Origin of the sequence: Micromonospora sp. L31 (assembly GCF_052068075.1) — a bacterium.
In the GTDB taxonomy this organism is placed as follows: Bacteria; Actinomycetota; Actinomycetes; order Mycobacteriales; family Micromonosporaceae; genus Micromonospora; species Micromonospora purpureochromogenes.
Genome location: NZ_JBQHDC010000001.1, coordinates 1,237,916 through 1,295,423, shown reverse-complemented (window position 1 = coordinate 1,295,423; position 57,508 = coordinate 1,237,916). Strand labels below are relative to the sequence as shown.

Here is a 57,508-nt window from a genome sequence, read left to right as displayed (position 1 = left end):
CGGTCTCGACACGACCACGGTGCTGCCGTACGCCAGCTCCCGGGCCTCGAAGCGCACGCGCTGGCTCCGCGCCTGGATGATGACGGCGCCCATCGACATCGTCGCGCTGCTCGCGCCGCTGCTGGTGACCCAGAACTACTGGCGCGGGACGCTGGTCAACGCCGGCCTCACGGTGGCCTTCTTCGCGGCCGGCGGGCTCTACCGGCCCCGCCGTCATGTCAGCATCCTGGACGAACTGCCCAGCCTCGGGGGCCGGCTGCTGGCATCCGGCGCCGTGGTGGCCATCATCGCGGCCGAGCGTCACGACTCGGTGCCGTACGTCAGCGGTTTCATGCAGGGCGTGGCGCTCTCCGCCGGTCTGGTGATCATCGGTCGTGCGTTCAGCCGGAGCTTCCTCATCCTCGCGCGTAAGCGTCGGTGGGTGGAGCACAACGCCATCGTCATCGGCAGCGGTCCGGTCGGCGCCGAGCTCGCCCGGCTGCTCCGACGCTACCCGCAGTACGGACTGCGGTTCGTCGGCTGTGTCGACGCCTCGTCGCGGCAGGGTGTCGGGTCGCTCCCACTGATCGGCACCCTCGACGAACTCGAACAACTCACCAGGCTGCTGAACTGCGAGGTCCTGGTCGTCGCGGACCCGGACTGCACGGAGACCACCCTGATGGACACCCTGCTCCGGCCGGTCAGCTCCCGCTGCGACCTCTGGGCGGTGCCTCGCCTCTGGGGCTCCCGGTCGCAGGGCGGCTATCCCGACCACATCGGGGCCATCCCGATCGTCAAGATCGGGGACACCACGCTCACCGGCCCGCGGTGGAAGATCAAGCGGGCCTCGGACGTGCTCTTCGCCGCGCTGGCGTTGATCGTGCTGAGCCCGGTGCTCCTGCTCTGCGCGATCGCGACGTTCCTCGACGGCGGCCGCGGCATCTTCTTCTACCAGGAGCGGATCGGTCGGTACGGCGAACCGTTCAAGGTCATCAAGTTCCGCTCGATGCGCCCGGTCGACGAGCACGAGTCGCAGACGAACTGGTCCATCGCGAACGACCGGCGGGTCGGGCCGATCGGGCGCTTCATGCGCCGGACGTCGCTGGACGAGCTGCCCCAGCTCTGGAACATCCTGCAGGGTGACATGAGCGTGGTGGGGCCGCGGCCGGAGCGGCCGTACTTCGTCGAGAAGTTCTCGGTCGAGTACCCCAACTACGCGATGCGCCATCGGGTCCCCGTCGGTCTCACCGGGCTCGCGCAGGTCAGTGGCCTGCGGGGCGACACGCCGATCTCCGACCGGGCACGGTTCGACAACTTCTACGTCGAGAACTGGTCGCTCTGGCTCGACATCAAGATCGTGCTCCGCACCGTCGCGGAGGTCTTCCGCGGCGGTGGTCGCTGACCCGGCCCCGCCGCGCGTAGTGGACGCGACACCCCCTGCCGCCCGTCCGTCGGGCCGCAGGGGGTTCGCCTGTCTCGTGAAGTGACGTGAGTCGGGGTTGCTGCCCGGACTATGAGAGCTGCCGGTCGTTCACGACCGCCAGCAGAACGAGGTCACCAGCGCCTCGCTCCCGGACGACACCCTTCCATCCGGTTCCCAGGTCGGTGCCGGAGGTCCGCAGCAGCTGCCGCTGCCACATCCGCACCAGGAACTCACAGTCGCGTTGCGGGCGATCGCTGAAGTGTTCCTGGGCGGAGGTTGCCAATCTCGTCGTCACTCGGCTCGTCGGTGGGTGGCTGCGCAGGCTCGGCCACGAGCGGCGCAGGCGCGCGGGGGGCGGGCACGACGGGCACGGTGTCGGCCGCGCGCATGCTGTCGAGCGACCGGAGCAGGGCCCGCCGGAGCAGCTGCGCGGCCGGGCGTTCGACCAGCCGGTGGACGAGGTACGCGAGCAGCAGCAGCCCGGCGATCGTCGCCCCCAGCAACACCCACGCGGGAAGGTACGGCCGGGCCGCGGCGATGACGGTCAGGCCGATCTGCGCATGCAGCAGGTACAGCGGGTAGGTGAGGGCGCCGGCGGTGGTGAGCCATCGCCACCGGATGCGGTCGGACTTACCATTCGCGATGAGCGCCATGACGACGAAGAAGGCCGTGACGCAGGCGGCCGCGGGCGGGAACGCGCTCCCGTCGTAGGTCTCGATCTCGGACCACATGCGGGAGATGGCGATGACCCACGAGCACCCGACGATGGCCCAGAGCAATGCGTTCGCCCCGAACCGGTACATCAGGTAGAAGGCGATCCCGGCGATGAAGTACTGCGCGTATCCGCGCCCGAGGAACATGTAGACCCCGGCGTTGTTCGCCCACGGGGCGGCCAGCGACGCCAGCGTCCACAGCGCACAGAACGCCACCACGCGTCGGACGGTCATCCCGCGCGCCACCACCACGAGGGCGAACAGCACGTAGAACAGCAGCTCCACGGAGAGCGTCCAGTAGGCCTGCTCGACGTCGGGGACACCCATGAGCGACTGCAGCATGGTCATGTTGACCAGGACGTGGGTCCAGTCCCGGTGCGTGGCGAAGACCGGGAACAGGACGAGGACCGTGGTGGTCGCCACGACAGCGAACCAGTACGCGGGGTAGAGCCGCACCACGCGCGCGACCGCGAACTCCCCCACGGTGCGGCCCCAACTGCTCATGCAGATGACGAAGCCGCTGATGAGAAAGAACAACTCCACCCCGAGCCAGCCGTACGCCGCCGCGCCGGCCAGCCCGGGGAAGAGCTGATCGGTCGGAGTCCCCCAGGCGTCGTCGCGCACGCCCTCCCCGTGCAGGAGGTGGTACACGACAACCATCAGCGCAGCGAGCAGGCGCAGACCGTCGAGCACGACGAGGCGGTTGTGCCCGCCGCGCCGGACGGCACCGTGAGACTCCATGGTCTTCCTCACTAGGTCGAGCGGCCCGCCGGTCGGCGACGAGCGTTGAAGATGCGGCGCGGCAGGCTACCGACGAAACTGCTCAGAACCCGGCCACACGGCCGCGTACGCCGCGGCGAGCTGCTCACGTACCGCGTTCGAGCTGTGGAAGTCCAGCGCCCACCGCTTGCCGGCGGCAGCGAGCCGCTGGCCTCTGGCCGGATCGGTGAGCACACTGCTCAACTCGTTCGCCCAGGCCTGCGCGTCCGCTCCCACCGCGACCTCATGATCGTGCCCTACCCCCGCTCGGCGGGCAACCTCGGGCGTGGTAACCGTGGGAACACCCGCCGCCAAGGCCTGGATCAGCTTCATCTGCACGCCCGTACCGCGCCAGACCGGGACGATGGCCGCCGAGGCCCGCGGGTAGTAGGGGGCGACGTCGGGAACGTTGGCGTGGATCTCGACACCGCTGCCACGGAAGGCTTGGACGGAGGCGGGCGGGTTGGTCCCGACGATGTCGAGTACGGCGTTCGGGACCCGCCTCTTCACCTCGGTCCAGCAGTTCTTGAGGAACCACAGCAACCCGTCGACGTTCGCCTCGTAGGTCAGCCTCCCGACGAAGAGCACCCGCGGCTCCGGCGCCCGCGGGGTCGTGTCCTCCGGGTGGTCGTACGGGCTCCGAACGACGTACGTGTTCGGCCGCTCCTCGCCCGGCTCGAAGGGCGCCGACACCATCAGCGGCACATTGTGCGCCACCAGGGCATCCTCCCGTGCCTGCATGCGGGGCGCCTCGATCTTGCCCACGAGCTTCCACTTCGGGCCGGCGGTCTGGGCGAGCTGGCTGTAGTACTCGCTGCGGAACTCGTCGAGGTCCACGATCACCGGCACCGGCGCGCACCGCTCCACGAGGTGCACCGTACGAAAGACGTTGAGGTGCACGACGTCCGGCCGCCACTGCCGGAGCTCGCTGGCGAGCGCGGTCGACAGCTGGGGCACGTCGGCGTAGGCCTGCTGAAGCGACGTGCCGGTCGGCAGGGCCGTGGCACAACGGAGCATCGACGTGATCCGGTTACGCGGCACCAGCACGGTGGACTCCACCGGCAGTTCCTGGGCCTCCTGCACCTCCTCGTCCGAACTGGTCAGGCCGAGGAAACGGATCTGGTGATCCTTGGCGAGAATCTCGAGCAGGGCCAGGCTCCGCGGGCGGATCTTCGAGGGGATCCAGGGAGCGACGAAAAGAATCTTCATAGCGGCAGTCTCCTGAGGGCGCGGGCCGAGAATCTGTCCATCGCGGTGCCGTACTTGTCGCAGTATGCGACCAGGCCCGAGCGGTACAGCCGGTTCTTGCCGACCGCACCGGTGCTCGTGCTCTCCCGATGCATGGCCCAGGCGGTCCCGACCGACACGACACGCCAGCCGGCACCGCGCAGGCGTCTGCAGAGGTCGACATCCTCGAAGTAGAGGAAGAAGGAGGGATCGAACCCATTGATGTCGCGGAACGCGGTGGCCCGAACCAGCATGCAGAATCCGGACACCCAGGCGACGTCCGCCGCCGCTGCCGGCCCACTCTTGTCGAGGTAGTCCAGCATGGGGAGCCGGCTGCGGAGCAGCTGCGACTTGGCGAGTTCCCGCTTCACGCGGCCGGGAACCATGTGGTCGACGCGCAACGCGGCGAGCCATTCCTTGGCCAGGCTCACGTCCGGACCCGCGGAGATGCCGGGCTCGCCGTCGGCGTACCGCATCTGAGGCGCGACGACTCCGATCCTCGCGTCGTCCTGGAGCGCCCGCGCGAGTTCCGCGTACGAGTCGGGCCTGAGCGCGGCGTCCGGGTTCAGCAGCAGGTAGGCCTCGGCGTCGGGAAACTGCTCCACCGCCGCGTTGATCGCCTTACCGAACCCCACATTGGACGAACGGATGACGTGCCGGGTGTACCGGGCCGCCACCTCGACACTGTCGTCGGACGACGCGTTGTCCACCACCACGACTTCGGCGATGGGCAGTTCACGCAGGCTGCCCAGGCTCATGGGCAGGTCTCGGGCAGAGTTGTGGGACACGACGATGGCTACTGTTTTCACATTTCGCTCACGATCCTGGGAGTTCATCGGTACGCCGCCGACGTCGAGTGCCCGGCCGTGTGCGGCACGACCGGCATCACCCGGTCGCTCCGCAGCACGGCATCACCCACGACGAGCAGTGAGGCGTGCTTGAAGAGATACGTCAGGGAGACCGCCGCGGCTGCGCCGACCGCACCGAACAGCGCCGCGCCGCCGGCCACCGTGACGAGCAGCGCGGCGGCGCTCACGACGCCGATCTTCGCCACCAGCGCCCCCCGGCCCACGCCTTGCAGCACGGCGCCGCAGGGCGAACTCGCGCAGAACGAGGGCACGCCGGCGAGCATGACGGCAATGACGACACCAGCCCCCGAATAGGTCTCGCCGAACAACAGCTCCGCCAACCACGGCGCGGCGGCCATCCCGGCGGCGCTGATCGCGCCGACCACGAGCACCACGGCGAGGTTCATGCGCCAGAAGAGCCGCCGTGCCTCGCCGGCCCGCGCGGTCGCCGAATGCGGCACCAGCACGGTGCTGAGTGCGGACGGGATCGACACGAACGGTGAGAAGATGCGAGACGCGGCGGCGTACAGTCCCGCGCCGGCACCCGGCGCGACGAGGGAGACGACCGTCGCGTCCAGGACCCGCGCCTGTGCGGAAACGTTGCTGACCAGGTACGCCCGCGAGTCCAGCGCCGCTCGCCACACGTCGGCGGCGGCGGCCGAGCCGGAGATCCGGACCACGAACCGCACGTGGACCTGCCCCAGCGCGGACGCGACCACCAGGCCGTACGCGAGCCAGGCGAAGGGCTCGCCGCCAAGGTTGACGGCGCTCACGAAGATCGCGACCTGCACGGCTTTCCGGCCCAGGATCGACACCACCGCGTGCCCCATCCGGCCGTCGGCGATCGCGAGCGACAACATCGTCTCGACGTTCTTGTCCAGCATCCAGCCGGCCGCGAGGAGCACCGCGATCCACGGCGCCATGGTGCCAGCGGTGAGGCCCAGGCCGATCGCCGCGGCGATGACCAGGCCGCCGATCGTGGTGAGGACGTTCAGGCGCAGGCCCGCGCTGACGGCGGTGTCGCGCCCGAGTGCCCGCCAACGCAGGAGGGCGGTCGAGACGCCCGCGTCCGCCACGACGGCCAGGAAGGCCACCGCGCCGAAGTACCCGCCGAAGGCACCGAAGCCTTGCGGGTCCACGTACCGTGCCAGCAGAACCATCGCGACGGCCTGCAGCCCGCTGCCGGCGATGCGGGAGGCGGCCAGAGCCGACGCTCCGCCCACCACCCCGCGCACGTTCGGCCGCCGGGACGAACCCGCCAGCACCGGATTGCCCGAGGCGGCCTGGCCGGGTCGCTTCTCCTCCCCCGCGGGGGCCCCGCCGCCCTGGTCCGCGCTCCGGTGGCCTTCGCGGGTCGCGGCATCGCCTCCCCGGTTCCCGCGCCGGTGGTCCTGGTGCTGGTGGTCCTCCACCAGCCACACGGTCGCTACTCCCAGGACGAGGAACCACAGCGGCAGCATGGACTCGGCCATGACGCCGTACGTGGTGGCCACGATCCCGAAGTAGGCCACCGTGAAGGTGAGGCAGAACGCCGGGACGAGGTTCGGCCGGAAGACACCCTTCCACACGCACAGCACGGCCAACGCCGAAGCCGGCGTGAGCAGGATGACCGCGCCCGGTATGCCCAGTTCGACGGCGGCGAGCAGAACGCCGTTGTGCACCGGCACCCCGCCCGCCACGACCGGGTCTATCCGGCCGACGACCTCCACGTAGTTGTTGGGGCCGATGCCCCACCACGGTTTGCTGGCCAGGAACTCCAGTGCGCTGGACATGATCTGCCCCCTGGCGCCGCCGGTCGGGTCGGCGATCATCCGGACGATGAACACGGGGGCCACCGCGAGCACGCCGATGCCGAGCAGGATGAACCCGATGACGGTCTGCCGGCTTCTGCGGCCGGTAGGGGCGCCTTCCGCGCCCAGCCTGCGCAGCATCAACTCGCCCATCACGATCAGCATCAGGACCGCCAGCAGCCCGGTCCGGCTGCCGGTCAGGGCGGTCGTCGCGAGCGCGGCGGCGGGAATCCCGTACCGCCCGACGATTGCGGGAAGCTGAAGCCGGCCGAGGCCGAGGCGGCTGTCCGGCCCGGTCGTGAGGTAGTAGAGGGCGAGAACCAGCACGACGGCCTTCGCGAGGTTGACCGGGTGGTTCAGCGTTCCGTTGGTCCGGTCGCCGAGGAAGCGGGCCGCTTCGACGGTCCCCATGGGATTGAGCGGTACGCCGAGCCATTGGAGAGCCGCGCAGCAGAACTGGGCGGCGATGACTCCGGCGGAGGTCAGTCTGAGCGCCAGGACGGCGGATCTGTGCTTGGCGAACAGACATCCCACCGCAAAGGCGACCGGTGCGGACAGATACTGCACCGCTCCGACCAGCTCCCGGGTGGAGGCACCGCCGCGGGTCACCATGCCGAGGCCGATGCACAGGGCCAGGGCAGCGATCCCCGACACCAGGACCGGCATCCAGCGCAGCCGCCGCCAGGTCGTCGCCAGCAGCACGACGAAGGCCACGACGAGTGCGATCACCCAGGTCGACGGCGCGAAGACCGGGATGGCGATGCCGACGTGCCACGGCGCGCCGCCCTGACCGAAGGTCTTGGGTAGCAGGGCGAGGCAGGTAACCGAGACGACCGCACTCAGGGCTACCGGCCATTCGGTACGAGCGATGGCTGCGGCCGACGAACCGGTCCCTACCGTTACCGTCGGATCCACTGGCGTACTTCCGCGCCCTCGTCGGCCTTCGTGCGGCGTCGCCGCGGCTGCCGCACGCCCGCCGCCACGGCCTTCACGAGTCCCGCAGCCATGGCCCCGCACGCGTAGCCCACGGCGGCTGCGCCCGGTCGCCCGACCCGCAGTCCTTCCGAGAAGACCCTGACCATCCCGCCCATCGTGCCCTGGCGGCGGGCATACGTCATGACCGATCCGAGGTAGTAGTCACCCCGGTCCCGAGGGGTTGCCGAGCTGAGGTACTCGCGCGCCCAGTCGAGCTCACGGGCCAGCGAGATCGAGCGCGAAATGCCGTCACCGGTCGCGTCGTACCTGGTCAGGGCGTCGTTCAGTTGCCGGACCACCAGCCCGGGCAGGCTTCGGGAGAGTTGCAGGAGCCAGGTCAGGTCCTGGTGCAGACTCAGCCCTTCGTCCAGGGGCACGGTCATCGGAAGCGACCGGGGGAAGAGGAGCGTCGAGGACGGGAGGAACGCCTGCCCGCGTTGGACCCGGTGGCGCCGCAACAGGTTGTTCTCCAGAGTGCGGCGAGGGTCGTAGGGCGCACGGGGCCAGGTCTCGGAGCCGTGTTCGAAGTCCACCATGACCTTGGTGGACGAGATCCATGTCGACGACCCGGCGAGGCCGGCCTCGGCGATGTCCCGCACCTGGCGCTCGATCTTCGTCGGATGCCAGACGTCGTCATCGTCCAGGAATGCGACCAGGTCTCCGGCGCACCTCCGGACACCGGCCATGCGGGCGGCGTTCCCGTTCCGGCGCTCGAGGTAGCGGAACAGCCGAACGCGTGGATCGCCCGGAACGTCCACCTCGGCCTCGGAGTTGAGCACCACGTGGACCTCGGTGACCGGATGCGTCTGCCCGAGCACGGATTCGACGGCTCGGCGAAGTCCCGGCTTGCCGATTGAGGGGATGACGACGCTGACTGTGGGACGCCACGTCGCGGATCGCGTCGGCACTGTGGGATCCATCCGACCCTTTCAAACCAGTTTCATTGGAACGGAACCGCAACGCGCCCAGCTCACTGCTGACCGTACGCGGGCACCACAGATTACAGAGCGCTGGCCTCGGGCGATGCCCCGTGGACGGCACCTCTTCCGCCGGCGGGATCACCGCCGGCGCGCATCACAAGGACAAGGTTGTCCGGATGCCGTTGGCCACCTTGCGCACCTCACCGACCTGCGCCCCCGTCGCGGTCATGCGGAGGACGATCTGGCGGTCGATCACGCCGTCGGGGCTGCTCCGCCACCAACCGATCACCACCAGTCCGTATCGATCCTTCCCGCCGACCTTTGGGGCCTCGGCGTAGGTCGCATTCCCGGCCTGGACCCATTGCAGGCCCCACGCCTCCTCGGCCCTCCGGTACGCGGCCTGCACCTCTTCGCCACAGGGCTTCGGGCAGTTCCGGACGATGATCTCCCCGCCGACCTCGGGGACCCCGGGACGCGAGATGCCGCAGAGATACCTGGCGAAGCCGGGGCCGCGCTGGCGCGCGTCGCAGGCCCAGGAATCGGGCATCTTGAAGGTGAAGCCGAGGCCGGCAGGGGTCTCCTCCCTGACCCGGTCGGCGTCGCCGAACTGCGGCTCGGCGGGCCAGGAACCGGGCCTGGGCGGTTCAGCACCCGGGCTGCGCGGTGCTCCCGTGGGGAAGGCGACCGGCTCGGGGCTGCTGGGCACGGCCGCGGACGGGGACGAGTCCGGTCCGGCCGTGCGCGTCGCGTCGCCGGCAGACCGCCACACGAAGAAGCCGACGCCCGCGCCGAGCGCCACGACGACCGCGATCGCGATGCCGACCCACAGGCCGGTGCGCCGGGGCCGCTCCCGCACGGCCGACCGCAGCGGTGGATAGCTGGTCGAGTACGGCTGGTCCCACGCCGACGGCGCATCCGGGGCGGATGGCGGAACTGACACGGGGGAGGCCGGAGGAACCGACACGGGAGAAGGCGGCGTCGACACCGGCACCCCGGCGCCAGAGGTGGGTCGGTGGTCCTGCGGAGGCCCCTCGGCGACGTCGGCCGGGTACTGCCCTTCGCTTGCGGACGTGGCACTGGTGGCAATCGGCATGGCCTGGGTGGGCTCGTTGATGGCCACCTTCGCCCAGGGCGGCTCGAGCGTGCTCGGATCGGCGGGCTGCGCCTGCGCCGGTGGCGAGGTCGGACGGTAGTCCAGGCCGAGGACGACGAAGACCTGTTCGGCCTCGTGACCGCTGCCGGCCGCGTAGGCGACCCATGGCGCCGGGGCCGAGAAGTCAGCGTGGAGGAAGCTCGGCGTGCCGTCCCGGTCCCGCAGGGCGTTCGCGATGGAGGCGAAGGACTTCCGCCACTGCTGGTCGGTGGCGACGGCGGCGTCGAGGATGGCAACCGTCAGCGCCCGGCCCTGGGCATCGACGGCTGACCACACCTTGCCCACCTGGCACGACCCCAGGGTCTCGAGCAACTGGAACGGACTGCCTGGTTGCATTCCACCCTCCCCGGAGCGACGGTGTGGATAGTAGCGAGCGGGCACCCGGTGACCGGAGGCGGACCGGGGGCTGCCCGCTCGGCCGACGCCGGAATGTCAAGATTGCTCCCCGTGAGGATGAGACGCTGGCTGGCTGCCGCATTCATGCTTCCGTTTCTGGCCGGCTGCGGGCCGTCCGGCGACGGCGGCTCAACGGGCCCGACAGCCGCGTGGCATCCCCCGGTGCCACCGGGCACCACCGGAGCCGTCGACCTGGACAGCCGACCCTTCCAGCTTCATGTGCCGGTCGGGTACGACCCCGCCAGGAAGGTCCCCCTCGTCGTGCTGCTGCACGGCTACGGGTCCAGCGGCGTCCAGCAGGAGCGGTACTTCAACCTCACCCCCGAGTCCGACCGCCGTGGTTTCCTCTACGCCATTCCGGACGGCACCACCGACCGGGACGGCATGAGGTTCTGGAACGCGACCGAAGCCTGCTGCGACGCCCACCGCAGCGGGGTGGACGACGTGGCGTACCTCGAACGGCTCCTTGACACCGTGGAGTCGGCGTACTCGGTCGACACCGCACGGGTCTATCTGGTCGGCCACTCCAACGGCGGCTTCATGGGCTACCGGATGGCCTGCGAACGATCGATGCGGGTCACCGCGATCGTCTCACTCGCCGGCGCCGCCGACGACGACACGTCACTGTGCACACCCCAGCGGCCGGTCAGCGTGCTGCAGATCCACGGCACCGCCGACGCGACCATCAAATTCGGCGGCGGCACGAGAGACGGCCACCGGTACCCGTCGGTCGACACCACGCTCGCCACCTGGCGGCGGATCAACAGCTGCTCGGCGGAGGCCGACACCTCGGCTCCGCGACTGGACCTCGAACCCCGGCTGCGCGGGGCGGAGACGGGAGTGACGACCTACTCCGTCGGCTGCCGCGAGGCCACCCGGGTCGAGCTGTGGGACATCAGAGGTGGTGGCCACCTGCCCACGCTCAACGCGATCTTCGCCCCGGCCGTCACTGACTTCCTCTACGCCAGTACGCCCCGATCCTGACCACGCCCTGTTACCACTCCGATCCACTGCTGTTCGTCCTGATGGACGGGTCCGATGTCGGTGACCTGCGTGAGGTTACGCCGGCACGCTCGGCCTGATCATGCGTTGTTGAACCGCGAGGGACCACGTACAGTACGGGCCCGCGCTCCCAGGCAGGCGCGACTGGCGACGCAGATCAAAGGACATCTATGGAAATGGAACGTCTTCGCGCGCGGATGCCGCTGGCCCGGTTCGGCCGGAGGCTGCCGACACTGGCCGACCGGTTCGACGGCCGGGCCAACAGTATCGGGGCGTTGCGGCTGGCGCTGGCGTTCGCGGTGCTCGTCGCGCACTGCTGGCCCCTCGCGCTGGACCGTCCGATGCTCGGCAGCACCGAGACCATGGAGCAGGCCGATGTCGGCAAACTCGCGGTGTACGGCTTCTTCGTCCTGTCCGGCTTCCTGATCACCGGTAGCGCGCTGCGGTTCAGCCTGCCGCGGTACCTCTGGCACCGAGCGTTGCGCATCCTGCCCGGGTTCTGGGTGTGCCTGTTGGTCACCGCGCTGGTGGTGGCGCCCGCGGTCGCATACTACGAGCGGGGCACCCTCGACGGATTCTGGGACCACCCGCAAGGCCCGTTGCAGTACCTGCAGGCGAACTGGCTGTTCGCCATGGACCAGTGGACGATCTCGGGCATCCTGAGCGACGTGCCGTACGGGCGCGGCATGGAGGGCGGCGGCCCGATCAACGGCTCGCTGTGGACCCTGCGGTACGAGCTGCTCTGCTACTTCATGCTGGCGGCGCTGATGGCGGCTGCGGTGCTGACCCGGGCGCGTAGGGCCGTGGTGTTGCTGCTGCTCGGCGTGTACCTGGTCGTCCTGGAGGACTTTGTTCGGGGTGACGGGTTGGTCGTCCTGCCGGCCAAGCACGGTGTGCTCGGCCCGTACCCGGTGGTCGGGCAGTTCGACATGCGGCACGTCATATACCTGACCCTGCCCTTCCTGCTCGGCGCGGTCGCCAAGCTGTTCGCGCACCGGGTGCCGATGACGGGCTGGCTGGCGGCCCTCGCCGCCGTCGGCGTTGCCGGGACGGCGCGGTTCGGTGCGTTCTACGTCGTCGGTGTGCCCCTGCTCGCGTACCTGCTGCTCTACCTGGCGGTCGGGCTGCCCCGATGGCTGCACCCCGCTGGTCGCAAGCGGGACTACTCGTACGGCATCTACATCTACGCGTTTCCGGTTCAGCAGGTGTTCGCCTTGCTCATCGGCGTGCGGTACGGCTTCGTCACGTACCTGGTCGCGTCGACCGCCGGCACGCTGCTCCTCGCCGCGCTCTCCTGGCACCTGGTGGAGCGGCCCGCCATGTTCCTGAAGGACGTGGTCGTGCCGCTGCCCGCCCGGTGGCGATCGCAGGGCGAACGCTCCGCCGCTGGCGCGGTCCACGGCCTCGACGATGCGACCGAGGCAGGCCTCGTCGCGGCCCGGCCGCCCGCTGAGGGGGCCGTCCCCGCGACGGCCCGTGCGTGAGGCCCATCTGACATAGCCACTTCGCGGTGCCGCGCACCCGCGCGGCGGTCCACCGGGTACGAGCGCCTTGCGCCCTGAATGGTTTCATGCATAGGCTCCCCTGGTGAATGATGCGGTGCTCAACCTGGTCCAGGGGGTCCGCCTCACCCCGACCCAGCGGCGCATCGCCCACTGCCTGGTGCAGCACGCCGCCGCCGTGGCGTACCTGTCGGCGGCCGAGGTGGCCGAGCTGGCCGGCGTCAGCCAGCCCTCGGTGACCCGGTTCGCGATGGCCCTCGGGCACGACGGCTACCCGGCGCTGCGCCGTCGGCTACGGGAGCTGACCGCGACCGCGGCGGCCGAACCGGACGACACCGGCAACGAACTCCAGCGGGCCGTCCGGGCCGAGATGGGCAACCTCGACCGGCTCGCCGGGCAGCTCGCCGACCGGGACCGGATCGCCGAGGTCGGAAAGCTGCTCGCCGCCAGCCGCCCGCTGCCGGTGCTCGGGCTGCGCGCCGCCGCGCCGCTGGCGGCCTACTTCGCCTACTTCGCCGCGAAGGTGCACCCGGACGTCCGGGTGCTCGACGACGGCGGCAGCCTGCTCACCGACCGCCTCGAACAGGCCGCGACGGCGGGCGCGGCCGCGCTGCTCGCCTTCGTGCTGCCCCGCTACCCCCGGGAGACCCTCGACGCCCTGCGGGAGGCCCGCGACGCCGGGCTGACCGTCGTCGCGATCACCGACTCGCCGGTCAGCCCGGCGACCGAGTACGCCGAACTGGTGCTGCCCGCCACGGTCGGCACCGACCTCGTCTTCGACCTGCACACCGCCCCGATGACCCTGGCCATGGTGGTCCTCCAGGCGATCTGCGACGCCTCCCCGGCGGACACGCAGGCCCGCCTGGAGGCGTTCGAGTCGTCCGCCGCCCGTCGCCAGTTGTTCCTCGGCTGAGAGGAGTTTCAAGATGCACCAGCCCGTCCGCGCCGCTCGCGGCACCGCACGCACCGCCCAGGGGTGGCCGCAGGAGGCCGCCCTGCGGATGCTGATGAACAACCTCGACCCGGAGGTGGCCGAGCGCCCGGACGACCTGGTCGTCTACGGCGGCACCGGGAAGGCCGCCCGGGACTGGCCGTCGTACCACGCGTTGGTGCGTACGCTCACCGAGCTGCGCGACGACGAGACGATGCTGGTGCAGTCCGGCCGCCCGGTCGGGGTCATGCGCACGCACGAGTGGGCGCCCCGGGTGCTGCTGGCCAACTCGAACCTGGTCGGCGACTGGGCCACCTGGCCGGAGTTCCGCCGCCTGGAGCAGCTCGGCCTGACCATGTACGGGCAGATGACCGCCGGCTCGTGGATCTACATCGGCACCCAGGGCATCCTCCAGGGCACCTACGAGACGTTCGCGGCGGTGGCGGCGAAGCGCTTCGGCGGCACGCTGGCCGGGACGCTGACGCTGACCGCCGGCTGCGGCGGGATGGGCGGGGCGCAGCCCCTCGCGGTGACCATGAACGGCGGCGCCTGCCTCATCGTGGACGTGGACCGCAGCCGGCTGGAGCGGCGGGTGCACGACCGCTACCTCGACGAGATCGCCGACTCCCTGGACGACGCGGTGCAGCGGGTGCTCGCCGCGAAGCGGGACCGCCGGGCGCTGAGCGTCGGCGTGGTCGGCAACGCCGCCACCGTCTTCCCCGAGCTGCTGGTGCGCGGCGTCGAGATCGACGTGGTGACCGACCAGACCAGCGCGCACGACCCGCTGTCGTACCTGCCGGTGGGGGTGGAGCTGGCCGACGCCCGGGACTACGCGGCGGCGAAGCCGGCCGAGTTCACCGACCGGGCCCGGGTCTCGATGGCGAAGCACGTCGAGGCGATGGTGGGCTTCCTCGACGCGGGCGCGGAGGTCTTCGACTACGGCAACTCGATCCGCGGTGAGGCCCAGCTCGCCGGTTACGAGCGGGCGTTCGACTTCCCCGGCTTCGTGCCGGCGTACATCCGGCCGCTGTTCTGCGAGGGCAAGGGCCCGTTCCGCTGGGCGGCGCTCTCCGGCGACCCGAAGGACATCGCGGCCACCGACCGGGCCATCCTGGAGCTGTTCCCGGAGAACGAGTCGCTGGCCCGGTGGATGCGGATGGCCGGCGAGCGGGTCGCCTTCCAGGGCCTGCCGGCGCGGATCTGCTGGCTCGGCTACGGCGAGCGGGACAAGGCCGGGGTGCGGTTCAACGAGATGGTCGCCTCCGGTGAGCTGTCCGCGCCGGTGGTGATCGGCCGGGACCACCTGGACTGCGGCAGCGTGGCCAGCCCCTACCGGGAGACTGAGGCGATGGCCGACGGCTCCGACGCGATCGCCGACTGGCCGCTGCTCAACGCACTGGTCAACACCGCCAGCGGGGCGTCCTGGGTGTCCATCCACCATGGCGGCGGGGTGGGCATCGGGCGGTCCATCCACGCCGGGCAGGTCTGCGTCGCCGACGGCACGGCGCTGGCCGGGCAGAAGATCGAGCGGGTGCTCACCAACGACCCGGCCATGGGCGTGATCCGGCACGTGGACGCCGGGTACGAGGCCGCCCGCGAGGTCGCTGGCCGTACCGGGGTCCGGGTGCCGATGGCCGAGGGACCGGCGTGACGGACCTCGCCGGCCGGTTCCGGGCGCTGTGGGACGAGATCGCGCCGGTCGGGCGGGACGCCGGCAGCGGCGGCTACCTGCGCTACGCGCTGACCGAGCCGGAGCTGCGGCTGCGGGAGTGGTTCCGCGAGCAGGCCGAGCACCGGGGCATGCCGGTCACCGCCGACGGCAACGGCAACCTCTTCGCCTGGTGGGGTGACCCGCAGGCCGGCGACGCGGTGCTCACCGGCAGCCACTTCGACTCGGTGCCGCACGGCGGGGCGTACGACGGGCCGCTCGGCATCGTCAGCGCGTTCCTCGCCGTCGACGAGTTGCGCGGCGCGGGCGTCACGCCCGACCGGCCGATCGCGGTGGCGGCGTTCGTGGAGGAGGAGGGGGCGCGGTTCGGCGTACCGTGCCTGGGGTCGCGGCTGCTCACCGGGGAGATCGCGGTGGAGCGCGCGGCCGGCCTGCGCGACGCGGCCGGGGTGAGCTTCGCCGAGGCGCTCGGTGACCGGCCCGCGGGCGCCGACCCGGCGCTGCTCGGCCGCTTCGCCGCCTTCGTGGAGCTGCACGTCGAGCAGGGCCGCGCGCTGGTCGAGGCCGACGCGCCGGTCGCGGTCGCCAGCGCGATCTGGCCGCACGGCCGCTGGCGCTTCGACTTCCACGGCGAGGGCAACCACGCGGGTACGACCCGGATGGCCGACCGCCGCGACCCGATGCTGACGTACGCGTTCACGGTGCTCGCGGCGAACAAGGAGGCCCGGCTGCGCGACGCGCACGCCACCGTGGGCCGGGTGTCGGTGGAGCCGAACGCCACCAACGCGATCCCGTCGCGGGTGACCGGCTGGCTGGACGCCCGGGCGGCCGAACCGGAGACGCTGCGCGGGCTGGTCGGGGCGGTGCACGCCAAGGCGGCCGAGCGGGCGAAGCGGGACGGCACGGAGCTGACCTGCACGGAGGAGTCGGCCACCCCGCTGGTCGCCTTCGACGGCGGGCTGGCCGACCGGCTGGCCAAGCTGCTCGACGCGCCGGTGCTGCCCACCGGGGCGGGGCACGACGCGGGGGTGCTGGCCGCGCACCTGCCCACCGCGATGCTCTTCGTGCGCAACCCGACCGGGGTGTCGCACTCCCCCGCCGAGTCCGCCGCCGACGCCGACTGCGCCGCCGGGGTCACCGCCCTGGCCCGGGTGCTCCAGGAGCTGGCATGCCGATGACCCGCTGGCTCGCCGAGTACGCCTGGCTGCCCGAGCACGCCGAGCCCACCCCGGACGTGCTGATCGAGGCGGTCGACGGGCGGATCACCACGGTCGCCCCGCTGACCGCCGGCCGGCCCACCGCCGGGGTGGAGGTGCTCGGTGACGCCGTCCGGCTGCCCGGGCTGACGCTGCCCGGCCTGGCCAACGCCCACTCGCACGCCTTCCACCGGGCGTTGCGCGGGCGTACCCACGCCGGGCGGGGCGACTTCTGGACCTGGCGGGACGGGATGTACGCGGTCGCGCAGCGGCTCGACCCGGACTCGTACCTGGCCCTGGCCCGGGCCGCGTACGCGGAGATGGCGCTGGCCGGGGTGACCTGCGTCGGCGAGTTCCACTACCTGCACCACGGCCCGAACGGCACCCCGTACGACGACCCGAACGCGATGTCGGCGGCGCTGGTCGAGGCGGCCGCGCAGGCCGGCATCCGGATCACCCTGCTGGACACCTGCTACCTGACCGCCACCGTGGACGGCGCCCCGCTGGCCGGGCCGCAGCGGCGCTTCGGCGACGGCGACGCGCTGCGCTGGGCGGACCGGGTCAGCGCGTTCACCCCTGAGGCCGGGCACGCCCGGGTCGGCGCGGCCATCCACTCGGTCCGCGCGGTGCCGGCGGAACAGCTCGCCACCGTCGCCGGCTGGGCGGACCGGCGCGGCGCGCCGCTGCACGTGCACCTGTCGGAGCAGCCCGCCGAGAACGACGCCTGCCGGGCCGCGCACGGCCGCACCCCCACCCGGCTGCTCGCCGACCACGGGGTGCTCGGGCCGGCCGTCACCGCCGTGCACGCCACCCACCCGACCGGCGCGGACGTGGGGCTGCTCGGGGAGAGTCGCACCGGGGTCTGCCTCTGCCCCACCACCGAGCGGGACCTGGCCGACGGGCTCGGGCCGGTCCGGCGGATGGTCGAAGCCGGCAGCCCGCTCAGCCTGGGCAGTGACAGCCACGCCGTGGTCGACCTGTTCGAGGAGGCCCGCGCGGTCGAGCTGGACGAGCGGCTGCGCACCCGCCGGCGGGGCCACTTCACCGCCGTCGACCTGCTGGCCGCCGCGACCACCGGCGGGCACGCCGCGCTGGGCTGGGCCGACGCCGGCCGGCTCGCCGTCGGTGACCGCGCCGACCTGGTCACGGTACGGCTCGACACCGCCCGCACGGCCGGGGTGCCGCCGGTCGGGGCGTTCTTCGCGGCGACCGCCGCCGACGTCAGCTCGGTGGTGGTCGACGGGCGGCAGGTGGTGCGCGACGGCGTGCACCTGACCGTGGACGTGCCGGCCGAGCTGCGCGACGCGATCGCGGCGGTGTCCGGTGCGTAGCCGCGCGGGCCGACCGGCGTGGACGGCCGGCGGGTTCCGGGGCACCGGACCGGAGCGCGGAGGGACGCCGTGAGCAGCCTGCTGGTCGACGACATCGGCGAACTGGTCACCAACGTCGCCGGCGCGGGCGAGGGCGGCCCGCTCGGCATCCGCCGCCGGGTGGCGCTGCTGGTCGAGGAGGGCCGGGTGGCCTGGATCGGCCCGTCCCGGGACGCCCCGGCCGCCGACCGGCGGATCGACGCCGGCGGCGCCGCGGTGCTGCCGGGGTTCGTGGACAGCCACGCCCACCTCGTCTTCGCCGGGGACCGGGCCGCCGAGTTCGCGGCCCGGATGGCCGGGGAGCCGTACACCGGCGGCGGCATCCGCACCACGGTCGGCGCGACCCGGGCCGCCTCCGACGAGGAGCTGCGGGCCACCGTGCGGCGGCTGCGCGCGGAAGCCATGCGGCAGGGCAGCACCACCATGGAGATCAAGAGCGGGTACGGCCTCACCGTCGCCGACGAGGCCCGCTCGCTGCGGATCGCCGCCGAGGTCAGCGCGGAGACCACCTTCCTCGGCGCGCACGTCGTCCCCGCCGAGTACGCCGACCGCCCCGACGACTACGTCGGGCTGGTCTGCGGGCCGATGCTCGCCGCCGCCGCCCCGTACGCGCGCTGGGTGGACGTCTTCTGCGAGCGGGGCGCCTTCGACGCCGACCACACCCGGGCGATCCTCACCTGCGGGCAGGCGGCCGGGTTGGGCGTACGGGTGCACGCCAACCAGCTCGGCCCCGGCCCGGGGGTACGGCTCGGGGTGGAGCTGGGCGCGGCCAGCGTCGACCACTGCACCCACCTGAGCGACGCCGACGTCGACGCGCTGGCCGGCTCGCCGACCGTCGCCACCCTGCTGCCCGGGGCGGAGTTCTCCACCCGCTCGCCGTACCCGGACGCCCGCCGGCTGCTCGACGCGGGCGTGACCGTGGCGCTCGCCACCGACTGCAACCCCGGCTCGTCGTACACCTCGTCGATGCCGTTCTGCGTCGCGCTCGCCGTACGCGAGATGCGGATGACCCCGGCGGAGGCCGTCTGGGCCGCGACCGCCGGGGGCGCGCTGGCGCTGCGCCGCGACGACGTCGGGGTGCTCACCCCGGGCGTCCGGGCCGACCTCGTGATCCTCGACGCCCCGTCCCACCTGCACCTGGCCTACCGGCCCGGTGTACCACTGATCCGCCAGGTTCTGCACAACGGAGTTCCGCAATGACCGTGACCATCCTGCCCACCGGGATCACCCCCGCCGACGTGCTCGCGGTGGCCCGCGGCACCGCCAAGGTCGTCCTCGACCCGGCCACCGTGGAGGCGATGAGCACCAGCCGGTCCATCGTGGACGGCATCGAGGCCGCCGGCCGACCCGTCTACGGCGTCTCCACCGGCTTCGGCGCGCTGGCGAACACCTTCGTCGCGCCCGAGCGGCGGGCCGAGCTCCAGCACGCGCTGATCCGCTCGCACGCCGCCGGGGTCGGCGCGCCCATGCCCCGCGAGGTGGTCCGGGCGATGATGCTGCTGCGGGTCCGCTCGCTGGCGCTGGGCCACTCCGGGGTCCGCCCGCTGGTCGCCGAGGCCCTGGTCGACCTGCTCAACCACGAGATCACCCCGTGGGTGCCGGAGCACGGCTCGCTCGGCGCCTCCGGCGACCTGGCGCCGCTGGCGCACTGCGCGCTGGTGCTGCTCGGTGAGGGCTGGGTGCTCGGCCCGGCCGGCGAGCGGATGGACGCCGCCGACGCGCTGAGCCGGGTCGGGCTGAAGCCGATCGCGCTGGCCGCCAAGGAGGGGCTGGCGCTGATCAACGGCACCGACGGCATGCTGGGCATGCTGCTGCTGGCGATCCACGACGCCCGGCACCTGTTCACCATGGCCGACGTGACCGCCGCCCTGGCCATCGAGGCGATGCTCGGCTCCGAGCGGCCGTTCCTGCCCGAGCTGCACTCCATCCGGCCGCACCCCGGCCAGGCGGCGTCGGCGGCGAACATCCACCGACTGCTCCAGGACTCGCGGGTGATGGATTCGCACCGCGACGACCTGGCGCACGCGGTACAGGACGCGTACTCGATGCGCTGCGCCCCGCAGGTGGCCGGCGCCGCGCGGGACACCCTGGACTTCGCCACGACGGTGGCCGCGCGGGAGCTGCTCTCGGTGGTGGACAACCCGGTGGTGCTGCCCGACGGCCGGGTGGAGTCCACCGGCAACTTCCACGGCGCGCCGCTCGGTTTCGCCGCCGACTACCTGGCCATCGCCGCCGCCGAGGTGGGCGCGATCGCCGAGCGCCGGGTCGACCGGCTGCTCGACGTGGCCCGCAACCGGGAGCTGCCGGCGTTCCTCTCCCCCGACGCCGGGGTCAACTCCGGCCTGATGATCGCCCAGTACACGGCCGCCGGGATCGTGGCGGAGAACCGCCGGCTCGCCGCCCCCGCCTCGGTGGACTCGCTGCCCACCAGCGGGATGCAGGAGGACCACGTCTCGATGGGCTGGGCGGCGGCCAAGAAGCTGCGCACGGTGCTGGACAACCTGACCAGCCTGCTCGCGGTGGAGCTGCTGGCCGCCGTACGCGGGCTCCAGCTGCGCGCGCCGCTCACCCCGTCGCCCGCCGGCCGGGCCGCCGTCGAGGCGCTGGCCCCGGTCGCCGGCGAGCCCGGCCCGGACGTCTTCCTCGCCCCGGTCATGGAGGCCGCCCGCGCCGTCCTGGCCGGCCCCGACCTCCGCGCCGCCATCGAACGCGAACTCGGCCCCCTCGCCTGACCACCGGACCCCGCCCTTCCGACCCGGGCCGACCGGACGGTTCGGCAGGGCGGGTCCGCTGTCGGCCGGTGCTGCTAGCGTTCGCCGCCGTGGAAACCGAGGAGCAGAAGCTCGACGAGCAGGTCCGGGACTTCGTCAGGCGGCAGGTGGCGCTGGCCGAGCTCCCGGCCGCCGCGATCGTCGCCGAGACGGTGGAATACCTGGACCGCACCGACGAGCCGGGCCGGGTCGCGGAGTTGGTGTGGCCCGTGGTGACCGAGGAGCTGACCCGGCACCTCACGGCGCAGGCGCACTGGCCGGAGGTGACCGACAGCGACCGGCTCACCGCGGCGTTCCGGGCGCTCACCGCCGCCGGCGTGGTCGCCCGGGAAAACTTCACCTGCTGCCAGAACTGCGGCGTGGACGAGATCGGCGCGGACGTGCCGCGCACGATCGAACCGCGCGGCTACGCCTTCTACCACCGGCAGGACGCCGAGCGCGCCGTGGCCGGGTCGCCCGTCTTCGTCGCCTACGGGCTGTTCGGGGGCCCGGCGTCGGCGGAGATCGGCGAGGAGGTGGCGGCGGCGCTGCGGGCCGAGGGGCTGACCGTCCACTGGAACGGCGACACCGGCAGCCGGATCCAGGTGCCGATGACGTGGCGCCGACGCCGGGTGGGCCGGCTCGCCGCCGTACCACCCGCGCCGCACGACGACGTCGAGGTCGACGTGGAGCTGCTCGGCGGCTGGACCGGGCCGCACGCCCCGGGGGACGGGCCGATGCCCGCCGGCCGGCTCACCGCGCTGCACCTGCCCTGGCTCCCGGCCGCCGTCCGGGTGCGGCTGAGCTGGGCGGGCCGGTCGGTGGAGGTCCGGCGCGAGGGCGACGCGCTGGTCGGCGCGTACGCCGACCCGGGCGGGCCCGAGCTGACCGTGGGCCGGTACGACGGCACAGAGCTGATCCGGCGGCTGCGCGGCCTGCCGCCGGGCACCGTGCCGGCCCCCGCGCCGGTGGGCTTCGTGGAGGTGACCGCCGACCACGTCGGCGGCGCCGACCGGGACGTGCCGATGGACCTGGCGGAGCTGCTGGTCCTGGTGCGCCGGATGCGCCCGCTGAGCTACGACTTCCTCATCTGCGTCGGCCGGTCGGGCGGGTGCGTGCAGGCCACCTGGGAGCCGAAGGGGCTGTGGGTGGAGGAGTTGGACACCGCGGCGGCCGTCTCGGTGGGTCGGTTCGCGACCCTGGCCGAGGTGGAACAGGTGCTCACCACGCTGGCCGTGGAGGACCGGGTGGCCGTCCGGGAACTGGGTGGTGACCTCACCACCCTGCACCACCGCTGACCGGCGGCCCCGGCCAGCGGTGACGGGGACGGTCAGGCCGGCGGCAGCACTTTGGCGACCAACTTCGCCAGTTCGCGCAGGGCCTTGCCGCGGTGGCTGATCGCGTCCTTCTCCTCCGGCGTCAGCTCGGCGTTGGTGCGGTCCTGACCGTCGCCGAGGAAGATCGGGTCGTACCCGAAACCGCCGTCGCCGCGCGGGGCGCGCAGCAGCCGGCCGGCCTGGCGGCCGTCGACCAGGTGCTCCTTGCCGCCGGGCAGCACCAGCGCGACGGTGCAGACGAACGAGGCGGCGCGGTGCTCGTCGGGCAGGTCGGCGATCTGGTCCAGCACCAGCTGGAGGTTGGCCCGGTCGTCGCCGTGCCGGCCGGCCCAGCGGGCGCTGAACACGCCCGGCATGCCGTTGAGGGCGTCGACCGCGATCCCCGAGTCGTCGGCGATGGTGGGCAGGCCGGTGCGGCGGCAGCCCTCCCGGGCCTTGATCAGCGCGTTCTCGCCGAAGGTCAGGCCGGTCTCCGGCAGCTCCGGGTACTCCTCGACGTCGTCCAGCCCGATCAGGGCGATCCGGTGCGCGCCGAGCGCGCCGTCGAGGATCCGCTGCAGTTCGATCAGCTTCTTGCGGTTGCGGGTGGCGAGCAGGACCTTGTTCATGATGCGAGTGCCTTCCGCTGTGCGTCGGCCAGTTCCACGCAGCCCAACAGCCCCAGGTCGAGCAGCGAGTCGAGCTGCGTACGGGAGAAGATGCCGGCCTCGCCGGTCCCCTGCACCTCGACGAAGTCGCCCTCGCCGGTGCAGACCACGTTCATGTCGACCTCGGCGGCGACGTCCTCGGCGTAGTCGAGGTCCAGCCGGGGCTCGCCGGCGATGATGCCGACGCTGACCGCCGCCACCGACCGGTGCATCACCTTCTCCGGCTTGCCGGCCAGCGCCTTGCGCCCGGCCAGCCAGGTCACCGCGTCGTGCAGCGCCACGTACGCACCGGTGATCGCCGCCGTCCGGGTACCGCCGTCGGCCTGGAGCACGTCGCAGTCGAGCACGATCGAGTTCTCGCCCAGCGCCTTGAGGTCGACGGCCGCCCGCAGGCTCCGGCCGATCAGCCGGGAGATCTCGTGGGTCCGGCCACCGACCCGGCCCTTGACGCTCTCCCGGTCCGAGCGGGTGTTGGTGGCCCGGGGCAGCATCGCGTACTCGGCGGTCACCCAGCCGAGCCCCGAGCCCTTGCGCCAGCGGGGCACCCCCTCAGTGACGCTGGCGGTGCAGAGCACCCGCGTGCCACCGAACTCGACGAGCACGGAGCCCTCCGGATGGGTGCTCCAGCCGCGGGTCAGGGTCACCGGTCGGAGTTGGTCGGGCAGCCGCCCGTCAGGTCGCGCCATGCCTGCACCTTATGCGGTCGAGTGATCGAACCGCCCCGGGGTGTCCTCAGCCCGGCAGCCGCGGCGGCGTGCCGTCCGGTTCCGCCCCGTGCACCCGCAGGAAACCGGCGACCGCGGCGGGCCAACTGAACTCCTCGGCCCGCGCCCGGGCGGTCGCCCGCCGCGCCGCCTCCGGCCGGTCCAGCAGCCGGACGACCGCGTCGGCCATCGAGGCCGCCGTGCCGTACGCGGCGATTCCCGCTCCGGCGATCACCTCCGGCAGCGCGCTGGCGGCGTTCACCACCACCGGCGTCCCACTGGCCAGCGCCTCCAGGCCGGCCAGCCCGAACGTCTCCACCGGCCCCGGCGCGAGCACCACGTCGGCGCTGGCCAGCAGGGCGGCGACCGCGGTCCGGTCGGGCAGGAAGCCGGTGAGGTGCACCGGCAGCCCGGCCACCCGCCGGGCCAGCGCGCCCCGCGACGGCCCGTCGCCGGCCAGCACCAGAACCGCCGGTACGCCCCGGCGGCGCAGCTCGACCAGGGTGTCGACCGCCAACTCCGGGCGCTTTTCGGGGGAGAGCCGAGCGCAGTGGACGAGCAGCACCTCGGTCTGGTCGGCGTACCGCTCCCGCAGGGCCGGCTCCGCCCGGTCCGGGCGGAACGTGTCGAGGTCCACGCCGAGCGGTACCAGGTCGACCCGGGGGGCGTGGATCCGGTCGAACTCCTCGGCCGCCCACCGGGTGGTGCAGACGATCCGGTCGTACGCCCCCACGGTGAGCCGGTTGAGCCGGTCCGCCACCCGGCGGGCGGTGGCCGCCGGCAGCCGCCACTGGCCGAGCAGCCCGGTCAGGCACTCGTGGGACACCATCACCGAGGGCACCCCGTGCGCGCGGGCCCACTCGCCGGTCCAGCGCAGCGTGGCGCGGTCGGAGACCTCCAGCCGGTCGGGGGCGAGCCGGGTCAGCAGCCGCTGCACCGTCCGCCGGCCGGTGAGCACCCGGTAGCCGCCGCTGCCCGGCACGGCCGGCCCCGGCACGGTCAGCACCGTGCCCCAGGGCTGGCGGCTCACCGCGGGCCGGCGTCCCGGAACGACCAGCACCGGGTCATGCCCGGCCGCCCGGTAGCCCTCGCCGAGGTGTCGCAGGGCGGTGCGCAGCCCGCCGGAGCGGGCGGCGACGAAGTTTGCCAGCCGGACGATCCGCAGCCCCCGCCCGGCCGGGGCGGCGCCGCCGGTCACGTGACCGGCAGACCGCCGGCCGGGACACCGGCCAGGACCGCCTGGTAGTGCCCGATCAGCTCGTCGCCGATGGCGGTCCAGCTGCGCCGGCCGATCGCGGCCCGGCCGGCGGCCCCGTACGCGGTCCGCCGCCGCGCGTCGCCGGCGAGCGTCGCCACCGCCCCGGCCAGGGCGTCCGCGTCGCCGGGCGGCACCAGCAGCCCGGTCACGCCCGGCTCGACCAGATCCACCGGACCGCCGCTGGCCGGCGCCACCACCGGCAGTCCGCTGGCCGCCGCCTCCTGGAGGGTCTGGCCGAAGGTCTCGTGCGGCCCGGTGTGCACGAAGATGTCGAGGCTGGCGTAGAGCCGGGCCAGGGCCTCGCCGTGCTGAACGCCGAGGAACCGCGCCTCGGGCAGGGCCTTCTCCAACTGCCGCCGGGCGGGGCCGTCCCCGACGACCACGATCCGCACCCCGGGCAACCGGGCGGCGGCCGACAGCAGCTCCACCCGCTTCTCCGGGGCGAGGCGTCCGACGTACCCGACCAGGATCTCGCCGCGCGGCGCGAGGGCGCGGCGGAGCCCGGCGCAGCGCTTGTCGGGGTGGAAACGCTCCGCGTCGACGCCGCGACGCCACAGCCAGATCCGCTGCACGCCGTTGGCGATCAGGTCGGCGGCGGACCGGGTGGAGGGCACGAGGGTGCGCTGTGCCGAATTGTGGATCTCCCGCAGCCGCCGCCAGGCCGCCGCCTCCCCCCACCCCACCCGGTACGCCCGGGCGTACGAGGCGACGTCGGTCTGGTAGACGGCGACCGTGGGCAGCCCGTGCCGCCGGGCCAGCGTGGCGGCCCGCGCGCCGAGGACGAACGGACTGGCCAGGTGGACCACGTCGGGCGCGTGGCCGAGGAGTGCCTCGGCCAGCCGGAGGCTGGGCATCCCGAGCCGGAAGCCCTGGTAGCGCGGGAGCGGCACGCTGGGGATCCGGACCACGGGGTACGGCAACCGGTCGATCGGACGCCGCTTCGCACCGGGCGGCGACGGGGCGATGACCATAGGCTCGTGGCCACGGGCGACGAGATGTTCCGCCGTTCGGACCACCGAGTGCGCGACGCCGTTGACGTCCGGCGCGAACGACTCGGTCACGATGGCGATCCGCATGGTGTCACCGTGGGGGCGGCAGCGGTGCACGGGACGACCGGCCGCTGACGCGGTGGCGAACATTCCACCACGAACGCGCGCCGGGCGGACCCGGCTCAGTCGGTCAATCCAGGAGATCCCAGGGCGGCACGACCGGCTGTAGGTGCCCGCTCAGACGTCGTACGCGGCGCCGGCCCGGACCACTTCCAGCGGCCCGGCATACGCGCCGGCGGCGGACTCGACGGTGTGCGACTCACTGCCCCAGGCCACCACGAGATGGGTCAGCAACAGCCGGCCGACCCCCGCCTTGGTCGCCGCCTCGCCGGCCTCCCGGCCGGTCAGGTGCAGGTCCGGCGGGTTCTCCATGCCGTCGAGGTAGCTCGCCTCGCAGAGGAAGACGTCGGCGTCCTGGGCCAGCCGCAGCAGCGCGTCGCAGGGCGCGGTGTCCGAGGAGTAGCAGAGCACCCGCCCGCCGTGCTCCAGGCGCACCCCGTACGTCTCGACCGGGTGGTTCATCCGGTCGACGGTGACGGTGAACGGGCCGATCGGGAAGGTGCCGGGCTGCAGGCCGTAGAACTGGTAGACGTCCTCGACCGTGCTGTCCTCCTGGTCGTAGACCGCGGCCAGCCGGTCCGGCGCGCCGGACGGGGCGTACATCGGCAGGGGCGGGTACGGCCCGTCGGGGGCGTACCGGCGGACCACCACGTACGAGGCGGCGTCGAGGATGTGGTCGCAGTGCAGGTGGGTCAGGAGGATGGCGTCCGGGGCGTGCAGCCCCGCGTAGCGCTGGAGGGTGGAGAGCGACCCGGAGCCGAAGTCGATCAGGAGCCGGAAGCCGTCCGCCTCGACGAGGTAGGCGGAGCAGGGGGACTCGGGGCCGGGAAAGCTGCCCGCGCAGCCGAGAACGGTCAGTCTCATCCCGTCGCCTTGTCGTTACTCATCGTAGTCGACACGCCGGTGCGAGCCTCGCCGATGATCTCTACCGACGCGTACGCCACGCTGCGCAGCCTACGCGCAGCGACGGCGGGGCAAGAATCATCTAATGGAAGTTGTCATCAACGTGACACCCACGGGCCGGCCGGCGTGGACCGGCCGGCCCGGGGTCGGGCCTCACGCCCAGAGCTGCCCCTCCAGGGCGTCCTCGGCGTCGGCGAGCGTGCCGCCGTAGGCGCCGGTGGAGAGGTACTTCCAGCCGCCGTCACAGACCACGAAGGCGACGTCGGCGCGGCGGCCGTCCCGCACCGCCTCGTGGGCCACCGCGAGGGCGGCGTGCAGGATCGCGCCGGTGGAGAAGCCGGCGAAGATCCCCTCGACCTCCACCAGCTGCCGGGTCCGCAGCACGGCGTCCCGGGTGCCCACGGAGAAGCGCCGGGACAGCACGGTGGCGTCGTAGAGCTCCGGAACGTACCCCTCGTCGATGTTGCGCAGGCCGTAGACCAGCTCGCCGTAGCGCGGCTCCGCCGCGACGACCTGGATGCCGTCGACCTTCTCCCGCAGGTAGCGGCCGGTGCCCATCAGGGTGCCGGTGGTGCCCAGACCCGCCACGAAGTGGGTGATGGTGGGCAGGTCGTGCAGCAGCTCCGGGCCGGTCGTCTCGTAGTGCGCCCGGGCGTTGGCCTCGTTGCCGTACTGGTAGAGCATCACCCAGTCGGGGTGCTCCGCCGAGATCTGCTTGGCGGTGGCGACGGCCTGGTTCGAGCCGCCGGCGGCCGGCGAGAAGATGATCTCCGCGCCGTACATCCGGAGCAGCTGGACCCGCTCGGTGGAGACGTTCTCCGGCATCACGCAGACCAGCCGGTAGCCGCGGAGCTTGGCCACCATGGCCAGCGAGATGCCGGTGTTGCCGCTGGTCGGTTCGAGGATGGTGTCACCCGGCCGGAGCCGGCCGGACTCCTCGGCCGCGCGGACCATGAACAGGGCCGCCCGGTCCTTGATGCTGCCGGTCGGGTTCCGGTCCTCCAGCTTCGCCCAGAGCCGCACCGGCGGTGCCCCATCGGGCACCGTCGGCGAGAGCCGGGGCAACCCCACCAGGGGGGTGCCACCGCAGGCGTCGAGCAGGCTGTCGTAGCGAGCCATGACGCCCGCCGGTCAGCGAGCGACGGTTGCGCGCCGGGAGACGGCGTGCGACGCGATGGCGGCTGCCGCCGCGAAGCCGAACGCGCCACCGGCGACGGCCGGCAGGATGGTCACGCTGTCGCCGTCGGTGAGCTTGGCGTCCAGCGCGCCGAGGAAGCGGACGTCCTCGTCGTTGACGTAGACGTTGACGAAGCGGTGCAGCGCGCCGGCGTCGGTGACCAGCCGGCCCCGCAGGCCGGCGTGCCGGGAGTCCAGGTCGGTGAGCAGGTCGCCCAGGGTGTCCCCGGCGCCCTCGACGACCTTCGCGCCGCCGGTGTAGCTGCGCAGGATGGTGGGGATGCGAACCTCGATGGCCATGGTGTCGTGCTCCTTGATCGGGTGTGCCTCGGTGACGGACGGGAAGTGAACGGCGCTGAAGGTCAGCGGCCGGAACACTCGTAGTCGACCGTCGCCGGGCTCTGCCCGAACATGTAGGACTGGACGGCGTGCGGGTCCACCGCGGCGTCGACGATCCGCACCGGCTCCTCGGTCACCACGCCGTCGACGATCCGGAAGGAGCGGATCTCCTCGCTGCCCGGCTCGCGCGTGGATACCAGCAGGTAGTGGGCCCCGGGCTCGCCGGCGAAGGAGATGTCCGTCCGGGACGGGTACGCCTCCGTCGCGGTGTGCGAGTGGTAGATGACGACCGGTTCCTCGTCGCGGTCGTCCATCTCCCGCCACACCCGCAGCTGCTCCATCGAGTCGAACTCGTAGAACGTCATCGAGCGCGCGGCGTTGTCCATCGGGATGTGCCGGGTGGGGGTGTCGCTGCCGGCGGGACCGGCGACCACGCCGCACGCCTCGTCCGGGTGGTCCCGGCGCGCGTGCGCCACGATCGCCTCGACGATCGACCGGTCGATGCTCAGCACGCCGCCCAGCCTAGCGCCCACCGGCCGCCGACTGCGAGGCGGTGACCGTCACACTTAGTCGATCAGGGCGTTGAGCAGGGACTCCTGGAGATACCCCAGGTAGGCGTAGACCGACAGTTGGAACACCCGCGAGGAGGTCGGGTCCTCGGCGACCGCGTCGTCGAGTTCCTCGCCCAGGTCGGTGCCGTCCTTGATCTCCAGCCGGACGCCCATCGCCAGCCGGGCGTCGTTGAGCGCCCGCAGCCACGCCTCGGCCGCCTCGGCGTCCAGCCGCACCTCGCCGCCCGCCTCGTCCGGCAGCGCGGCCAGGATCGCGCCGGCCTGGTCGATCTTGGCGGTCTTGAGGTCGCCCTCGGTGTACCGGCGGAACTCCGCCGTGTTCGCCGGGTCGTCCGGGTACGCGTCGGGGAAGAGCCGCCCGACCACCGGGTCGGAGTGGTCGAACCCGTCGGTGAGCAGCCCGACCACCTCGGAGGCGACCTTGCGCAGCACCCGCACCTCGTCGACGGCGAAGCTGGCGACGTAGCGGCCGCCCTGGCGGCGGAACATGCTCACGAGCGGTCCACCGTCGCCCACAGCCCGTACGCGTGCAGCTGCGACGCGTCGTGCTCCATCCGCTCCCGGGCGCCGCTGGACACCACGGCCCGACCCTTGTGGTGCACGTCCAGCATCAACTTCTCGGCCTTCTCCCGGCTGTACCCGAACAGCTTCTGGAAGACCCAGGTCACGTACGTCATGAGGTTGACCGGGTCGTCCCAGACGATCGTCACCCAAGGCCGGTCCGAGACCGGCACCTCGTCGGTGTCCGGCGTCTCGACCGGTGCAACCTGTGGAGCCGCCATGCCCCCCATCGTGCCACCGGATTCGGCGAACCGATGAACCGGAACGCCGGGGCGGCCCGGATCACCCTCCCGGGCGGCGCGGACCGGGCGGGGCGGCGACGTGACGACGCCGCGCTCAGGCGAGCAGGATGCCGTGGTCGAGGGCATCGGAGAGCACCGCGCCAAGGGAGAGACGGACCGCCTCGAAGCGCCGGGACACCTCGCGGGACAGCTCCAGCTCCACCTCGCGCAGGGCGCGCTGGGCCCAGGACCGGGCGGCCATCGGATCGTTGTTGCCCGGGGTGCGCCAGTGCTGCCAGCACCCGCCGGAGAGCGCCACCGCGACCGGCGGCAGCACCTCGGAACGGGTGGCACCGGGATGGCCGGCCAGCGCGTCGATCGCGCCGGTGCCGACCAGGTCGCCCACCCCGGCGGTGCTGGTGACCAGGAGCACCCGTTCCAGGTCCCGGCCCTGCGGCTGGTCGGCCAGGCCCCACCGCACGGCCGTGGCGATCCGCTGCCGGACCCCCTCGGCCAGTGGCGCGCCCAGGACCCGCGCGGCGGCGTCGTCGATGACCGCGCGCACGGCCTGGTCGCACTGGGCGGTGGCGAGCAGGGACAGCGCCTCCATCTCCCGGTCCAGCAGTTGCGGCAGGCCCGCGCAGCCCACCCCGAAGACGATCTCCTGGACCGCGCGCAGGTGGATGTTGGCCAGTTCCAGCGCGAGGTGCTGGCGGATGCTGCGGGCGCAGGTGCGGGTCTGCCGCTCCAGCCGCTCCGACCAGTCCCCCGCGTCGGCGTCGGGCACGACGGCCACCCGGCCGTGGGCGCCGGGCAGCACGGGCGGTTGGAGGCTGGCCCGGCGCAGCCCCTCGTCGGCGGCCCAGCCGACCAGGGCCCGGCGCAGGCCGGGATGCTCGGCCCGGTGCACCGGAAACCAGCGGGCGCCGGCGAGGGCGGGCACGGCGGCGAGCAGGGCCGCCCGGTGCGCCTCGACGCTGACCTCCGCCGGGTCCAGCAGGGCCGGCGCCTCGGACGACGCGTCGCGGGGCGACGGGACGGGCGCCTCCGTGTCGTCCGTCCCGCCCGCCGCCTCGGCCGGGGCCCAGCCGCCCGCGCCGGGGGTGACCACGAAGAAGACCTCGACCGGGGCCCGGGCCACCTCGGCCAGCAGGTGCAGCTCCGCGCCGGTGAAGGTCTGGTCGGCGCCGATGACGTAGAGCAGCGCGCCGCCGCGGCCGACCGCGTCGAGGAGCATCCGGCCGCCGGCGACCCCGAGGGTGTCGGTGTCCGGCGTGTCGAGCACGGCGAAGTGACGCAGCAGCGGCTCGGGCAGGCTCAGCTCGACCCGGCGGGGCGGGCGGGCCAGCGCCGGGCCGGCGGCCGCCTGGTCGGCGCCGTAGGAGTGCGGCTGCCGGTAGCCCGGCACGTACGCCGCGCGGGTGGCGACCCGGGCGTGCCGGACCAGCAGGCAACTGCCCGCCGGCACGTCCAGCATGCCGGAGGCGACGCCGAGCAGGGCGGCGAGCACCTCGCGGCGGGCCGCGGCGGCCGGACCGGCGGCGACCGCCACGAGCGGCTCGTCGGGGCCGGGCTCGGTGACCCCCACGCGGGCGGGGAGCGGACCGCAGCGGGGCAGCTCGGCCGCCCCGCCGGCACCGCCGGGCACGTCGACCCCGGGGAGTGGACCGGGCTTCATCGCGGCCTCCCGTGGCTGGCGGGCGGGCGGCGGTGAGCAGCCCGCATGGACATCCGGTGCGGTGGCACCCGACTGCCGGAAGGGTACGTCCGACACCCCCCAGCACCGAAAACCGCGGGTACTCACCGGTAACCACGAGATTACTCAACTTCGCAGCGTGACGGTGTGCGCGCGGACGGAATTCCGTCGATATGCTGCACCGATGAGTCGGTGGAGCTTCGTCGGCCGAACGGATGAACTTGACCGTCTGCAGTCGGCCGTGGACGAAGCCGAGGGGCGTGGGCTCATCCTCAGCGGCCACGCCGGCATCGGCAAGAGCCGGCTGCTGCGCGAGGGGGTCAGCGCGCTGCCCGCCGACCGCTACGCGATCTGGTACGTGGCGGCCAGCACCGCCACCGCGGCGCTGCCGTTCGGCGGGCTGGCCCAGGTGCTCCCCGCCGAGCAGCCGCAGGGGCTCTCCCCCGCCGGCGTGCTGCGCTGGGGTGTGGAGGTGTTGCAGGAGCAGGCCGCGGGGCGGCGGATCGTGCTCGCCATCGACGACGCCCACCTGCTCGACCCGCCGTCGGCCGCGCTGGTCCACCTGCTCGCCCGCCAGGAGAACACCACCATCCTGGGGACGCTGCGCAACGGCGAGCAGGTGCCGCTGCCGATCCGGGCGCTGTGGACCGACGACCTGGTCGAGCACTTCGAGCTCGCCCCGCTCGGCCCGGCCGAGACGGCCGACCTGCTCGCGGCCATCCTGGACGGTCCGGTCGACGCCGGCTCGGCGGACCGGCTGTTCCGGCTCTCCGCCGGCAACCCACTGCTGCTGCGCGAGCTGGTGCTGGCCGCCGCCGGTGGCGGTGAGCTGGACCGCCAGTACGGCGTCTGGCGCTGGACCGGCCGGCTGGAGCTGGCCCCCAGCCTCACCGACCTGATCGACACCAGGATCGGGCGGCTGGAGCCGGGGGTGCGCGCCGTGGTGGAGCTGGTCGCCTTCGGCGAACCGCTCGGCCTGCACCTGCTCTACCAGGCCGCCGACCAGGCCGATGTGGAGCTGGCCGAGGAGCGTGGCCTGATCACCATGGTCCGCGACGACCGGCGGCTCGACGTCCGGCTGGCCCACCCCCTCTACGGCGAGATGATGCGCCGCCGCTGCCCGGTCACCCGGACCCGGCGGTTGCAGGCCCGCCTGGCGGAGCTGCTGGAGCAGGTCGGCGCGCGGCGCCGGGGCGACCTGCTCCGGGTCGCGGTGTGGCGGCTGGACTCCGGCACCGCCCAGGACGCCACGCTGCTGCTCGGCGCGGCCGCCCAGGCGTTCGCCCGGTACGACGTACCCCTGGCGACCCGGCTGGCCCGCGCGGCGCTCGACGCCGGCGGCGGCTTCGACGCCGCGGAGCTGCTCGCCACCATCCTGATGTTCGCCGACCGGCCCGACGAGGCGATCCGGGTGCTCGACGCGGTGGCCGGCGAGATCGACGGCGACCGGCGGCGCAGCCGCTGGCTGACCGTGCGCGGCATGGTCAGCTACTGGGGGCTCAGCCGGGAGTCCACCGTGGAGGAGATCGCCCAGGCGGGCGCGGCCCTGACCGACCCGGGCGACCAGGCGCGGGTGCGCGCCTTCGAGGCGATCATGCGGCTGCACGGGTTGGACGGCACAGCGGCGCTCCGGCTCGCCCGGTCGGTGCTGGACCGCCCGGCCGCCAGTGTGGCGGCGCGGGAGCTGGCCCGCTGCACCATCGCCCACCTGGACGCGGCGCGGGGACAGTTCCGCAGCAGCGCGACCGCGATCGCCCGGGTGGCGGCGGAGGCGCCGCACTGGCGCAGCGACATGCCTTATCTTCAGCTCGCGATGGAACTGGCCCGGGGCACCCGGCTGGCCCTCGCCGGCGACCTGGCCGGCATCGACGCGATCGTCGCCGACGAGTTCGCCGACCTGGCCGGGGCCGGCGACTTCCGGCTCGGCACCGGCTACCTGGCGATCCTCCAGGCGTACGCGGCCCGGCTGCGCGGCCGCAGCGGCGAGGCGCTCAAGGTCAGCCTCGGTGCCTGCGCGGTGCTGGCCACCAGCCGCGTCTACGCCGGGCTGGCGCAGGCCGAACGGGCCCAGGCGGCGGCGCTGCGCGGCGAGGCCGAGCACGCCGCCGAGGCGATGGCCGAGGCCGACCGGACGCACGCGCCCGGCATGGTGGTGCTCTACCCCTGGCTGGAGCAGGCCCGCGGGGCGGTGCTGGCGGCCGGGGGCGACCTGCCGGGGGCCACCAAGCACCTGGGCGACCTGGCCGACCGGCTCCGCGCCGACGGCTTCGCCGGGCACGAGGTGCTGGTCCTGCACGACCTCGTCCGGCTCGGGCAGGCGACGGCCCCGGTCGGCCCGACCTGCACGGACGGCAGCCGGCGCACCGTCGCGCAACGGCTGGGTGAGCTCTCCGAGCAGGTCGACGGGGTGCTGCCGCCGCTGCTGGCCCGGTACGCCCGGGCCACCGTCGCCGGTGACGACGCCGAGCTGCTGGCGGTGGCCGACGGCTTCGCCGCGCTCGACCTGCCGGTCTGGGCCGCCGAGGCGACCGCGACCGCGCTGCGCGAGCTGCGCCGGGAACGCGCCGCCTCGGCCGGCGCCGCCCACCAGCGGCTCGCGGGCCTGCTCGGCGGCTGCGACCAGATCCGCACACCGGCGCTGGAGGCGCTGCGACCGGCACTGTCCGATCGGGAACGGCAGATCGCCACGCTGGCCGCCGCCGGGGTGACCAGCCGGGCCATCGCCGAGCGACTGTTCCTCTCCACCCGCACGGTGGAGAACCACCTCCAGCGGGTCTACAGCAAGCTGGGCATCACCGGGCGGGCGGAGCTGCCGGCGGCGCTGCGGTCGTTCACGGGCCACGACGGCACGGAATCGGCGTGAACTCTAGGCTGGGTCGGTGAGCTCCCTTCGCCCCGCGCTGCTGACCGACCACTACGAGCTGACCATGGTCAGCGCCGCCCTCCGGGACGGCACCGCCGAACGCCGCTGCGCCTTCGAGGTGTTCAGCCGGCGGCTGCCCGCCGGGCGGCGCTACGGGGTGGTCGCCGGGACGGGCCGGCTGGTCGACCTGATCCGCGACTTCCGCTTCGACGCCGACGAGGTGGACTTCCTGCGCCGCACCGGGGTGGTGGACGACCGGGCCGCCGAGTGGCTGGCCAGCTACCGCTTCACCGGCGACGTCGACGGGTACGCCGAGGGCGAGCTCTTCTTCCCGGGCTCACCGATCCTCACCGTCTCCGGCGGCTTCGCCGAGTGCGTGGTGCTGGAGACGCTGGTCCTGTCGGTGCTCAACCACGACAGCGCGGTGGCCGCCGCCGCCGCTCGGATGGTCACCGCCGCCCGTGGCCGCACCCTGATCGAGATGGGCTCCCGGCGGGCCCACGAGGAGGCGGCGGTGGCCGCGGCGCGGGCGGCGTACCTGGCCGGGTTCCGGTTCACCTCCAACCTCGCCGCCGGCCGGCGCTACGGCATCCCCACCGCCGGCACCGCCGCGCACGCGTTCACCCTGCTGCACGACGACGAGAAGACGGCGTTCGCCTCGCAGGTCGCCACGCTGGGCAAGGACACCACGCTGCTGGTCGACACGTACGACATCAGCCAGGGCATCCGCAACGCGATCGAGGTGGCCGGGCCGGAGCTGCGGGCGATCCGGATCGACTCGGGCGACCTGGCGGTGATCGCCCAGCAGTCCCGGGAACTGCTCGACTCGCTCGGCGCCACCGAAACGAAGATCATCGTCTCGGGTGACCTCGACGAGTACGCCATCGCCGCCCTCGCCGCCGAGCCGGTGGACATGTACGGCGCCGGCACCGCCGTGGTCACCGGCTCCGGCGCGCCCACCGTCGGGCTGGTCTACAAGCTGGTCGAGGTGGACGGGCGGCCGGTGGTCAAGCGCTCCGAGCAGAAGGCCACCATCGGCGGCCGGAAGGTCGCGGTACGCCGGCACAAGCCCACCGGCACCGCCACCGAGGAGATCATCGTGCCGCAGGGCGTGCCGGACCGGCAGCCCAACGACCGGCTGCTCCAGCGCTCCTTCATCGTCGACGGGGAGCCGGTCGTGCTGCCCTCGCTCGACGAGTCGCGGGAGCACCTGCGGCAGTGCCTGATCTCCATTCCGTGGGAAGGGCTCAAGCTCTCCGGCGGTGACCCGGCGGTGCCGGTCACCGTCGTCCCGGCAAGCTGACGAAGGAGTCACTCCGATGGCCAACGCCTTGATCATCGTGGACGTGCAGAACGACTTCTGCGAGGGCGGGTCCCTCGCCGTCGCCGGTGGCGCGGGGGTCGCGGCCGGCGTCTCCCGGCTGCTCGCCGCCGAGCCGGACCGCTGGGACCACGTGGTCGCGACCAAGGACTACCACGTCGACCCGGGCGCGCACTTCGGCGATCCGCCGGACTTCGTCGACTCGTGGCCCCGGCACTGCGTCGTCGGCACCGCCGGTTCCGAGTTCCACCCGGACCTGGAGACTGACCGGGTCGAGATGATCTTCCACAAGGGCGAGCACGCCGCGGCGTACTCCGGCTTCGAGGGGCACGCCGACGACGGCGAGTGCCTCGCCGACTGGCTGCGCCGGCACGACGTGGACCGGGTCGACCTGGTCGGGATCGCCACCGACCACTGCGTCCGGGCCACCGCGCTGGACGCCGCCCGGGAGGGCTTCGCCACCACCGTGCTGCTCGACCTCACGGCCGCCGTCGCGCGGACCACCCTCGACGTGGCGCTGCGGGCGATGGACGGCGCCGGCGTCACCCTGCGGGGCGAGCCTGTGATCAGGGACGCTTGAGCCGGTAATCGCTTGCCGATGTCGTACCTCCGGTCGAGGATGGCCGCCGGAGGTACGGACCATCATGAACTTGACGCCTTACCGGCAAGCGCTCGCCCTGCCCGGGCTCCGGTCGTTGCTGCTGGTGTCCGTGCTGGCCCGCATCCCGCTCACCGCGACCGGGGTGACGCTCACCTTCTTCGTGGTGCTCGACCTCGGCCGCGGCTACGGCGCCGCCGGCCTGGTCGGGGCCGCGATGACCGTCGGGGCGGCGCTCGGCTCGCCGCTGCTCGGCCGCCTGGTCGACCGGCGCGGCCTGCGCCCGGTGGTCGCCCTGACCACCGTCGCCGAGGCGGTGTTCTGGGCGAGCGCGCCGACGCTCTCGCTGCCCGTGCTGCTGCCGGCCGCGTTCCTCGCCGGCCTGCTCGCCCTGCCGATCTTCTCGGTGATCCGGCAGTCCATCGCCGCGCTCGCCCCCGAGGACCGGCGACGCCCCGCGTACGCGCTGGACTCGATGTCCGTCGAGCTGTCATTCATGGTCGGGCCCGCACTCGCCGTGGCGCTGGCCACCACCGTCTCGGCGCGCACCACCCTCTGGGCGGTCGGCACCGGCGTGGTCGCCTCGGGCGTCGCGTTCTGGCTGCTCAACCCGCCCACCCGCAGCGCGGACGAGCCGGCCGGTCCGCAGCCCCGCACGCCCCGCCGGGAATGGCTCACCCCCCGGATGCTGGCCGTGCTCGCGGTCAGCGGCGCGGCGACCCTGGTCCTCGGCGGCACCGACGTCGCGGTGGTCGCCGTGCTGCGGGCCAGCGGCGAGGTCGGCTGGACCGGCGCCGTGCTCACCATGTGGGCGGTCGCCTCGCTGGTCGGTGGGTTCGCGTACGGGGCGGTCCGCCGCTCGTTCTCGCCGCTGGCGCTCACCGCCGCGCTGAGCCTCTGCACCATCCCGGTCGGGCTGGGCGGCGGCCACTGGTGGCTGCTCTGCCTGGCCCTCATCCCGGCCGGCGCGCTCTGCGCCCCGACCATCGCGGCGACCTCCGACGCGGTCAGCCGGCTCGCCCCGGCGGGCGTACGCGGCGAGGCGATGGGCCTGCACGGCTCCGCCGTCACCGTCGGCATCGCGCTCGGCGCGCCGCTCGCCGGCGCGGTGATCGACGCCTCGCTGCCGCTGTGGGGCTTCGCGGTCACCGGCGCGATCGGGCTGGCGGTGACGCTGGCCGTGCTCCCCGTCGAACTGCGCCACCGCCGCGAGACCGCCGCCGTGTCCGACGTGGCCGACGCCGCCGACCTGGCCCCCGCCACCACCTGACCCCGCCGTCCGCCAGGCGGTCCGGTACCGCTCTCGCACCCTGCCTGGCGGCCTGGCGGCCTGGCGGCCCGGCAGCCCGGCAGCCCGGGTGCCCGGCGGCCCGGCAACCCCGGTGCCCGGCAACCCCGGTGCCCGGCGGCCCGGCGCTGGCGCAGCCGGCAGCCCGGCGGTCGGGCAGACTGGCGGCCCCGACGGTCGCGCACGCCGCCGGTCGGCCACGCCGCCGGTCGGGCAGGCCAGCGACCCGGCAGCCGGGCGGTCGGGCGGTCGGGGCGGTCGGGCAGGCCAGCGATCGGATGGCCCAAGCCAGGCAGACCGGCAGCCGGGTGGTCGGGCGTCGGGGGTCAAGCGTGTCGCGGTGGCCCCGGTCGGCGTGTCGCGGCGGTGGGACACATACGCGATGAGCGATATACCTGAGAGGCATATTTATGCCTCTCAGGTATATCGCTCACGAGCGCATCCGCCTCCCGGCGGGTGTGACGGTCCACGATCCATCCGCCCAGATTCCGCCGTCGCCAGCGAGCCGGGGTCGAGCGGACCAGCTGTTCCCGATGCGGGGCCGGCGCCAGGAGAGCCGAGCCCGGAACCGAGGCAGACGCCGCCGCCGAGACCCGACCGGCCAGCCGAGCGCCGCCCAGACGACGGGCAACCGAGCGCCGCCAGACCGGAACGCCACGGCTCACGCCGGTCCGAGCCAGAACGGCGACGGGCGCGCTCAGACCGGAACGCCTCGACCGACGCCGGTCCGAGCCGGAACGGCGACGGGCGCCGTACCCCTGGTGGGGTGCGGCGCCCGTCGTCGGTGTCGCGTGCGGCGCGTCAGCGGTCGATGTTGCTCGCGGTGTCCTCGCGGTAGCTGGCGCCACCGTCGGACTCGCTGGTGAGCGGCTTGGAGCCGCCCTCCGGCGGACCGGCCAGGCTGTGGCCGGCGGCCAGCTCCGGGAACTTGTGGTCGAAGGCCGGCCGCTCGGAGCGGATCCGCGGCATCCGGTCGAAGTTGCGCAGGGGCGGCGGGGAGCTGGTCGCCCACTCCAGCGAGTTGCCGTGACCCCACGGGTCCTCGACCTCGACCACCGGGCCGGTCTTGTACGACTTCCAGCAGTTCCAGATGAACGGCAGGGTCGAGATACCGGTGATGAACGCGCCGATCGTGGAGATCGTGTTCAGCGTGGTGAAGCCGTCGCTGGGCAGGTAGTCGGCGTACCGACGCGGCATGCCCTCGTTGCCCAGCCAGTGCTGCACCAGGAACGTGGTGTGGAAGCCGATCATCGTCAGCCAGAAGTGGATCTTGCCGAGCCGCTCGTCGAGCATCCGGCCGAACATCTTCGGGAACCAGAAGTAGATGCCGGCGAAGACAGCGAACACGATCGTGCCGAAGAGCACGTAGTGGAAGTGCGCCACCACGAAGTACGAGTCGTGCAGGTGGAAGTCGATCGGCGGGCTGGCGAGCAGCACACCGGTGAGACCACCGAAGAGGAAGGTCACCAGGAAGCCGATGGAGAAGAGCATCGGCGTCTCGAAGGTGATCTGGCCCCGCCACATGGTGCCGAGCCAGTTGAAGAACTTCATACCGGTGGGCACGGCGATCAGGTAGCTCAGGAAGCTGAAGAACGGCAGCAGGACCTGGCCGGTGCCGAACATGTGGTGCGCCCAGACGCTCATCGACAGCGCGGCGATGGCGATGGTCGCGGCGACCAGACCCTTGTAGCCGAAGATCGGCTTACGGGAGAAGACCGGGATGACCTCGCTGATGATGCCGAAGAACGGCAGCGCGATGATGTACACCTCGGGGTGGCCGAAGAACCAGAACAGGTGCTGCCAGAGCATCGGCCCGCCGGTGGCCGGGTCGTACACGTGGGCGCCCATCAGCCGGTCGGCGGCGAGCGCGAAGAGCGCGGCGGCCAGCAGCGGGAAGACCAGGATCGCCAGCAGGCTGGTGACCAGCATGTTCCAGGTGAAGATCGGCATCCGGAACATCGTCATGCCCGGGGCCCGCAGGGTCAGGATCGTGGTGATCAGGTTGACCGCGCCGAGGATCGTGCCCAGACCGGAGATGGCCAGGCCGACGACCCACATGTTGGCGCCGACGCCCGGCGAGTGCTCGACGGTGCTCAGCGGGGTGTAGGCGGTCCAGCCGAAGTCGGCGGCGCCACCCGGGCTGATGAAGCCGGCCGTCGCCATGGTGCCACCGAAGAGGTACAGCCAGTAGGCAAAGGCGTTGAGCCGGGGGAAGGAGACGTCAGGGGCGCCGATCTGCAGCGGCACGACGTAGTTCGCGAAGGCGAACACGATCGGCGTCGCGAAGAACAGCAGCATGATCGTGCCGTGCATCGTGAACAGCTGGTTGTACTGCTCGGGCGACAGGAACTGCAGGCCCGGCCGCGCCAGCTCGGCACGCATGATCAGGGCCATCAGGCCACCGATCATGAAGAACACGAACGCGGTGACCATGTACATGATCCCGATCTGCTTCGCGTCCGTGGTGCGCAGCAGCCGCGCGATGGCCGACCCCTTGACCGGCTCTCGGACCGGCCATGGCCGGGTCACGACCGGCTTGGGTGCGACGGTGGTCACGAATGGCCTCCGGTTCTCGGTTGTCCCGCTCGGCACGCGCTTCTATCTGCGAGCCGTCATCCGCAAGGAGGATAGTCCCCGGCAGGTGGGTGCGCCGCTCGGGGTGGTGCGGCAGGATGGAGGGCCGCTCTACAGCGGGTCGACGAGCAGCCGGTAGTGCTCGCGGAAGATTCGACCGCCGCGCCCGCGCAGCAGCGGGTCGCGCAGCGCCGGCGGGACGTCCCGGGTCCGGTTGCGGTCGCGGGTCCGGTCCCGCACCCATCGGGTACGCGGGCGGCGGCGACTCTCGTACGCCACCAGCGCCGCCTCGACGCTGCCGGCCGCGGTCAGCGACTCGGCGAGCACCACCGCGTCCTCCAGCGCCATCGCCGCACCCTGGCTCAGGGTCGGCGCGGTGGCGTGGGCGGCGTCGCCGACGAGCAGCACGCGCCCGCGGTGCCAGCGGCCCAGCTCGACCTCGTCGGTGAGCCCCACCTGGACGTCGCGCAGCGCGTCCAGCACCGCGGGCACCGGCCCGCCGTACTCGCCGAAGAGCTCGCGCAGCCGCGCGTCCGGATCGGCCGGGACGACCGTGCCGGCCTCGTCGGCGTAGCAGTACAGCCGGCCCGCGCCGATCGGCACCACCAGGAAGCCGGCGCGCTGCCCGAGCAGGGCCGTCCACTCTGCGATCTCCGGACCGTCGCGCACCACGCCCCGGTAGACCACCTGCCCGGCGGGGCGGGGCGGCCCGCCGAGCGCGGCCAGGGAACGCACCGCCGAACGGGGCCCGTCGGCGCCGATCACCAGGTCGTACTCGCCGCCGGTGCCGTCGGTGAAGGTGACCCCGACACCGGCCGGCAGCAGCTCGACGGCGCTGACCTCGGCGCCGTGCCGCACCGCGCCGCCGGCGCCGCTGAGCAGCACCTGGTAGAGGTCGCGCCGGAGCAACGCCCGGCACTCGCCGACGCCGGACCAGAGCGCGTCGAGATCCACCTCACAGAGCGGCTCGCCCGCCGCGTCCAGGAAGCGCTGGCGGTGGATCACCTGGCCGAGCCGGCGGACCGGGCCGTCCAGGTCGAGCCGGCGCAGCGCGCGGTCGGCGTTGCCGGGCAGATAGAGACCGGTCTCGACCAGCTCGTTCGGGGGCAGCTTCTCGGTGACGTCCGGACGGAAACCCGCCATCCGCAGCGCCCGGGCGACGGCTAGACCGGCGATGCCCGCGCCGACGACAAGGATGCGCAGGGGGGAGCCACCCATGGTGGTGTACGCCTCCGGAGGGGGGATCGGCACGCGTTGGAGGCAAGACACTACTCCGCGCGATCGACACACGGTAGGCCTGATCGGCCCTGGCGGTACCGCTCGTCGGACCCACGCTCCCATTCGTGTAAACGATTCACGTCACCGCCTGGCCGACCCGCCATCCCCCGGTACGCCGACGCCTCCCACTCCCGACTGAGCTGCGGCTTCGCCGGCTCGCGATGGCGCGATGCGGAAGCGGCGTCGAAGGTCCACCGCAGCGCCCTCCGCCGTCCGGGTCGGGTTCAGGCAGCCGGTCCGGTTGCACTCCTGTTGCAGACATGTAAATGTGTCGAATGATATGGGAGCGCTCCCGCGCCTCTCCCCCGTCCCATCCGGCGCCCCCACGCCGGCATCTCGAGGAGCATGATGAAACGTCCACTCCGCGCCATCGCCGCCGCCGGCCTGCTGGCCGCCGGATCGCTGGTCGCCGTCGCGCTCGGCGGCACGGCCTCAGCCGACACCCAGATCTGCGAGCAGTTCGGCTCCACCGTGATCCAGAACCGGTACGTCGTGCAGAACAACCGCTGGGGCACCGCCGCCCAGCAGTGCATCAACGTCACCAGCACCGGCTTCGAGATCACGACCCAGAACGGCAGCAACCCCACCAACGGCGCCCCCACCGCGTACCCGTCGGTCTTCTTCGGCTGCCACTACACCAACTGCTCCCCCGGCACCAACCTGCCGATCCAGGTCAGCCAGATCAGCAGCGCCACCAGCAGCATCAGCTACAAGTACGTCAGCGGGGCCATCTACAACGCCTCGTACGACATCTGGCTCGACCCGACGCCGAAGAAGGACGGGGTGAACCAGATGGAGATCATGATCTGGCTCAACCGCCAGGGCCCGATCCAGCCGATCGGCTCGCCGGTCGGGACGACCACCGTCGTCGGCCGGACCTGGGAGGTCTGGCGAGGCAGCAACGGCTCCAACAACGTCATCTCGTACGTCGCGCCGTCGCCGATCACGAGCATGAACTTCAGCGTGCTGGACTTCATCAACGACGTGAAGAACCGCGGCGCGATCACCAGCAGCTGGTACCTGACCAGCATCCAGGCCGGCTTCGAGCCGTGGCAGGGCGGCGCCGGGCTCGGGGTGACCTCCTTCTCGGCCAGCGTCAACGGCGGCGGCTCCACCACCCCGCCGACCACTCCTCCGCCGACCAACCCGCCGACGGGTAGCGGGTGCGCGGTGAAGTACACGCCGAACTCGTGGAACAACGGCTTCACCGCCGACGTGACGATCACCAACCGCGGCTCCAGCACCATCAACGGATGGAACCTGACCTACAACCTGCCTGCCGGGCAGCAGGTCACCAACGCGTGGAACACGACCGTGACGCAGAGCGGGTCGGCGGTGAGTGCGCGGAACGTCGGCTTCAACGGGTCGATCGCGCCGGGGGGTACCGCGAACTTCGGGTATCAGGGGACGTTGAGCGGCGCCTACTCGTCGCCGACCAGCTTCTCGCTCAACGGGGTGGCCTGCTCACGGGCGTGACGTTCCAGCTGACCGAAGGGGCGTGACCACTCGGTCACGCCCCTTCCCACCTGCTGAAGCGTCCACTGGTCAGCCGCCGAGCGCGTCGATGTCGCGCATCTCCTCGGCCGTCAGCGAGAAATCGAAGATATCGGCGTTGGCCCTGATCCGCTCCGGGGTGACCGACTTGGGGATGACCACGATCTCGTGGTCGATGTGCCAGCGCAGCACGACCTGGGCAGGCGACACGTCGTGCGCGGTGGCGATGCGGGTCAGTACCGGATCGGAGAGGTCGCTGGTCTTGAAGGGGCTGTAGCCCTCCAGCACGACGCCCCGGTCGCGGTGCTCGACGTGGCGCTGCCGGTCGTACAGCGACGGGCTCCAGCGGATCTGGTTGACCGCCGGGTTCTCCTCGGTGGCCTGGATCAGCTCGTCGATCAGCGCAGTGCTGTAGTTGCTCACCCCGACCGCCCGGGTCAGGTTCTCGTCCCGAGCCGCCAGCAGCTCCCGCCACACTGGGATGCTGTCGGCCGGCGAGGACGGCGGCCAGTGAATCAGCCAGAGGTCGACGTGATCGGTGTCGAGCGCGCGCAGGCTGGCCTCGATGGTCTCCCGTTCCCGCCCCACCCGGTCCGGCGGCAGCTTGGTGGTGATGAAGATGTCCTCGCGGCGCAGCCCGCTCTCCTTGATCGCCCGGCCGACCTCCTCCTCGTTGCCGTACATGGTGGCGGTGTCGATGTGCCGGTAGCCGGCGTCGAGGGCGGCCAGCACGGCGTCGTAACCAGCCTGGCCGCTGGCCTGCCAGGTGCCGAAGCCGAGCAGCGGCATCCGGACGTCGCCGGGGAGCAGCGCGGTGGGCTGGTCGAGGTGCTGGTCCATACCGACCGTTCTACCCGTGATCGCCGGTGACATGCCCGGAACCGGGCAACCGGCGGAGCCAGGCGGTTTGCCGGAGAATGCCGGTGTGGCGGACCGTCTGGAGGAGTATCGGCGCAAGCGGGACGCGGCGCGTACCCCGGAACCGGTGCCGCCGGAGCGGCCGCGCCGGCGGCGGAGGGCCGGCGAGGCCCGGTTCGTGATCCAGCAGCACCACGCCCGCGCGCTGCACTGGGACCTGCGGCTGGAGCGCGACGGGGTGCTCGCCTCGTGGGCGGTGCCGCGCGGCCTGCCCCGGGACACCGGGCGCAACCACCTGGCCGTGCACACCGAGGACCACCCGATGGAGTACCTCGACTTCCACGGCGAGATCCCGGCCGGCGAGTACGGCGGCGGAACGATGACCGTGCACGACCGGGGCACCTACCAGTGCGAGAAGTGGCGCGACGACGAGGTGATCGTGGTGCTGCACGGCGCGCGCACCAGCGGCCGGTACGTCCTCTTCGCCACCGGCGGCCGCGACGGGCGGGACTGGATGGTCCGCCGTACCGACCCGCCCCCGCCCGGCTGGACGAGCATGCCGGAGCTGGTCCGCCCGATGCACCCCACCCCGTCGGGCCGGTTACCCGGCGACAGCTCGGAGTGGGGTTACGAGCTGCGCTGGGACGGCGTGCGGGCGATGGCGTACGTCTCCGGCGGCCGGCTGCGGCTGCTGTCGGAGACCGACGAGGACGTCACCGGGGCGTACCCCTGGTTGCGGGACATGGCCGAGGCGCTGGCCCCGACGGAGGCCGTGCTGGACGGGGTCCTGGTCCGGATCGATTCCGCCGGCCGGGTCCGCCCGGCCCGGCCGAAGCGGGCCGCCGCCGACGCGCAGTTCCTGCTCTTCGATCTGCTCTGGCTGGAGGGTGTGGCCAGCCTCGACGTGCCGTACGCGCAGCGCCGGGAGCTGCTCGACGGTCTGGCGCTGGCCGGGCCGCACTGGCAGACTCCGCCGTGGTTCCCCGGCACCGGCGCCGAGGCGCTGGACACGGCCCGCGGGCAGGGGCTGCCCGGGGTGGTGGCCAAGCGGCTGGACTCGGTCTACGAGCCGGGCCGACGCAGCCGCCGCTGGCTGAGCATCGAGCCAGGCTGACGGCGAGGAGCATCGTGTACCTGACCCACCTGGAGTGCCCGCGCTGCGGACGGGAGCATGACGCCGACCGACCGGCCAACCTGTGTGGGTGCGGCTCGCCGCTGCTGGCCCGCTACGACCTCGCGGCGGTGGCCGAGGCGGTGACGCCGGAGCGGTTCGGCCTGCGCCCGGCCGACCTGTGGCGCTACCGCGAGGTGCTGCCGGTGGCCGACGAGCGGCACGTCACCACGTTGGGCGAGGGCTGGACGCCGCTGTTGCGCGCGCCGGCGTACGGGGCGCAGATCGGCATTCCGGACCTGATCGTCAAGGACGAGGGGCTGACGCCGACCGGGTCGTTCAAGGCGCGCGGCGCGGCGGTGGGGGTGAGCCGCGCCCGGGAGCTGGGCGTCGAGCGGATCGCCATGCCGACCAACGGCAACGCGGGGGCGGCCTGGGCCACCTACGCGGCCCGGGCGGGCATGGGCGCGACCATCGCCATGCCGCTGGACGCGCCGACCATCTGCCGGCGGGAGTGCCTGGCCGCGGGCGCGGACCTGCGCCTGGTGGACGGGCTGATCAGCGACGCCGGCCGGTGGGTGGCGAAGCTGGTCGCCGACTCGGGCGGGACGGTCTTCGACGCGGGCACGCTGCGCGAGCCGTACCGGCTCGAGGGCAAGAAGACCATGGGGTACGAGATCGTCGAGCAGCTCGGCTGGCAGGTGCCCGATGTGATCATCTATCCGACCGGCGGCGGGGTCGGGTTGATCGGCATCCACAAGGCCATGCACGAGCTGCGTGAGCTGGGCTGGGTGGAGGACAAGCTGCCTCGCCTGGTCGCGGTGCAGTCCACCGGGTGCGCCCCGGTGGTGCGGGCGTTCGCCGCCGGGCAGGACCGGGCGGAGCCCTGGGCGGACGCGCACACCGTCGCCTTCGGCATCACCGTCCCCGCCCCGCTGGGCGACGAGCTGATCCTGGCCGCGCTGCGGGAGAGCAGCGGCACCGCGCTCGCCGTCGACGACGCGGAGATCCTGGCCGACCTGCGGGACTTCGCCTGCCGGGAGGGGCTGCTGCTCTGCCCGGAGGGGGCGGCCTGCCTGACCGCCGCCCGGCACCTGCGCGCCGGCGGCTGGATCCGGGCCGGCGAGCGGGTGGTGGTGCTGAACACCGGGGCGGGGCTGAAGTACCCGGAGACGGTGGACGTCTCCGGCGTACCCGTGGTGGCGGCCTGACCCGGTCGGGCCGGCCGAGCACCGTCAATGCCTGGCGGTTGCAGGAGTGTTGCAGGATCTCGTCGCGGCGCTCAGCCGGAGCTCAGGTCCGCGAACCGCCAGGCCGCGTTGATCAGCCCGATGTGCGACAGCGCCTGCGGCGTGTTGCCCAGCTGCGCGCCGGTACGCAGGTCCACCTGCTCGGCGAAGAGCCCGAGGTCGTTGGCGTGCCCGAGCACCTGCTCGAACAGCCGCCGGGCCCGGCCCTCCTCGCCCGCCAACAGCAGGCACTCGACCAGCCAGAACGAGCAGAGCACGAAACCGGCCGGGTCGGTGCCCCACCGTCGTACCAGGCCGTCGTCGCCGCCCAGCTCCCGCTCGATCGCGTCGATGGTGGCGCGCATCCGAGGGTCGGTGGCGGGCAGGAACTGCGACATCGGCAGCAGCAACGCCGAGGCGTCCAGCTCCGCCGACCCGAAAACCCCGGTGAACGCCCCGACCCGGTCGTTCCAGCCGTCGCGCAGCACGGTGTCCCGGATCTCGTCGCGGATCGCGGCCCACCGCCGTGGGTCGGCCCGCTCACCCAGCCGGGGCGCCATTTGGACCGCCCGGTGCAGGGCGCACCAGCAGAGCACCTTGGACGACAGGTGGTGCCGCTCGGCGTCCCGGGTCTCCCAGATTCCGTGATCCGGCAACCGCCAGGTCGCGGCGACCTGCTCGGCCAGCCCGACGACCATCTCGCGCAGCTCCTCGTCGAAGGTCTCGCCGAGGTAATCGTGCAGCCGCCAGACCGCCGAGATCACCTCACCGGGCACGTCCAGCTGCCGCTGCCGCCAGGCGTCGTTGCCGACCCGCACCGGGCGGCTGCCCGCGTAGCCGCGCAGGTGCACCAGCTCGCGCTCGGAGATGTCCCGTTCCCCCGCCAGGCCGAAGAGCACCGGGACCGGCTCGTCGCCGATCCGGCCGATCGCGCGGGCCGCCCAGGCGAAGAGCCGGTTCGGCTCGGTCGGGCAGGCGGCCACCCAGAGCGCCCGCATCGTCATCGCGAAGTCGCGCAGCCAGGAGTAGCGGTAGTCGTAGTTGCGGTCGCCGCCGTACCGCTCCGGCAGCGACGTGGTCAGCGCGGCGGCGACCGCGCCGCTGCGGGCGTACGTCAGACCGGTGAGTACGGTCGCGCTCTGGCGCACCTGCTCGGCGTACGGACCGTCGTAGTGGTGCAGCCCCCGGTACGCCTGCCACGCCCGCTCCGTCTCGACGAGCGCGGTCAACGGGTCCACCCGGGCCGGCCGGTCGCCGTGCACCGGCGCGTACGCCAGATCGAAGCCGACGCACTGCCCGGCGGTGACCTCGAACTCCTGGCGGACCCGGTCCCGCCCGGCGCGCAGCGCCGGCCCGTTGCTGCGCAGGGTCAGCGCCACCGGGCCGGCGACGGCCACCACCGCACCGTCGGGCTTCTCGTGCAGGTACGGCGTGAGCAGGCCGTACTCGGGGCGGGGCGCGAAGTCCAGCCCCATCCGGACCCGCCCGCCGAGCCCCTCGACCACCCGCAGCAGCACCGCCGGGGAGTTCATGCCCAGTTGGTGACCGCGGGCGCCCACCTCGGCGGCGAGCGCGTCGGTGACCGCGACGCTCCCCTCGGGGGTGTGGTGGACCGTCCGCAGCACCAGCGTGTCCGGCTGGTACGCGCGCTCCACCCGGGACGGCCCGAGCGGCGCCAGCCGCCAGTACCCGGCGTCCGGGTCGAGCAGCCGGCCGAAGACCGACGGCGCGTCGAACCGGTCAGGGCACCACCAGTCGACCGAGCCGTCCCGGCCGACCAGCGCACCGGAGCGACAGTCGGAGAGGAACCCGTAGTCGGAGATCGGCGGCTGGTCCACCCGCCCCGGGTACCCGGACCGACCGGGTTCAGGCCGGTCAACGGGCCGGCCGGGCGGGCCGGTCGGCGGGGCCCGTGGACCGTGCCGCCGGGGCGGTCAGGACGTCGGCGGCTCGTCCTCGCCGGCCGCCTCCGCCGCGTCGGCCTCCTCCTTCGTCCGGTGCACCACCTGGTCGGCGTGCTCCGGCGGGCCGTAGACGGTGTAGAGCACCAGCGGGTTGGGCCCGGTGTTGACGAAGTTGTGCTTGGTGCCGGCCGGCACCACCACCAGGTCGCCCTGGACGACCTCCCTGGTCTCCCCCGCCACCCGCGCCTCGCCGGTACCGCTGACGAAGGTCAGGATCTGGTCGATCCCGTCGTGCACCTCCTCACCGATCTCGCCGCCTGGCGGGATGGTCATGATCACAAGCTGGGTCTTCTCACCGGTCCAGAGCACCCGGCGGAAGTCCGGGCTCTTCTGGGCGACGGTCGCGATCGTGAAATGCTTCATGGCGCGCTCATACCCGGCCCGGGCCTCCGTCACGCCGGGACTGTCAGATGGTGGAATTCCCCACCCGCCCGAGGTTTGCCGCCCCGCGCAACGGGCATCGACCACACTGACGGCTGCGTACGCGCGGCTGTCGAGCCAGGTCCCCGCTGGCGTACCGCCGAAGGGCTGCGGTGGTGGGAGACGGCCGGAGCGCGGCGACGTGACGACCCAGGGGTCGGGCGGCGCCGTGCGCCCGTGTCCGGGCTTTCACGTCAGGGCCGACCATGGGCGCGCCTCTGACCTGCGGTTATGCCTCAGTGGCGGCGTTGGGGCACGGGCGGGGAGCCGACGCAGACCACCCTCAGCTCGTCCTCGCCCTCCGGGCCGGCGAAGCGGACCTCGACGTGCTCGTCCGGGCCCCGGTCGACGTCGCGTACCCGGTAGCCCTGCGCCGGTGCCCAGGAGACCAGCCGCACCCCCGACGGTCCGCACTCGGCCACCGCCGTCCCGCCGGTGGCGGCCAGCACCCGACGCGCGCCCGCGGCCGAGGTGACGGCGCCGCCGGAGGGTGTCGGGCCGGCGGCCGGCGGGGTGACCCCGGCGGCGGACGGCGGCCCCGCCGCGAGCGCCCGCACCTCCCCCTGGCTGCGTACGCCACCCGGGGTGCCGCTGATGCTCTCCCCCACCAGCCGGATCGCCGCCAGGCCGATGAGCAGCGCGGCGACCGCGGTGGCGAGCCAACCGAGCACGGCGAGCAGGGGGCGACCGGGCATGCCCCGAGTCTGCCGGACGCCGGGTTGCGGCGCGCCCAGGGCAGGGTTAAGGGAGGGTTGCGGCGGGCGGCCGGCAGCGGGGGCGCGGATTAGCCTGCCAGGTGTGGCCCGCCTGCTGCTGATCGAGGACGATCTCACCATCCGTACGCCGCTGATCCGCGCGCTGCGGGACCGCGGGCACGCCGTGGCCGCCGCCTCCACCGCCCTGACCGGCCTGCGGGACGCGCTCGAGGACCGGCCGGACCTGGTCGTGCTCGACCTGGGACTGCCCGACCTGGACGGCGCCGAGCTGCTGCGGATGCTCCGGGCGGTCAGCTCGGTGCCGGTCATCGTGGCCACCGCGCGCGACGACGAGCGGGAGATCGTCCGGATCCTCGACGCCGGGGCGGACGACTACGTGGTCAAGCCGTTCACCGCGGCGCAGTTGGACGCCCGGGCCCGCGCGGTGCTGCGGCGGGCCGCCCCGGAGGACCGGGACGCCGACCCGGCGCTGGTGGTCGGCGGACTGCGGATCGACCCGCGTACCCGCCAGGTCAGCCTGAACGGGGTCCCGGTGGAGCTGACCCCGCGCGAGTTCGACCTGCTGCACCACCTGGCCGGCCGGCCCGGGCAGGTGGTGACCAAGCGGGAGCTGCTCACCGAGGTGTGGCGGATCCCGTACGGCGGCGCCGACAAGACCGTCGACGTGCACCTGTCCTGGCTGCGCCGCAAGCTCGGCGAGAACGCCCAGCAGCCCCGCTACCTGCACACCGTCCGGGGCGTCGGCGTGCGGCTGGCGCCGCCGCCCGGGACCGTCGGGTGAGACGACGGCTGGCCCTGCTGGTCGCGTCGGTCAGCGTGCTCACCCTGATCGCCTTCCTGGTGCCGCTGGCGCTGCTGGTCCGCACCGTGGCCGAGGACCGGGCGACCGTGCGCGCGACGGCCGACGCGCAGAGCCTGGTGCCGGTGGTCGGCACCGCCGAGCTCGACACGGTCCGGATCACCGTCGAGCAGCTCGTCGCCGAGTCGGGGCGGCCGGTCACCGTCTTCCTGCCCGACGGCACGGTGCTGGGCGCGCCCGCGCCGCGTACGCCGGCGGTGGCGCTGGCCGCGCGCGGGCAGAGCCTGACCGCGGAGTCCGACGGCGGGCGGGAGGTGGTGATCGCCGTCCAGGGCCGGCCGGAGGGGGCGGCGGTGATCCGCACGGTGGTGCCCCGGGCCGAGCTGACCGCCGGGGTGACCCGGGCGTGGACGGTGCTGGCGCTGCTCGGCGCGCTCCTGGTGGTGGTGGGGCTGGTGGTCGCCGACCGGCTCGCCGGCTCGCTCACCCGTCCGATCACCGAGCTGTCCACGGTGTCCCACCGGCTGGCCAACGCCGAGCTGGACGCCCGGGTCGAGCCGGCCGGGCCGGCGGAGCTGCGCGAGGTGGCCGGCGCGCTCAACCACCTGGCCGGCCGGATCCAGGTGCTGCTGCGGGAGGAGCGGGAGCAGGTGGCGGACCTGTCGCACCGGCTGCGCACCCCGCTGACCGCGCTGCGGCTGGAGGCGGAGTCGCTGCGCGACCCGGACGACGCGGCCCGGGTCACCGCGGCCGTCGACGGGCTGGAACGGGCGGTCAGCGGGCTGATCCGCGAGGCCCGCTGGCGCAGCTCGCCCGCCGCCGGCCGCGCGGTCAGCGACGCGGCGGCGGTGGTCGGCGAGCGGGTGGCGTTCTGGTCGGTGCTGGCCGAGGACACCGGTCGGCGGGTGACCCTGGAGCTGGCGTCGGGGCCGCTGCCCGTCGGGGTGGCGGCCGACGAGCTGGCGGCGGTGGTGGACGCCCTGCTGGGCAACGTCTTCGCGCACACCCCGGACGGCACCCCGTTCGCCGTACGGCTGGCGGCGGACGCCGACGGGGTGCTGCTGACCGTCGCCGACGAGGGGCCCGGGCTACCCGCCGGGGCGGCCCGGCGGGGGTCCAGCGGGGCGGGGTCGACCGGCCTCGGCCTGAACATCGCCGACCGGGCGGCCCGGGCCGGCGGCGGTCACCTCGAACTCGGCACCGGGCCGGGCGGCGGGGCCGTGGTGCGCCTGCGGTTGGGCCGACCGCCGGGATAACCACCGTTTAGCGTCGGGACAGCGCGCCGCTATCCGCCTCCGGTCGATGCTCGGCAGGACAGCGAACGGGACCGACGGAAGGTGGACATCATGCGGCGTACCTCTCTGATCCTGGCCTCGGCCGGTGGCGTGGCGGTGCTGGCGGTGACCGGCGCGGCCCTCGGCGTCACCGCCGCCGACCGGCAGGACAGCGCCCCGCGCGCCGCCCTCGCCGTCACGGACGTCGGCGACGCTCCCACGCCCGACGACAGCCCGTCCACCGCCGGGGCGACGCCGGTCGGGGTCGACCGGGATCGGGCCGGGGCGATCGCCGTCGCCGCGGTGGGCGGCGGCCGGGTCGTCGACGTCGAGGCCGAGCGGGAGCACCGACGTCCGGTGTGGAGCGTCGAGGTGGTGGCCGGCGTCGCCGGCTGGGACGTCCACGTCGACCGGGACACCGGTGCGGTGCTGCGCGTCCGGTCGGAGACCGGCGACGACGACCGGCGGCACGGCGGGGACGATCGGGGCGGCGACGACCACGGCGGCGACCGGCACGGGGACGACGACTGAGCCGGCAGCAAAGGCGAACCGCCCGCCGGCGCCCGGTCAGGGGCGGGCGGGCGGACCGGAGGCCGGCACCGCGACGGCCCGGCCGACGTGCGCGCCGAGGTGGCCCAGCACGTCGGCCAGGCCGGTCCGCAGCTCCGCGTCGGCCAGCAACCCGTCCACGCCGACCCCGTCGCGGGGCACCGGCAGGCGTACGCAGGCGGGCTCGACGATGTCGGCGCCGAGGTAGCCCAGCACCATCCGCAGGGTCTGCTCCGCCCCGGCGCCGCGGCCGGGCGCGGCCACGGTCACCCAGGCCACCGGCTTGTCGTACAGGTCGCCGTTGCCGACCGTCCAGTCGAGCAGGTTCTTGAAGCTGCCCGGCAGGGTGCCGGCGTACTCGGGGGTGCAGAAGAGCACCGCGTCGGCGTCGGCGAGCGCGGCGCGCAGCGCCACCACCGGCGGGGGCGGCGTGTCGACCTGGTCCGGGTCGAAGGCGGGCAGCTCCCGCAGCGCGTCGTACAGCGTGGCGGTCACCCCCGGCACCGCCAGGGCGGATGCGGTACGCAGGGCGGCGGTGTTGGTGGACCCGGCCCGGGTGCTCCCCGGGGCGAGCAGGATCCGGGCGTCCTGCGGCATCGGCTGCTCCTCACCGTCGGCGGCACCGGCCAGTCAAGCACGGCCCGAGCGGCCGGCCCACCCCTGACTTCGGCCCGGCCGATCGGCGGTCGGCCGCAACGGTTTGCGGTCACCACCGGCCGTTCAACCCTGTGATACAGGCGAATGTCTGGCTAGGCTGAAGTATGGTGCCCGCCCACCGGGGCCGGGTGGCGGAACCGGTCTACCACCCCATCCTCGCCAGCCGGCGGGGCGAGCTGGAGGCGCTGTCCCATCTGGACGGCACCGTGGCTCCACTGCTCGCTCCGGTCCTCGAACTCTCCACAGTCGACCCGATCACGCTCGACCTGCTCGGCCGACTGCCGGCCGGGCTCGTCCCGGCGGTCGACGTCTCCGCCCTGCCCGAGCTGCCGGAGACCGAGCTGGTCCGCTGGGGCGTACCGGTGGTGCCGGTGATCGGGCTGGCCGACAGCGACCGCCGGCTGGTGGCGCACGGCGTCGCGGCGCAGGCGTACGCCCGGCGCGCCGTGGTCCGGCTGCGGGCCGGCCAGGACCGGGCCGGGCCGGACGCGACCACCGCCGCGGCGGAGCGGATCTGGCGGTACGGCCGGCTGGTGCCGGAGCAGTGCGACCTGCTCATCGACGCCGGCGACGTCTGCTGCCCGGCCGACCTGCGGGTGACCGAGCCACGGGTGCGGCGGCTGGTGGACTGGGCGCGCCGGCACGCCTGGCGCACGGTGACCGTGGCGGCCGGCGGGATGCCGCCGACGCTGTCCCGCCTCCCCACCGACGAGCCGGTACGCCTGGACCGCTGGGACTGGCTGCTCTGGCAGCGCCTCGCCGACCTCGGCGTCGGGTACGGCGACTACGGCGTCGCCGCCGCGTCGCCCGCCGGGGAGGGGCCGGGTGACCGGTTCCCCACGGTGCGGTACACGGCGGACGGCGCCTGGTGGGTCTACCGCTGGTCGCGGCGGGGCGGCCGGGGCGACGAGCGCTTCGCCGACCTGTGCCGCACGCTGGTGGCGGCGCCGCACTGGCCGCCGGCCGGGGCCGGCTTCTCCTGGGGCGACCACGAGCTGCTGCGCCGCGCCCGGCGGGTGGCCGGTGCGGGCTCGCCGACCAACTGGACGGCGTGGAGCACGTCGCACCATCTGGCGCACGTGCTGGCCACGCTGACCCGGCCGGCCCGGGACCAGCGCCCCGGCCCGTGGCACGGCGAGGAGGAACGCGGACGTCCCACCCGGCCGCACCGGGGCGGCGAGGCGCGCCGGGCCGGCTGAGTCACCCCTTCTCGGTGAAGCCGAACTGCACGATGCCCTCGTCGTCGACGGTTGCGTCGACGGAGGTGTCTTCGAGCAGCTCGGCGGCGTCCGGGTCGAGGAAGATGCGGGCGCCCTGGTTGTCGACCACCTTGTCGCCCTGCGCCGGTTCCGGCACCAGCTCGATGGTGAGCGAGCCGGCGTCGGTGTCCGCGGCGATGCGCAGCCCGCCGTCCTGGGCGACGTCCTGCTGGAGGGCGAGGTCGCGGATCACCATCACGGCGTTGTCGGTCATCTTGAGCATGTCGGAACTCCTCATGGGTTCTCGGCAGCGGGGCCTCGCGCGGAGTGGCGAAGCGCGCACCTGATGGCGAACCTGTCGTCGCCCGGCGAATCGGGGCGCATCGCGCAGCCCCCTCACCCCCACCGTGCCCCCTGGGCGGGCGTCCGTCAAATAGACCGGGCTCTGTGGGAGCGCCCCCGCGCCTACGGCGTTTCCGCTCCTCAGCGCCGCTGGCACCGTACGCTGGGACCGAGGTGGCCGGGACCGGTCAGCCGCCGCCCCGCCGCACCAGGACCGAGATCCGGAAAAAACTTTCGGCGAGGAGTCTTGCCTGGCGGAAATCTCCATGACAGCGTCGACGCATGCATCGTCGTCTCTTTACCCGGAGTCTGGCGCTGGCGACGCTCGCCGCCACCGTGGCCGCCGCCGGCGCCCTCCCCGCCACCGCCGAGTCGCCGACCCCGGCGGCCACCCGGCTGCACGCCACCATCGACGCGATCCTCGCCGACGCCCGGCTCACCGGGGCGCAGGCGGGCGTGGTCGTGGTGGACACCGCCACCGGGCAGACCCTGTACGACCGCAACGGTGACCGCCGGCTGATCCCCGCCTCCAACACCAAGCTGCTCACCTCGACCGCGGCACTGGAACTGCTCGGCCCGGGGCACCGGTTCACCACCGACGTGCACTCCACCGGGCAGCGCCGGGCCGGGCTCGTCTCCGGCGACCTCTACCTGCGCGGCGGCGGCGACCCGACGATGCTCGCCGCCGACTACGACGCGCTCGCCGCCGAGGTGGCCGCGGACGGCGTACGGGTGGTGACCGGCAACCTGGTCGCCGACGACACCCGCTACGACCGCACCCGGCTCGGTCCGGACTGGACGTGGGATGACGAGTCGTACTACTACGCTGCGCAGGTCTCGGCGCTGACCGTCGCCCCGGACACCGACTACGACGCCGGCACCGTGATCGTGCAGGCCGCCCCGGCCACGAGCGCGGGCGCGCCGCCGACGGTCACCATGACGCCGCCCAACGGCTACGTGCGGATCGACAACCGGGCCGAGACGGTGGCCGAGGGCGAGACCACGATCACCTTCGAACGGGAGCACGGCACCAACACCGTGGTGGTCACCGGCCAGATCGCCGTCGGCGACGCGCCGTCCAGCGACTGGATGACCGTCTGGGAGCCGACCGGGTACGCCGCTGACGTCTTCCGGGCCGCGCTGCGCCGCCACGGCGTGCGGGTGCTCGGGCGTACCGTGCTCGGCCGGGCCACCCCGGACGACGCGGCACCGGTGGCCCGGCACGACTCGATGACCCTGGTCGAGCTGATGGTGCCGTTCCTGAAGCTGTCCAACAACGGGCACGCCGAGGTGCTCACCAAGGAGATCGGGCGGGTCATCTCCGGCTCGGGCACCTGGTCGACGGGGCTGACCGCGATCAGCGAGTACGTCGCCGACACCGGCATGGACACCGGCACCCTGCGCCAGCGCGACGGCTCCGGGCTGTCCCGGCGCAACCTCATCCCGCCGGCCGAGTTCGTCGCCCTGCTCGCCGCGGTGCGCGCCGAGCCCTGGTTCGCCGACTGGTACGCCGCCCTGCCGATCGCCGGCAACGCCGAGCGTTTCGTCGGCGGGACGCTGCGGAGTCGGATGCGCAACACGCCGGCGGCGAACAACGTGCACGCCAAGACCGGCAGCCTGACCGGGGTCTCCGGCCTCTCCGGCTACGTCACCGACGCCGACGGCCGGGTGCTGGCCTTCTCCGTGGTGCTCAACAACTACCTGGCCTCGTCGGTGAAGGGGCTGGAGGACCAGATCGCCATCGCGCTGGCGTCGTACACCGAGAAGAGCGTGAGCACCGCGCGGGTGGCGCCGCCGGTGGCGCCCGACGCGCCGCGCGCCCGCGAGGGGCTGGAGTGCTCCTGGGTGAAGCCGATCGCCTGCTGAGAACGGGTGCGGGGCCCCGCCGGGACGGGGCCCCGCACCATCCGGCTCAGCCGGCGGCGGCCTCCCGCAGTCGGGCGACGGCGCGGAGCGGGTCGTAGCCCGGCCCGACCCGCTGGCCACTGGGGACGATGCTGCGTCAGGCCCGCTCCAGCACCACCACCGGGATCTCCCGGTCGGTCCTCGTCTGGTAGTCGTCGTACGCCGGCCAGATGTCGACCATCGTCCGCCACATCCGGGGCTTCTCCGCGGGCCCGGCGGTCCGCGCCCGCACCGCGAACGTCTCCGGGCCCACCTGCACCTCGGCCTCGGGATCGGCGAGCAGGTTCAGGTACCAGGCCGGATGCTGGGGCGCGCCGCCCTGCGAGCCCACGACCAGGTAGTCGTCGCCGTCGCGGCCGTAGATCAGCGCGGTCCGGCGCAACTTGCCGCTGCGGCGGCCACGGGTGGTCAGCAGCAGGGTGAAGACGCCCGGCCGCCACTCGTGCCCCTGCTCGCCACCGGTCTCGACGTACCGTCGGATGTGGTCGGCCACCCAGCCCTCGGGGCTGTCCAGCACCTGCTCGCTGGCTGTCACGGCCCGCCTCCCGCGCCTCGTCGCCGTCGTCGCGCCCACGCTACTCCGGCCGGCCGCGCAGAGCCGGCGAACCGGGTCAGCGCAGGGCGACCGCGCGCAGCGCGACGTTGCCGCAGTCGTTGAAGGTCTCCTCGTTGGTCCAGGAGATCAGCAGCTTCTGCCCCGGCGCGACCCGGAACCGGACGACGAACTGGGCGCTGTGGTTGGTGTGCGGGTCCTCCAGGCGCAGGGTGCTGGTCGGGCCACCGGTGGAGAGCCGAACATTGAGCCGGCCGCGGGCCATCCAGAGCCCGGCGAAGAGGTGCACGGTGCGCAGTTCGCCGCTGCCGAGCACGGCGAGGCGGAACCCGTTGCCGACGTGGCAGGTGTGGATGCCGGTCGAGGTGCCGCCCTCGCCCTGCACCGGGGCGCCGTCGCGCCAGCCGAACAGCTCCGGGTCGGTGTCGTAGCTGCTGCGCGCGCCCGGCCCGCCCTCGTCGCGGATCTCGCCCGAGCCTCCGCGCTTGCGGACCACGGAGTCCGGGCCGCGCAGCCCCCAGTGCACCCAGTCCCGGGCGCCGAGGTGGGTCAGGTCCACCATGGCCGGCACGTCGGCCCGGTCCACGCTGAGCAGCGGCGGCGTCGGCTTCGGCGCCGGCGTCGGGGTCAGCGAGGGCGACGGTGGGGGCGTCGGCGGGCGCTGCCGGGGCCGCAGCCCCGGCGACGCGACACCGGCCTCGGTCACCTGGCCGGGCAGGCCGGTCGGGCGGCCGGCCGGCGTGGAGGCCGCGCCGGGCAGCGCGTCGCCCTCACCGCGCGGCTCGGGCTTCGGATCGATGCTGAGGTACGCCACCAGCGCGGCGAGGCAGACGACGGCGGTCAGCGCCTCGACGGTCCACCGACGACGGTGCCGGTGCCGGGCGATCCGGCGTGCCGTGCGCAGGCCCCGGTCGAACCCCGTCCGTCTCGGCTCGTCGTCCGTCACCGCTTCTCCGCTCTCCCCACCCACGGTCGCGCCCGCGCGGCGGTCGCGGGTCGCTGCGTGAGCCGCCTCACGTTTGCATCCGAACGGCCTCTTGCGCCACCTGCGGGGGCAGGGGCGTTTCCAGTTCGTTACCAAGCGGTAGTAACGGAAACTTTCCTGTCAGTTATAGCCGCCTGTCCGGTTCGGGGCCAGCCGCGTCCCACCGGGAATCAGCGGATCTCGAAGCCCAGCGCCTGCGCCAGCACCAGCGCCTGCTCCGCGTCGATCACCGCGCCGGCCCGCTCGACCGCCGTCGGGTCCAGCGCGGTGAGATCGCTGCCGCGCAGGTCCGCCCGGCCCAGCCGCACGGCGTGCAGCTGCGCGGCGGAGAGGTCGACGCCGGTCACCGTCGCCCCGGTCAGGTTGGCCCCGGTCAGGTCCGCCTCCCGCATCCGCACGTCGGTG

The 57,508-nt window shown here is 73.5% G+C and carries 50 protein-coding genes (2 of these 50 cut by a window edge); 22 read left to right on the top strand and 28 right to left on the bottom strand.

Annotation, left to right across the window (positions count from 1 at the left end; translation table 11 throughout):
- Window positions 1-1,381, top strand: partial view of a sugar transferase gene (locus ACTMS9_RS06270; RefSeq protein ID WP_441164376.1) — the 3' portion only. The gene continues 56 nt to the left of window position 1, outside the view; the window shows 1,381 of its 1,437 coding nt (coding positions 57-1,437); the start codon falls outside the window, past its left edge; its stop codon occupies window positions 1,379-1,381.
- A 251-nt stretch (window positions 1,382-1,632) separates the two neighbouring features.
- Here the strand turns inward: ACTMS9_RS06270 and ACTMS9_RS06265 are convergent, their stop codons facing one another.
- The 6 genes from ACTMS9_RS06265 to ACTMS9_RS06240 form a co-directional block, all read right to left on the bottom strand.
- Window positions 1,633-2,856, bottom strand: a complete 1,224-nt coding sequence (locus ACTMS9_RS06265) for an acyltransferase family protein (RefSeq protein WP_441164375.1) — start codon at window positions 2,854-2,856, stop codon at window positions 1,633-1,635.
- Window positions 2,857-2,922: 66 nt separating this feature from the next.
- A complete protein-coding gene (locus ACTMS9_RS06260) occupies window positions 2,923-4,083 on the bottom strand; it encodes a glycosyltransferase (RefSeq protein WP_441164374.1) in 1,161 nt (386 codons plus the stop codon).
- Window positions 4,080-4,937, bottom strand: a complete 858-nt coding sequence (locus tag ACTMS9_RS06255; protein WP_441164373.1) for a glycosyltransferase family 2 protein — start codon at window positions 4,935-4,937, stop codon at window positions 4,080-4,082. The genes ACTMS9_RS06260 and ACTMS9_RS06255 overlap by 4 nt, the downstream gene beginning before the upstream one ends.
- Entirely contained in the window at window positions 4,934-7,654 is a 2,721-nt protein-coding gene (locus ACTMS9_RS06250; protein WP_441164372.1) for an O-antigen ligase family protein, read from the bottom strand. Before ACTMS9_RS06250 ends, ACTMS9_RS06255 begins: the two co-directional genes overlap by 4 nt.
- Window positions 7,639-8,622: a glycosyltransferase family 2 protein gene (locus ACTMS9_RS06245; protein ID WP_441164371.1), complete on the bottom strand. Its 984-nt coding sequence runs from the start codon at window positions 8,620-8,622 to the stop codon at window positions 7,639-7,641. Before ACTMS9_RS06245 ends, ACTMS9_RS06250 begins: the two co-directional genes overlap by 16 nt.
- Window positions 8,623-8,788: 166 nt before the next feature.
- Entirely contained in the window at window positions 8,789-10,099 is a 1,311-nt protein-coding gene (locus tag ACTMS9_RS06240; RefSeq protein WP_441164370.1) for a hypothetical protein, read from the bottom strand.
- Between the two features lie 246 nt (window positions 10,100-10,345).
- Here ACTMS9_RS06240 and ACTMS9_RS06235 point away from each other — a divergent pair, with 246 nt between their 5' ends.
- The 9 genes from ACTMS9_RS06235 (at window position 10,346) to ACTMS9_RS06195 (ending at window position 21,901) form a co-directional block, all read left to right on the top strand.
- Window positions 10,346-11,167, top strand: coding sequence for an alpha/beta hydrolase family esterase (locus ACTMS9_RS06235; RefSeq protein WP_441164369.1), 822 nt, complete (start codon window positions 10,346-10,348; stop codon window positions 11,165-11,167).
- Between the two features lie 194 nt (window positions 11,168-11,361).
- Window positions 11,362-12,669: an acyltransferase family protein gene (locus ACTMS9_RS06230; RefSeq protein WP_441164368.1), complete on the top strand. Its 1,308-nt coding sequence runs from the start codon at window positions 11,362-11,364 to the stop codon at window positions 12,667-12,669.
- Window positions 12,670-12,772: 103 nt separating this feature from the next.
- Window positions 12,773-13,600, top strand: a complete 828-nt coding sequence (locus tag ACTMS9_RS06225) for a MurR/RpiR family transcriptional regulator (protein WP_441164367.1) — start codon at window positions 12,773-12,775, stop codon at window positions 13,598-13,600.
- A gap of 13 nt (window positions 13,601-13,613) precedes the next feature.
- Entirely contained in the window at window positions 13,614-15,269 is a 1,656-nt protein-coding gene (hutU, locus tag ACTMS9_RS06220; protein ID WP_441144827.1) for a urocanate hydratase, read from the top strand.
- On the top strand, window positions 15,266-16,465 hold the full coding sequence (locus tag ACTMS9_RS06215) for an allantoate amidohydrolase (RefSeq protein ID WP_441164366.1): 1,200 nt from the start codon (window positions 15,266-15,268) through the stop codon (window positions 16,463-16,465). The genes hutU and ACTMS9_RS06215 overlap by 4 nt, the downstream gene beginning before the upstream one ends.
- Complete coding sequence (locus tag ACTMS9_RS06210) at window positions 16,462-17,814, top strand: formimidoylglutamate deiminase (RefSeq protein WP_441164441.1); 1,353 nt, start codon at window positions 16,462-16,464, stop codon at window positions 17,812-17,814. Before ACTMS9_RS06215 ends, ACTMS9_RS06210 begins: the two co-directional genes overlap by 4 nt.
- Window positions 17,815-17,883: 69 nt before the next feature.
- Window positions 17,884-19,053 (top strand): imidazolonepropionase, encoded by a 1,170-nt coding sequence (hutI, locus tag ACTMS9_RS06205; RefSeq protein WP_441144831.1) that lies wholly within the window; start codon window positions 17,884-17,886, stop codon window positions 19,051-19,053.
- On the top strand, window positions 19,050-20,585 hold the full coding sequence (hutH, locus tag ACTMS9_RS06200) for a histidine ammonia-lyase (RefSeq protein WP_280838513.1): 1,536 nt from the start codon (window positions 19,050-19,052) through the stop codon (window positions 20,583-20,585). The genes hutI and hutH overlap by 4 nt, the downstream gene beginning before the upstream one ends.
- An 89-nt stretch (window positions 20,586-20,674) precedes the next feature.
- The gene (locus ACTMS9_RS06195) at window positions 20,675-21,901 is read left to right on the top strand and encodes a DUF6891 domain-containing protein (protein WP_441164365.1); all 1,227 of its coding nucleotides are present in this window, start codon (window positions 20,675-20,677) and stop codon (window positions 21,899-21,901) included.
- Between the two features lie 32 nt (window positions 21,902-21,933).
- On the opposite strand, the gene rdgB is transcribed toward ACTMS9_RS06195, so the two are convergent.
- The 11 genes from rdgB to ACTMS9_RS06140 all read right to left on the bottom strand — a co-directional run bounded on the left by rdgB (window position 21,934) and on the right by ACTMS9_RS06140 (window position 31,108).
- Window positions 21,934-22,548, bottom strand: coding sequence for an RdgB/HAM1 family non-canonical purine NTP pyrophosphatase (rdgB, locus tag ACTMS9_RS06190; protein ID WP_441164364.1), 615 nt, complete (start codon window positions 22,546-22,548; stop codon window positions 21,934-21,936).
- On the bottom strand, window positions 22,545-23,273 hold the full coding sequence (gene rph / locus ACTMS9_RS06185) for a ribonuclease PH (RefSeq protein ID WP_441164363.1): 729 nt from the start codon (window positions 23,271-23,273) through the stop codon (window positions 22,545-22,547). The genes rdgB and rph overlap by 4 nt, the downstream gene beginning before the upstream one ends.
- 46 nt (window positions 23,274-23,319) lie before the next feature.
- Window positions 23,320-24,489 (bottom strand): glycosyltransferase, encoded by a 1,170-nt coding sequence (locus tag ACTMS9_RS06180; protein ID WP_441164362.1) that lies wholly within the window; start codon window positions 24,487-24,489, stop codon window positions 23,320-23,322.
- On the bottom strand, window positions 24,486-25,625 hold the full coding sequence (locus ACTMS9_RS06175) for a glycosyltransferase family 4 protein (RefSeq protein ID WP_357607888.1): 1,140 nt from the start codon (window positions 25,623-25,625) through the stop codon (window positions 24,486-24,488). Before ACTMS9_RS06175 ends, ACTMS9_RS06180 begins: the two co-directional genes overlap by 4 nt.
- A 150-nt stretch (window positions 25,626-25,775) precedes the next feature.
- Entirely contained in the window at window positions 25,776-26,522 is a 747-nt protein-coding gene (locus ACTMS9_RS06170; RefSeq protein ID WP_441144838.1) for an MBL fold metallo-hydrolase, read from the bottom strand.
- Window positions 26,523-26,714: 192 nt separating this feature from the next.
- A complete protein-coding gene (locus ACTMS9_RS06165; RefSeq protein WP_441144840.1) occupies window positions 26,715-27,680 on the bottom strand; it encodes a PLP-dependent cysteine synthase family protein in 966 nt (321 codons plus the stop codon).
- Between the two features lie 12 nt (window positions 27,681-27,692).
- On the bottom strand, window positions 27,693-28,037 hold the full coding sequence (locus ACTMS9_RS06160) for a MoaD/ThiS family protein (RefSeq protein WP_441144842.1): 345 nt from the start codon (window positions 28,035-28,037) through the stop codon (window positions 27,693-27,695).
- A 62-nt stretch (window positions 28,038-28,099) separates the two neighbouring features.
- On the bottom strand, window positions 28,100-28,588 hold the full coding sequence (locus tag ACTMS9_RS06155; protein ID WP_441144844.1) for a Mov34/MPN/PAD-1 family protein: 489 nt from the start codon (window positions 28,586-28,588) through the stop codon (window positions 28,100-28,102).
- A 54-nt stretch (window positions 28,589-28,642) separates the two neighbouring features.
- Window positions 28,643-29,137 carry a DUF2017 domain-containing protein gene (locus tag ACTMS9_RS06150; RefSeq protein ID WP_172894756.1) on the bottom strand — a complete coding sequence of 165 codons (495 nt, stop codon included), beginning with the start codon at window positions 29,135-29,137 and terminating at the stop codon, window positions 28,643-28,645.
- 2 nt (window positions 29,138-29,139) lie between these two features.
- Window positions 29,140-29,430: an ATP-dependent Clp protease adapter ClpS gene (gene clpS, locus ACTMS9_RS06145; protein WP_088963684.1), complete on the bottom strand. Its 291-nt coding sequence runs from the start codon at window positions 29,428-29,430 to the stop codon at window positions 29,140-29,142.
- 115 nt (window positions 29,431-29,545) lie between these two features.
- Window positions 29,546-31,108: a hypothetical protein gene (locus ACTMS9_RS06140; protein ID WP_441164361.1), complete on the bottom strand. Its 1,563-nt coding sequence runs from the start codon at window positions 31,106-31,108 to the stop codon at window positions 29,546-29,548.
- A gap of 202 nt (window positions 31,109-31,310) precedes the next feature.
- On the opposite strand from ACTMS9_RS06140, the gene ACTMS9_RS06135 reads away from it, so the two are divergent.
- From ACTMS9_RS06135 to ACTMS9_RS06120, 4 genes are all read left to right on the top strand, one after another.
- On the top strand, window positions 31,311-33,989 hold the full coding sequence (locus tag ACTMS9_RS06135; protein WP_441144848.1) for a LuxR C-terminal-related transcriptional regulator: 2,679 nt from the start codon (window positions 31,311-31,313) through the stop codon (window positions 33,987-33,989).
- A 16-nt stretch (window positions 33,990-34,005) separates the two neighbouring features.
- Window positions 34,006-35,292 (top strand): nicotinate phosphoribosyltransferase, encoded by a 1,287-nt coding sequence (locus ACTMS9_RS06130; RefSeq protein ID WP_441144850.1) that lies wholly within the window; start codon window positions 34,006-34,008, stop codon window positions 35,290-35,292.
- 16 nt (window positions 35,293-35,308) lie between these two features.
- Window positions 35,309-35,890 (top strand): isochorismatase family protein, encoded by a 582-nt coding sequence (locus ACTMS9_RS06125; protein WP_441164360.1) that lies wholly within the window; start codon window positions 35,309-35,311, stop codon window positions 35,888-35,890.
- A 64-nt stretch (window positions 35,891-35,954) separates the two neighbouring features.
- Window positions 35,955-37,178 (top strand): MFS transporter, encoded by a 1,224-nt coding sequence (locus ACTMS9_RS06120; protein ID WP_441144853.1) that lies wholly within the window; start codon window positions 35,955-35,957, stop codon window positions 37,176-37,178.
- An 819-nt stretch (window positions 37,179-37,997) separates the two neighbouring features.
- Here ACTMS9_RS06120 and ctaD read toward each other — a convergent pair.
- Window positions 37,998-39,752 (bottom strand): aa3-type cytochrome oxidase subunit I, encoded by a 1,755-nt coding sequence (ctaD, locus tag ACTMS9_RS06115; protein WP_441144855.1) that lies wholly within the window; start codon window positions 39,750-39,752, stop codon window positions 37,998-38,000.
- Between the two features lie 129 nt (window positions 39,753-39,881).
- A complete protein-coding gene (locus ACTMS9_RS06110; RefSeq protein ID WP_441145009.1) occupies window positions 39,882-40,988 on the bottom strand; it encodes an FAD-dependent monooxygenase in 1,107 nt (368 codons plus the stop codon).
- Window positions 40,989-41,396: 408 nt separating this feature from the next.
- On the opposite strand from ACTMS9_RS06110, the gene ACTMS9_RS06105 reads away from it, so the two are divergent.
- On the top strand, window positions 41,397-42,524 hold the full coding sequence (locus ACTMS9_RS06105; RefSeq protein ID WP_441164359.1) for a GH12 family glycosyl hydrolase domain-containing protein: 1,128 nt from the start codon (window positions 41,397-41,399) through the stop codon (window positions 42,522-42,524).
- A 69-nt stretch (window positions 42,525-42,593) separates the two neighbouring features.
- Here the strand turns inward: ACTMS9_RS06105 and ACTMS9_RS06100 are convergent, their stop codons facing one another.
- On the bottom strand, window positions 42,594-43,382 hold the full coding sequence (locus ACTMS9_RS06100; RefSeq protein WP_441144859.1) for an aldo/keto reductase: 789 nt from the start codon (window positions 43,380-43,382) through the stop codon (window positions 42,594-42,596).
- Between the two features lie 85 nt (window positions 43,383-43,467).
- Between ACTMS9_RS06100 and ACTMS9_RS06095 the strand changes: the two genes are divergently transcribed.
- Complete coding sequence (locus ACTMS9_RS06095) at window positions 43,468-44,514, top strand: DNA polymerase ligase N-terminal domain-containing protein (RefSeq protein WP_441144861.1); 1,047 nt, start codon at window positions 43,468-43,470, stop codon at window positions 44,512-44,514.
- Between the two features lie 14 nt (window positions 44,515-44,528).
- Window positions 44,529-45,722, top strand: a complete 1,194-nt coding sequence (locus ACTMS9_RS06090) for a threonine synthase (protein WP_441164358.1) — start codon at window positions 44,529-44,531, stop codon at window positions 45,720-45,722.
- A 71-nt stretch (window positions 45,723-45,793) separates the two neighbouring features.
- On the opposite strand, the gene ACTMS9_RS06085 is transcribed toward ACTMS9_RS06090, so the two are convergent.
- The 3 genes from ACTMS9_RS06085 to ACTMS9_RS06075 form a co-directional block, all read right to left on the bottom strand.
- Entirely contained in the window at window positions 45,794-47,578 is a 1,785-nt protein-coding gene (locus ACTMS9_RS06085) for a glycoside hydrolase family 15 protein (RefSeq protein WP_441144865.1), read from the bottom strand.
- 96 nt (window positions 47,579-47,674) lie between these two features.
- Complete coding sequence (locus ACTMS9_RS06080; RefSeq protein WP_441144867.1) at window positions 47,675-48,067, bottom strand: cupin domain-containing protein; 393 nt, start codon at window positions 48,065-48,067, stop codon at window positions 47,675-47,677.
- A 293-nt stretch (window positions 48,068-48,360) separates the two neighbouring features.
- On the bottom strand, window positions 48,361-48,819 hold the full coding sequence (locus ACTMS9_RS06075) for a septum formation initiator (RefSeq protein WP_441164357.1): 459 nt from the start codon (window positions 48,817-48,819) through the stop codon (window positions 48,361-48,363).
- Between the two features lie 103 nt (window positions 48,820-48,922).
- On the opposite strand from ACTMS9_RS06075, the gene ACTMS9_RS06070 reads away from it, so the two are divergent.
- From ACTMS9_RS06070 to ACTMS9_RS06060, 3 genes are all read left to right on the top strand, one after another.
- Complete coding sequence (locus tag ACTMS9_RS06070; protein ID WP_441164356.1) at window positions 48,923-49,621, top strand: response regulator transcription factor; 699 nt, start codon at window positions 48,923-48,925, stop codon at window positions 49,619-49,621.
- Complete coding sequence (locus ACTMS9_RS06065) at window positions 49,618-50,895, top strand: ATP-binding protein (protein WP_441164355.1); 1,278 nt, start codon at window positions 49,618-49,620, stop codon at window positions 50,893-50,895. Before ACTMS9_RS06070 ends, ACTMS9_RS06065 begins: the two co-directional genes overlap by 4 nt.
- A gap of 90 nt (window positions 50,896-50,985) precedes the next feature.
- Entirely contained in the window at window positions 50,986-51,444 is a 459-nt protein-coding gene (locus ACTMS9_RS06060) for a PepSY domain-containing protein (protein ID WP_441164354.1), read from the top strand.
- A gap of 36 nt (window positions 51,445-51,480) precedes the next feature.
- Here ACTMS9_RS06060 and ACTMS9_RS06055 read toward each other — a convergent pair whose 3' ends face one another.
- Window positions 51,481-52,059 carry an NADPH-dependent FMN reductase gene (locus ACTMS9_RS06055; protein ID WP_441164353.1) on the bottom strand — a complete coding sequence of 193 codons (579 nt, stop codon included), beginning with the start codon at window positions 52,057-52,059 and terminating at the stop codon, window positions 51,481-51,483.
- Between the two features lie 164 nt (window positions 52,060-52,223).
- Here ACTMS9_RS06055 and ACTMS9_RS06050 point away from each other — a divergent pair, with 164 nt between their 5' ends.
- The gene (locus ACTMS9_RS06050; RefSeq protein WP_441164352.1) at window positions 52,224-53,318 is read left to right on the top strand and encodes a beta family protein; all 1,095 of its coding nucleotides are present in this window, start codon (window positions 52,224-52,226) and stop codon (window positions 53,316-53,318) included.
- Between the two features lies 1 nt (window position 53,319).
- On the opposite strand, the gene ACTMS9_RS06045 is transcribed toward ACTMS9_RS06050, so the two are convergent.
- Entirely contained in the window at window positions 53,320-53,601 is a 282-nt protein-coding gene (locus tag ACTMS9_RS06045; protein WP_441144879.1) for an iron-sulfur cluster biosynthesis family protein, read from the bottom strand.
- Window positions 53,602-53,942: 341 nt separating this feature from the next.
- On the opposite strand from ACTMS9_RS06045, the gene dacB reads away from it, so the two are divergent.
- Window positions 53,943-55,526: a D-alanyl-D-alanine carboxypeptidase/D-alanyl-D-alanine endopeptidase gene (gene dacB, locus ACTMS9_RS06040; RefSeq protein ID WP_441164351.1), complete on the top strand. Its 1,584-nt coding sequence runs from the start codon at window positions 53,943-53,945 to the stop codon at window positions 55,524-55,526.
- A gap of 136 nt (window positions 55,527-55,662) precedes the next feature.
- Here dacB and ACTMS9_RS06035 read toward each other — a convergent pair whose 3' ends face one another.
- The 3 genes from ACTMS9_RS06035 to ACTMS9_RS06025 all read right to left on the bottom strand — a co-directional run.
- Window positions 55,663-56,100, bottom strand: coding sequence for a nitroreductase family deazaflavin-dependent oxidoreductase (locus tag ACTMS9_RS06035; RefSeq protein ID WP_441164350.1), 438 nt, complete (start codon window positions 56,098-56,100; stop codon window positions 55,663-55,665).
- A 76-nt stretch (window positions 56,101-56,176) separates the two neighbouring features.
- Window positions 56,177-57,064 carry a hypothetical protein gene (locus ACTMS9_RS06030; RefSeq protein WP_441164349.1) on the bottom strand — a complete coding sequence of 296 codons (888 nt, stop codon included), beginning with the start codon at window positions 57,062-57,064 and terminating at the stop codon, window positions 56,177-56,179.
- Between the two features lie 209 nt (window positions 57,065-57,273).
- Window positions 57,274-57,508, bottom strand: the 3' portion of a protein-coding gene (locus tag ACTMS9_RS06025) for a pentapeptide repeat-containing protein (protein ID WP_441144887.1). It continues 359 nt past the right edge of the window; the window shows 235 of its 594 coding nt (coding positions 360-594); the start codon falls outside the window, past its right edge; the stop codon is at window positions 57,274-57,276.

What these genes read in the sequence shown, in the direction of transcription:
- ACTMS9_RS06210 (WP_441164441.1), top strand. Translation starts at nt 16,462, where the DNA reads ATGACCCGCTGGCTCGCCGAGTACGCCTGGCTGCCCGAGCACGCCGAG.
- rph (WP_441164363.1), bottom strand. Translation starts at nt 23,273, where the DNA reads ATGGCGCGACCTGACGGGCGGCTGCCCGACCAACTCCGACCGGTGACC.
- rdgB (WP_441164364.1), bottom strand. Translation starts at nt 22,548, where the DNA reads ATGAACAAGGTCCTGCTCGCCACCCGCAACCGCAAGAAGCTGATCGAA.
- dacB (WP_441164351.1), top strand. Translation starts at nt 53,943, where the DNA reads ATGCATCGTCGTCTCTTTACCCGGAGTCTGGCGCTGGCGACGCTCGCC.
- hutH (WP_280838513.1), top strand. Translation starts at nt 19,050, where the DNA reads ATGACCGTGACCATCCTGCCCACCGGGATCACCCCCGCCGACGTGCTC.
- ACTMS9_RS06060 (WP_441164354.1), top strand. Translation starts at nt 50,986, where the DNA reads ATGCGGCGTACCTCTCTGATCCTGGCCTCGGCCGGTGGCGTGGCGGTG.
- ACTMS9_RS06055 (WP_441164353.1), bottom strand. Translation starts at nt 52,059, where the DNA reads ATGCCGCAGGACGCCCGGATCCTGCTCGCCCCGGGGAGCACCCGGGCC.
- hutU (WP_441144827.1), top strand. Translation starts at nt 13,614, where the DNA reads ATGCACCAGCCCGTCCGCGCCGCTCGCGGCACCGCACGCACCGCCCAG.
- ACTMS9_RS06160 (WP_441144842.1), bottom strand. Translation starts at nt 28,037, where the DNA reads ATGGCCATCGAGGTTCGCATCCCCACCATCCTGCGCAGCTACACCGGC.
- ACTMS9_RS06230 (WP_441164368.1), top strand. Translation starts at nt 11,362, where the DNA reads ATGGAACGTCTTCGCGCGCGGATGCCGCTGGCCCGGTTCGGCCGGAGG.
- ACTMS9_RS06125 (WP_441164360.1), top strand. Translation starts at nt 35,309, where the DNA reads ATGGCCAACGCCTTGATCATCGTGGACGTGCAGAACGACTTCTGCGAG.
- ACTMS9_RS06135 (WP_441144848.1), top strand. Translation starts at nt 31,311, where the DNA reads ATGAGTCGGTGGAGCTTCGTCGGCCGAACGGATGAACTTGACCGTCTG.
- ACTMS9_RS06110 (WP_441145009.1), bottom strand. Translation starts at nt 40,988, where the DNA reads ATGGGTGGCTCCCCCCTGCGCATCCTTGTCGTCGGCGCGGGCATCGCC.
- ACTMS9_RS06255 (WP_441164373.1), bottom strand. Translation starts at nt 4,937, where the DNA reads ATGAACTCCCAGGATCGTGAGCGAAATGTGAAAACAGTAGCCATCGTC.
- ACTMS9_RS06265 (WP_441164375.1), bottom strand. Translation starts at nt 2,856, where the DNA reads ATGGAGTCTCACGGTGCCGTCCGGCGCGGCGGGCACAACCGCCTCGTC.
- ACTMS9_RS06050 (WP_441164352.1), top strand. Translation starts at nt 52,224, where the DNA reads ATGGTGCCCGCCCACCGGGGCCGGGTGGCGGAACCGGTCTACCACCCC.
- ACTMS9_RS06105 (WP_441164359.1), top strand. Translation starts at nt 41,397, where the DNA reads ATGAAACGTCCACTCCGCGCCATCGCCGCCGCCGGCCTGCTGGCCGCC.
- ACTMS9_RS06170 (WP_441144838.1), bottom strand. Translation starts at nt 26,522, where the DNA reads ATGAGACTGACCGTTCTCGGCTGCGCGGGCAGCTTTCCCGGCCCCGAG.
- ACTMS9_RS06165 (WP_441144840.1), bottom strand. Translation starts at nt 27,680, where the DNA reads ATGGCTCGCTACGACAGCCTGCTCGACGCCTGCGGTGGCACCCCCCTG.
- ACTMS9_RS06140 (WP_441164361.1), bottom strand. Translation starts at nt 31,108, where the DNA reads ATGAAGCCCGGTCCACTCCCCGGGGTCGACGTGCCCGGCGGTGCCGGC.
- ACTMS9_RS06150 (WP_172894756.1), bottom strand. Translation starts at nt 29,137, where the DNA reads ATGTTCCGCCGCCAGGGCGGCCGCTACGTCGCCAGCTTCGCCGTCGAC.
- ACTMS9_RS06080 (WP_441144867.1), bottom strand. Translation starts at nt 48,067, where the DNA reads ATGAAGCATTTCACGATCGCGACCGTCGCCCAGAAGAGCCCGGACTTC.
- ACTMS9_RS06075 (WP_441164357.1), bottom strand. Translation starts at nt 48,819, where the DNA reads ATGCCCGGTCGCCCCCTGCTCGCCGTGCTCGGTTGGCTCGCCACCGCG.
- ACTMS9_RS06175 (WP_357607888.1), bottom strand. Translation starts at nt 25,625, where the DNA reads ATGCGGATCGCCATCGTGACCGAGTCGTTCGCGCCGGACGTCAACGGC.
- ACTMS9_RS06260 (WP_441164374.1), bottom strand. Translation starts at nt 4,083, where the DNA reads ATGAAGATTCTTTTCGTCGCTCCCTGGATCCCCTCGAAGATCCGCCCG.
- ACTMS9_RS06100 (WP_441144859.1), bottom strand. Translation starts at nt 43,382, where the DNA reads ATGGACCAGCACCTCGACCAGCCCACCGCGCTGCTCCCCGGCGACGTC.
- clpS (WP_088963684.1), bottom strand. Translation starts at nt 29,430, where the DNA reads ATGGCGGCTCCACAGGTTGCACCGGTCGAGACGCCGGACACCGACGAG.
- ACTMS9_RS06045 (WP_441144879.1), bottom strand. Translation starts at nt 53,601, where the DNA reads ATGCTCAAGATGACCGACAACGCCGTGATGGTGATCCGCGACCTCGCC.
- ACTMS9_RS06120 (WP_441144853.1), top strand. Translation starts at nt 35,955, where the DNA reads ATGAACTTGACGCCTTACCGGCAAGCGCTCGCCCTGCCCGGGCTCCGG.